This window comes from Streptacidiphilus sp. BW17, from assembly GCF_041262485.1.
Taxonomy (GTDB): domain Bacteria; phylum Actinomycetota; class Actinomycetes; order Streptomycetales; family Streptomycetaceae; genus Streptacidiphilus.
Genome location: NZ_JBGCCR010000027.1, coordinates 57,672 through 106,263 on the forward strand (window position 1 = coordinate 57,672; position 48,592 = coordinate 106,263).

Consider the following 48,592-nt stretch of genomic DNA (forward strand, 5'->3'; position numbering starts at 1 on the left):
GGCGATGTTGCCGATCGTCTCGGCCCGGTCGCCGGAGCCCTCCACCAGCAGGGCGAAGCGTCGAATACCCGTGCGCTCGTGCGTGGCCGACAGCCTGTCGGCGCAGAGTTGCGCGGTGCCCACCGCGTGCAGATCGCACAGGAGCTCGGTGTACTGCTCCGGGTCGCGCATCCGGCGCTCCCGTCCGTCGACCGTCCGGTGCGCGCCCAGGCCGTACTGGAAGAAGCCGGGCATGGAGCGCATCAGCTGCGCCCGTGCCTCCGCAGTGCTGTCGCCGACCTGGGCCACTCCGGCGGCGACGTGCTCAGCCTCGACCCGAGCGACCTGGTCGGGTGAACGGCCCGCCTCCAGGGCGGCGTTGCGGTAGGCGGCGATCATCTCCGCCTTGTCCTCGTCCCCGGAGTGCATGCCCAGCAGCATCGGCAGGCCCCGCTGCGCCGCCAGCCGGACCGAGCCGAGAGAGGTGCAGGCGACCACCACGGGCGGCCCCCCGACCGCCCGTGGTGCCGCCATCGCCGTCGGCGCCTCCGCGTACGCCTCCGTGTGGGCGTCGGGGTACGCGTCGGCATAGGCGTGCTGACCGACCGTCGGGCGCTGGCGCTGCGACGTCACCGGGTGCAGCGGCTGGATCGGGGTGAGCGGTTGCTCGGTCGCCCGCGGCACGACCGGCACCTCGGGGAAGGAGTAGCGCGGACCTGACGCGCCGACCCGCGAGGAGCGCAGCCAGCGCAGCAGCAGGTCGAGCGACTCGGGGAAACCCGACTCGTAGGCCTCCGCCCCGCCCCCGAAGACGGACAGGTCGATCCACGGTCCGCCCCGGCCGACGCCGAGGGTGAACCGCCCGCCCGAGGTGAGGTGCAGCAGCGCGGCCTGCTCGCCCAGCCGCACCGGATGGTGCGTCGGCAGCACGCTGACCGCCGTGCCGACCCGGATCCGGCGCGTCCGGCCCAGCAGCAGACCCGCCAGCGTCGCGGCGTCGGGGCAGACTCCGTACGGGACGAAGTGGTGCTCGGCGAGCCAGACGCTGTCCAGGCCCGCCTGCTCGGCCGCTATCGTGGCGGAGACGGTGCGTTCCAGGGATTCGGCGTGGCTCTGGCCGGGGAACTGCGCCGAGAGCAGGAACGCTCCGGCGGTGATCCCGGCCGGCGCGCGCCGGGCTGTCCGCTGCCTCGGTAGCCGGTACGGCGCGAGAGTCGGGACGGCGCTGGCGTGCACGGCGGACATGGAATCAACTCCTTGGCATCGCGGGAAACTTCGATCCCGCAGCTACCACTGGAGTAACTCACGTCATGTGCCACGGGCACAGCGAAAGCTGCCACTCGGCGCGATAACGGGTGGAATTGGCATCGGCCTCTGGCAGGATCTGGGACCCTGTGGTAGAGGGCCTTCGACACCGGAATCGGGCCATGACGCACCGGTTCCACTACCCTGTGAGGCACCAGCATGCCGTCCAGCAAGGGGGAATCGTGTCTCCTCGACGAAGTCGTCCCCGAGGGGACGAACGACAGAATCCCCGTGCGATTTCCGGCGGCCACTGGATGGAGCAGACCGAGGACTTCGGCGGCGAGGAGTGGCAGGTCCGGTCCGTCGCAGGCGACAGCGGCAAGTCCTACCGCTGCCCCGGATGCGACCAGGAGATCCCGCCCGGCGTCGGGCATGTGGTCGCCTGGCCCGCCCAGTCGATGGGCGCGGCCGGGGGAGTCGACGACCGCCGCCACTGGCACCGCGCCTGCTGGACGGCACGCGAACGCCGCGGCGCGAACGTGATCCGCGGCCGCGGCGCTCCCCGGTACTAGCCCGGACCGGTACCAGCTCAGACCGGTACCAGCTCAGACCGGGTCCCAGCCCGGAGCGCCGGCTTCAGGCGTCCCGGCGCTTGAGCAGCACCAGACCCACCGCCAGCGCGACGGCCACCCAGGCCAGGCAGATGAAGAAGGCCTCCAGCGGGCCGTAGGGGATGCTGGTCGACCCGTGCACGGCGGCCAAGCGCTGGCCCGCCTCGTCCGGGAAGTAGTGGGCGACGGTCTTCACCTTGGGCACCGCGCTGAGGATCGGCGAGATCAGGAAGAAGAAGGGCATCAGCAGGCCCAGCGAGAGCACCGGCTTGCGCAGCATGAAGCCGACGCCCAGCGAGAAGAGGGCGATCAGCGTCATGTAGATCGCCATGCCGAACACCGCGCGCAGCACGCCCGGGTCGCCGATGTGCGTCCGGTGGCTGCCGAGCAGCGACTGCCCGAGGAAGAACGCGACGAACGCGGTCAGCAGCGCGACCGGCAGTACCAGCGCCAGCACCGTCAGCACCTTGGCCACCATCAGCGTCGTCCGCTGCGGCACGGCGGCCAGCGTCGCCCGGATCATCCCGGTGCTGTACTCGCTGCCGATCACCAGCACGGCGAAGACGATCAGAGCCAGCTGGCCCAGGAAGATGCCGGAGAAGCTGGTCGAGGTCGGATCGAAGCTGGCCTGTTCCGACGCGCCCATCTTGCTGAAGTTGCTGTTGCTGAAGAACGAGATCAACGCGCCGAGGCCGACCGTCACCACGAACGCGGTGATCAGGGTGACCAGCGTCGACCGGACCGTCTTCACCTTGGTCCACTCGGAGAGCAGCACCGGAACCATCGTCAGCTCTCCTTCTTCTTGTTGCCCTTGGTGCTCCTCCAGTCCGCACCCCACGCGGACGCGGGTGCGGGCGCGGGTGGGGGCTCCGCGGCCTCGTCCGCCGGGAGGGCTCCGGACAGGCCGTGCGTGGGCATGGCGCCGGTGTGGTACTCGACCGAGTCTGCCGTCATCCGCATGAACGCCTCCTCCAGGGACGCGCGCTGCGGGCTCAGTTCGTGCAGCGTGACGCCGTGGGCCGCGACCAGGTCGCCGATCCGGGCCGGGTCGGCGTCGACCACCTCGAAGGCGCCGTCACTGTCCGGCCTCGCGCTCATGCCGTTGGCGGTCAGCAGGTCGAGCAGTCGCTCGGGCTGCGGCGAGCGGAGCCGGACGAAGGAGTGCGAGTTCTGGTCGATGAACTCGTTCATCGACAGGTCGGCCAGCAGCCTGCCCTGCCCGATGACGATCAGGTGGTCCGCCGTCAGCGCCATCTCCGACATCAGGTGCGAGCTGACGAAGACCGTCCGCCCCTCCGCGGCCAGCGCCTTCATCAGATTGCGGACCCAGAGGATGCCCTCCGGGTCCAGGCCGTTGACCGGCTCGTCGAACATCAGGATCTTCGGGTCGCCCAGCAGCGCGGCGGCGATGCCCAGCCGCTGCCCCATGCCCAGCGAGAAACCGCCCGACCGCTTCTTCGCGACCGCCGTCAGCCCGACCAGGCTCAGCACCTCGTCCACCCGACGGGTCGGGATCCGGTTGCTCTGCGCCATCCAGAGCAGGTGGTTGTAGGCGGTGCGCCCTGGGTGGACCGCCTTGGCCTCCAGCAGGGCGCCGATGTACTTGAGCGGTTCGCGCAGCTGACCGTAGTGCTTGCCGTCGATCCGGACGCTTCCGGCGGTGGGCCGGTCCAGGTCCAGCATCATCCGCATGGTGGTGGACTTCCCGGCGCCGTTCGGCCCGAGGAACCCGGTGACCACGCCGGTGGGGATCGTGAAACTGAGCCGGTCCACGGCGAGGGTGTCGCCGTACCGTTTGGTCAGCTCGTGGACCTCGATCATGGGCGCACTCCCTGGACTGGTCGTCCCTGGCCACACTAGGTCAGTTCCCTACCTCCCGCCCTGTACCTGCGCCGATCGGCCGCCGCGCGTCCTACGCTGGCCCCATGACCGAACAACTCTCCGTGCTCTCCGTGCGCGAGGCGGGCTCGGGCACGCCGCTGGTGCTGCTGCACGCCTTCCCGCTGTCCTCCCGCATGTGGCAGGCCCAGCTCGACGAGCTGCCCGGCACGGACGGCTCGGACGCCCGCGTCCTCGCCGTCGACCTGCGCGGTTTCGGCGGTACGGAGCTGGGTGCTGACGCCCCGTCGCTGGACCTGCTGGCGGACGACATCGCGCTGCTGCTCGACCGCGCGGGCATCGAGGAGGCGGTCGTCGGCGGCGTCTCCATGGGCGGCTACGTGGCCATGGCTTTCGCCCGCCGCCATGGGGACCGCCTCAGCGGCCTGCTCCTCGCCGACACGAAGGGCACGGCCGACACCGACCAGGCCCGCGCCCACCGCGAGCGCGTCGCGTCGGCGGTCCTGGCCCGGCGGAGCGTGCGCCTGCTGGTCGACGAGCAGTTGCCGTCCCCGCTCCTCGGCGCGACGACGGCGGCGCGCGCACCGGAACTGGTCGCGCATGTCGCTTCGCTGATCGAGAGCGCGTCACCGGAGGCGGTGGCCTGGGCGCAGAGGGCAATGGCCTGCCGGCCCGACTCCCTCGCGGACCTCCGGAAGGTCGACGTCCCGTCCCTGGTCGTCGTCGGCGCGGAGGACACCCTCACCCCACCCTCCGACGCCGAGGCCCTGGCGGAGGCCCTGCCCCAGTCCGAACTGACGATCCTCCCGGGCGCGGGCCACCTCTCTCCACTGGAGGTCCCGGAGGCCTTCAACACTGCCGTCAGGACGCTCCTGGCCCGGCTGGACTGAGACGAACAACCACGTGGGGGGCGCCAGGCGCTTTGGGGCAGGCGAGCGAGCACACCAGGGGCGCGAGGAACTGCGCGAGCAACCACCCTGTCCGGATGGCCCTGCTCGATCGGCGACTCACCACCATGGGTGGCTTGTCGCGCAGTTCCTCGCGCCCCTGATAGTGCATCTACCTGTGGCAGCGCTGGCTCGGCTTGTCGCGCCCGCGCGGCGGAGCCGCACATGAGCAGAGCCTCGCGCCCCTGATAGTGCATCTACCTGTGGCAGCGCTGGCTCGGCTTGTCGCGCCCACGCGGCGGAGCCGCACATGAGCAGTTCCTCGCGCCCCTGATAGTGCATCTACCTGTGGCAGCGCTGGCTCGGCTTGTCGCGCCCGCGCCCCTGGACAGTGCAACCATCTGCGGCAGCGAACAGTGATCCGTCTGCCTACCGGCTCTGCTGCGCCGGGACGCCGCGGCCCATGACGTCGTCGTCCGGGGCTGCCGCCGCGGCGACCGCCGCGCCCGTGAGGGTGGCGAGCATCTCGCGGACGTTGGTGAGCTGGGCGTTGATGCTGTCGCGACGGTTCGTCAGCGCCGCGAGCTCGCGCTCGCTCTCGCTGCGGACGCGGTCCGCCTTCGCGTTGGCGTCGGCGACGATGTCCTCGGCCTGGCGCTGGGCGGTCTCGACAGTCTGACGCGCGCGGCGCTCGGCGTCCGTGCGGAGCTTCTCCGCCTCCAGACGGAGCTGCTCGGCGCGGTGCTCGATCTCGGCGAGGCGCTTCTCGGCCTTGGCCTGACGAGCCGCCAGGTCACGCTCGGACTGCTCGCGGCGCTTGGCCAGGTTGGTCTCGAAGTCGGCGGCGGCCTGGGCGGCCTTCGCACGGGTCTCCTCGAAGAGGGCGTCAGCCTCCTCGCGCTTGTTCTGCGCGTCCTTCGTGGCCTCGGCGCGCAGCTGGGTGGAGTCGCTCTTCGCCTTCTCGACGATGCGAGCGCCCTCCTCCTCGCTCTTCGCCTTGCGGTCCTTGGCGTAGCCCTCGGCCTCGCTGCGCACCTGCTGCGCGGCGGCCTCGGCCAGCTCGCGGTGCTGCTCGGCGGCGCGGCGGGCCTCGTCACGCAGGTCCTTGGCCTCCTCCTCGGCGAGCCGGAGGATCTTCTCGACCCGGGCGCCCAGGCCGGCGTACGACGGTTCGGCGTCGGTGATCTGCGCCTGCGCCGTCTGGGTCTCGAGGTGCAGCTCCTCAATGCGCTTCTCCAGCGCGGAGATCCGGTTGAGAGCGCCGTCGCGGTCCGCGACCAGCTTGCTGATGCGCTCGTCGACCTGAGCACGCTCGTACCCGCGGCGCACGACGTCGAAGCCGTGCGGAGAGTGTGTGTCGCTCATGGGGGTGGAGTTCCTGTCCGTCTGCCAGAGGTGGTGTCTATGGAGTCTGAGATGAGGTGGTAGGGCGAATCCTGACACGGATTCGGAGTGTCATCGACGGAAAGCCGATGAAGAGTGGAGAATGACCGCTCAATCGGGTGGTTGCACGCCACCGCGTTTGCCACTCGCACGAGTTGCACCCGCTCCGACACCCGCAGGGGAGCCCCCGCGACCGCCGCCCTTGCCGGATCCTGAGCCGCTGTCGTTGTTCGCCTTGCCCGAGCCGCCGCCCCCGTGGCCCGAGCCGTTGGCGGAGCCGTTCTCGGCGCCCGCCGTGCCCCCGTTCGCCTTGCCCGCACCGGCCGGCGCCTCGAAGGCCTCGAGGGCCTGGAGCACGTCCTGCACGCGGGCGATCTCGGTGTTGATGTCCTTGCGGCGGCTGACCAGCTCGTCGAGTTCCCTGCGGCCCTCGTCGGTGATCCGCTTGGCCTCGGAACGGGCCTCGTCGACCGTGCGCTCGGCGTCGGTCCTGGCCCGGACCAGCTCCGACTCGCCTGCCTCGACCGCCTCCTGACGGGTCCGCTCGGCGGCGTCGGTCGCGGCCTGCCGGGTCTGCCCGGCCTCCGCGCGGGCCGCCTCGAGCTCGGCCACGGCGTCGGCCTTGCGCGCCTCGGCCTCCTTGAGCAGCCCCTCCGCCTTCCTGACCGCGGCGATGCGGACCTTGCTCGCCTCGGCGGACGCGTCGGACTGCATTTCGGCGGCCTTGTCGCGTGCCTCGGCCAACGCGCGGTCGGCCTCGGCCTTGGAGGCGTCCAACTGCTCGGTGGTGTCCGCGATCAGCTTGTCCACGCGTTCACCGGCCGAGCGCAGTGCCTCCGCGGACTCCTTGCGGGCCCGCTCGTGCAGTGCCTCGACCTCGCCGTGGATGCGCTCGCGCAGCTCCTCGGCACGTTCGCGGATCTGCGCCGCGTCGCCGCGCGCCTCGACCAGGATCTGGTCGGCGTCGCGACGGGCCTGTTCGACCAGGGAGCTGCCCTCGGCGGCTCCCTCGGCGGTGATCCGCTCCGCCTCCCTGCGGGCGGCGGAGACCATGGCGTCGGCCTGCTCCTCCGCGGCGGCCGTGGTGGCCAGCGCGGTGGTCTCGGCGTCGGTGGTGACCGACTCCGCCAGCTCCTGGGCCTCGGCCAGGGTGCGGGCGGACTCCTCGGCGGTGCGGGTGCGGAGCTCCTCCGCCTCCGCGCGCGTCCGGGCGGTGTCCTGCTCGGCCTGTTCGCGGATCTGCTCGGCCTCGGCCCGCACCCGGGCCGCCTCGGCGGTGGCCAGGTCGCGGATCTGTGCGGCCTCGCGCTCGGCGTCGGCGCGGAGCTGGGTGATCTGGACCTCGGCCGCCTCGTGCATCCCGGCGACGGACTGGCGGATCTGCGCGGCCTCGTCCTCGGCGGCCGCGATCCGGGCAGCGGCCTCGCGCTCGTTCTCGGCGCGCTCGGCGTCGAGCCTGGCCCGCTCCTCGGCGAAGGCCTCGGCGGCCTCCTGCCGCAGCCCGGCCAGCTCGGAGGTGACCCGCTCGCGGTCGGACGCGGCCTCGGCCCGGACCCGGGCGGCCTCGGTGGTGGCCAACTGCCGCACCTGACCGGCCTCGCGCTCGGCGGAGGCGGCGGTCTCGGCGGCGGACTGCTCCGCCTGCCGACGCAGCTCGGTCAGCTCGGCGTGGAGCGCCTCGCGGTCGGCGGCGGCCTGCTGTTCGGCGTCGGCGAGCACCTTCGCGGCCTCGTCGCGCAGTTCGGCGACGGCGGTCTCGGTGTCCATCAGCGCCTTGGCCGCGGTCTCGCGGGAGGCCTTGGCGTCGGCCAGGTCGACCGCGGCGGCCGCGCGGGCCTCGGCGCGGATCTGGTCGGCCTCGCCGTGGGCCTCGCCGAGCACCGCGTCGCGCCGGTCGGCCAGTTCGTTCTCGGCCTGCGCACGCAGCGCGGCCAGGCCGGCGGCGTGTTCGGCGGCGGCCTGCTCGGCCTGGGCGACGAGTTCGGTGGCGCGGGCGTCGGCCTGGCTGCGCTGCTCGACCATGGCTGCGTGCTCGGCGGCCATCACCGCGTCGGCCTCGGCGCGGAGCCGGGCCAGCTCGGCGGCGGCCTCCTCGTGCTCGCGACGGGCCTGGGCGCGGATCTCGTCGGCGTCCGCCGCGGCGGCCTGGCGGGCCTCCTCCGCGTCGGCCACCGCAGCCTCGCGGGTCTCGTCGGCGGCGGCCTGAGCCTCGATCAGGGTCTGGGCGGTGGCCTCGCGGGAGGCCTTGGCCTCGGCCAGGTCGACCGCGGCGGCCTCGCGGGCCTCGCCTCGGACCCGGTCCGCCTCGCCGTGCGCCTCGGCCAGCACGGCGTCGCGCTGCTCGGCGAGCTCGCGCTCGCTCTGCGCCCTGGCGTCGGCCAGGTCGGAGGCCTGCTGACGCGCCGCCTGTTCGGCCTGCTCGACGGTGGCCTGAGCCTCGTTCCGCAGCCGTTCGGCCTCGACCTGAGCGTCCGTCAGCAGCGACTCGCGCTGGGCGGCGGCCTCCGCGTCGTGCTGCTCCAGGGCCTGCTGTGCCTGGGCGGCGGCCTCCTGCGCCTGGGCCTGGAGCTGCTCCGCCTCGGCCTGCGCGGCGGACAGTGCCGCCGTGCGCTGCTCGGCCAGCTCGGCGGCCTGCGCCTCGGCGGCCTGGCGGGCCTCCTCGGCGATCCGCTCCGCGTCGGCCTCGGCGGCCTCGCGCAGGCGGACCAGGTCGGCCTCCTGGTCGCGGGCGGCCTCACGGATCCGCTCGGCCTCCGCCTCGGCGTCGCCGATGGACGCGGCGGCCTGCTCGCGCAGCGACCGGGCCTCGGCCAGGTCGACCTCGGCGCGCTCGGTGGCCTCGGCGCGGATCCGCTCGGCGTCGCCGCCCGCGGCGTCGCGCTGCGCCTTGGCCTCGGCCAGGTCCTGAGCGGCGGCCTCGCGCGCCTCGGTGCGGATCCGCTCGACCTCGCTGTCCAGGTCGGCGCGCATCCGGGCCAGCTGGTTCTCGGCTTGGGCGCGGGACTCGGCGACCTCGACGGCGGTGCGCTCGCGCAGCTCGGTGGTCTCGGCGGCGGTGCGTTCGCGGAGCTCGGCGGCGGCCTCGGCGTCAGCGGCGGCGCGCTCCCCGGCCGCGCGCGCCTCCTCGGCGCGCTCGGCGGCCAACTGCTCGGCGGCGGCCAGGATCTGGTCGCGCTCCTGCCGGGCCTCGGTCTGCACACGCTCGGCCTCGGCGGCGGCGGTGGCGCGCAGCTCCTCGGAGGCGGCGGCCGCGGCCTTGCGGGTCTGCTCGGCGGCGGCAGCAGCAGCTGCGTGCACCTCCTCGGCCTTGGCCACGCCCTTGGCGGCCTCGGCGTCACGGATGCCCTCGGCCTCGCCACGGATCCGCTCGGCCTCGGTCTTGGCGCGGGCCAGCACCTGCTCGGCGCGGCCCTGGATCTCCCGGGCGTCCTCGGCGGCGCGCGCCTTGGTGGCGGCGACCTCCCCGGCAGCCCCGCCGCGCAGCTCGTCGGCGTCGGCCTTGGCCTTGACCAGGAGTTCCTCGGCGGTGCGGGCCGACTCCTCGATCTGCGCTATGGCCTGACGACGTGCCTCGCCCCGGGTCCGCTCGGCCTCGACGGCGGTGTCGGCGCGCAACTGCTCGGCCTCGGCGCGCAGCTGGGCGGCGGCGTCCTGGTGCGCGGCGATCTCGTCCAGGGCCATGCCCTGGGCCTGCTCGGCGGCGGCCCTGGCCTGGTCGCGCAGCAGCTGCACCTCGGCCCTGGCCTCGGTGCGGATCCGCTCGGCCTCTTCGGTGGCGTTCAGGCGGACGGTCTCGGCGTCGGAGGTGGCGCGGGAGACGACCTCCTCGGCGGTGCGGGCCGCCTTGGCCAGGTGCACGGTCGCGGTGGCGGCGCCCTGGGTGCGGGCGGACTCGAGCGCCTCGGTCCGGAGCCGCTCGATCTCCGCGCGTGCCTCCTCCAGCAGCCGCTGGGCCTCGGCCTTGACCTCGTCGGCCTCCTTGATCGCGGCGGCGACCATCCGGGCGACCTCGGCCTTGGCCGTGTCCGAGCGCTGTTGACCGACGGCCTCGGCGCTGGCCAGCTGCTCCTCGGCGTTCGCGCGGAGCGTCGCGGCCTCGGTGTTGGCCTCGACACGGGCCCGCTCGGCCCGCTCGGTGGCGTCCTGGGCCTGCGCGGCGGCGGCGTTGAGCAGCCGCTCGGCCTCGGTCCGGGCACGCTGCAGGACCGCGTCGGCCTCGGCGCGGGTGGACTCGACGTCGGCGGCGACCTGGGAGGTGGCCGACTCGGAGACGGCCATGGCCTCGGCGCGGGCCACGCTCATCAGGTGCTCGGCCTCGGCGCGCGCCTGGTCGATGATCTGCCGGGCCTGCTGCTCGGTCCCGGCGCGGGCCTGCTCGGCCCAGGAGACGTTCTCGTTGACGTGCAGTTCGGCGTTGCGGCGCATGTCGGCCAGCTCGGCCTCGAGGTGGCGGCGACGCGCCTCGGCCTCGGCCTGCCACTCGGCCTGGAGCCGGGCGGAGCGGTCGGCGGCCTCCTGCATCAGCCGGGCGGTGGCGTTCTGCGCCTCCAACCGGGTGCGCTCGGCCTCCTGCCGCAGCTGCTCGGCCTGGGCCTCGGCAGTGCGCAGGATCTGTTCGGCCTGCCCGGCGACGGAGTCGAAGGCGCGCGGCTGCGCAAGCTGCCGACGCGATTCGTGCAGCTTGGCGCGGAGGACTTCCACCTGGTAGGCGAGGTCCTCGGCATGTGTGACGGCCTTCTCGCGCTCCTTGCGAAGCCGATCCATGTCGGCCTCGAACTTGGCGAGGTGATCGTCAACCTCGTAGCCGTCGTTGCCCCGCACTCCGCGGTCCCATCCGTCTCCTGCTCGCGTCGCCAGCCCGTGCGCCGGTTCGGGTGTATCCCGATCCGCCGTCCGAGTGAGCTCCTTGATGAACCCTATGCCTTACGGAGAATGGTGGCAGATCGTGGGAGAGAGTGGGCCACGAGGTCGCTGAGCACCCCCCACCCGCGCCCCCCGGCTACCGGACCGTGGCACCGGCGCATTTTCTCACGTCATCAGGGGTGCGTGCAGGGGGGTCTGCGGGTTTTTTCTCGCGCGGGGGGCTGTGGAGTCTGATTACCCGTGGGTTTCCTGGTCCGTTGCGCCGTGTGCGTCCGGGTGCGCGCCGGGGGTGGCGGAGGTGACCAGCTCGGTCAGCACGCCGTGGCAGTCCTTGGGGTGCAGGAAGGTGATCCGCGAACCCATGGAGCCGATCCGCGGCTCGTCGTAGAGGACTCGCACGCCCTTGCCACGGATGTCCGCGGAGTCGGCGTCGACGTCGGCGGTGCCGAAGGCGATGTGGTGGACGCCCTCGCCGTTTTTGGCCAGCCACTTGCCGACCGCGGAGTCCTCGCGGATGGACTCGAGCAGCTGCAGGTAGCTGGCGCCGCCGTCGGAGGTCTCGTTGATCTTGAGCATGGCCTCGCGGACGCCCTGCTCCTCGTTGACCTCGGTGTGGAAGACCTCGAAGCCGTAGGTCGCCCGGTAGAACTCGACGGTCTTGTCCAGGTCGAAGCAGGCGATGCCGATGTGGTCGATGCGCGTCAGCACGGGGAGGCCCTTCTGCAGGCAGGGAATGAGCGGTCAGGGAATGAGTGGTCGATGGTCGACGCTTCCAATAGAGCGCAACTCGTGCCCTGGCGAAACCCGTGCCGATGGTGCCCGTGATCACACCGCGTGCCGGGTGACGGTCCCTCGGCCGGTCGATACATTGAGCGGAAAACTCCCAACTGGCACTCGGTGCCGTGGCACACCGGGCGGCCAGTTCCCGTGGGACCCGTGAGATTCCCGTGGGACCCGTTCAGAACAGTTCCTGCAGAGCATTCAGAGCAAAGGGGCTCGACCACCATGAGCAACACGGCAAGCAGCGCCACCACCTCCGTGATCGTCGCGGGCGCCCGCACTCCGATGGGCCGCCTGCTCGGCTCGCTCAAGGGGTTCTCGGGCGCCGACCTGGGCGGCGTCGCGATCAAGGCCGCGCTGGAGCGCGCCGGTGTCACCGGGGACCAGGTCCAGTACGTGATCATGGGTCAGGTGCTCCAGGCCGGCGCCGGCCAGATCCCCGCCCGCCAGGCCGCGGTCAAGGCCGGCATCCCGATGAGCGTCCCGGCGCTCACCATCAACAAGGTCTGCCTCTCCGGCCTGGACGCGATCGCGCTGGCCGACCAGCTGATCCGCGCCGGTGAGTTCGACATCGTCGTGGCCGGTGGCCAGGAGTCGATGACCAACGCCCCGCACCTCCTGCCCAAGTCCCGTGAGGGCTTCAAGTACGGCGCGATCGAGATGCTCGACGCGATGGCCTACGACGGCCTGACCGACGCGTTCGACGGCATCCCGATGGGCGAGTCCACCGAGATCCACAACACCCGCCTGGGTATCCAGCGCCCCGAGCAGGACGAGATCTCCGCCCGCTCGCACCAGCTGGCCGCCGCCGCGCAGAAGAACGGCGTCTTCGAGGCCGAGATCGTCCCGGTGGAGATCCCGCAGCGCAAGGGCGAGCCGGTGGTCTTCTCCGTGGACGAGGGCGTCCGCGCCGACACCACGGTCGAGTCGCTCGGCAAGCTGCGCCCGGCCTTCACCAAGGACGGCACCATCACCGCGGGTTCCGCCTCGCAGATCTCCGACGGCGCCGCCGCGGTGGTCGTGATGAGCAAGGCCAAGGCCGAGGAGCTGGGCCTGACCTGGATCGCCGAGATCGGCGCCCACGGCAACGTGGCCGGCCCGGACAACTCGCTGCAGTCGCAGCCGTCCAACGCGATCAAGCACGCCCTGGGCAAGGAGGGCATCGGCGTCGAGGACCTCGACCTGGTCGAGATCAACGAAGCCTTCGCGGCCGTCGCCGTGCAGTCGGTGAAGGACCTCGGAATTTCGCTCGACAAGGTGAACGTCAACGGCGGCGCGATCGCGCTGGGTCACCCGATCGGGATGTCCGGCGCCCGTCTGGTGCTGTCCCTGGCGCTGGAGCTGCAGCGCCGTGGCGGCGGCGTCGGCGCGGCGGCGCTGTGCGGCGGCGGCGGCCAGGGCGACGCGCTGATCGTGCGCGTGCCGAAGGCGTAAGTCTTAGCGCATTGGGTCCGTTGCACCTCCAGGGGCGCGGGGCTCTGCTCGATCGACTGCGCGCGCGACAAGCCACCCGAGGTGGTGAGTCGCCGGGCGCGCAGGGCCATCCGCATGGGGTGGCTCTCGCGCCCACGCGGCGGAGCCGCACATCAGCAGAGCCCCGCGCCCCTTGGTAGGGCAACGTGGCAGTGCAACCGGGCCTCGGATCACTTTCTGACCGTTTGATCCAGAGTTGGAGCTCCGCACGATGATCGACGTCCCCGCGCTGGTCGAGCAGGCCCGAGAAGGGCGACCGCGGGCGGTCGCCCGGCTGATCTCCCTGGTGGAGGGGGCGTCCCCGCAGCTGCGCGAGGTCATGGCCGCGCTCGCCCCGCTGACCGGCAAGGCCTACGTGGTCGGCCTGACCGGCTCGCCGGGCGTCGGCAAGTCCACCTCGACCTCGGCGTTGGTCTCCGCGTACCGGCGGCTCGGCAAGCGGGTCGGCGTGCTGGCCGTCGACCCCTCCTCGCCGTTCTCGGGCGGCGCGCTGCTGGGCGACCGGGTGCGGATGCAGGAGCACGCGACGGACCCGGAGGTGTTCATCCGGTCCATGGCCACCCGCGGTCACCTCGGCGGCCTCGCCTGGTCCGCGCCCCAGGCGATCCGCGTGCTGGACGCGGCGGGCTGCGACGTGATCCTGGTCGAGACGGTCGGCGTCGGCCAGTCCGAGGTCGAGATCGCGGCCCAGGCGGACACCACCGTCGTGCTGCTCGCCCCCGGCATGGGCGACGGCATCCAGGCCGCGAAGGCAGGCATCCTGGAGATCGGCGACGTCTACGTCGTCAACAAGGCCGACCGCGACGGCGCGGACGCCACCGCCCGCGAGCTCAACCACATGCTGGGCCTCGGCGAGGCGCGGCAGCCGGGCGACTGGCGCCCGCCGATCGTCAAGACGGTCGCGGCGAAGCAGGAGGGCGTCGGCGAGGTCGTCGAGGCCCTGGAGAAGCACTTCGCCTGGATGGCGAACAACGGCGAACTCGCCGCGAGGCGCGTGCGCCGCGCTGCGCAGGAGATCGAGGCCATCGCGGTGACGGCACTGCGCGAGCGCTTCGGCAACGTCCACGGCGACAAGCACCTCGACGCGCTGGCCCGGAGGGTCGCGGACGGTGAACTGGACTCGTACGCGGCGGCGGACGAGCTGGTCGCCGCGGTGACGGGCTGACCGTTAGCAGAGCTGAAAGCCCGCGCCAGCGGAGCTTGCTGTTCGTCTCGTCGGGGCGCTGACACGCTCGGTTCGTGACGACGATTCAGGACCGACGCCCCAGCTCCCACGGCCGACAGGCGCGTGACCGCGCCGTGAGCGCGGCCCACCTCGTCGTCCGCGTGGCCGGCGGGCTCGCGACCACCACCGTGATCGTGGCGCTGGCCGTGGCCGGGTTCGCCGGGTGGGGTACTCCTACGGCCGTCGCTGGATGGACGGTGGCCGGCTGGGCCGTCGGGGGCGCGTTCCTCGCCGAGGTGCTCCGTGCCGTCCTCGGCCGGGACCCGTACCGGAGTCGCGGGGACTACGTCGGCGTTCTGGCGTTGACCATCCTCCTCTGGGGCTGCGCGGCGATGCTCGCCTTCAGCCTCAGCTACTTCTTCCACGCGCACGCGCTGGACGACCACGCCACGCGCCGGGTCAGCGCGACCGTCACGGGCTGCGTCGAGGACGCGGACGACGCGAACTGGTGCACCTATCACTGGGTCGCCGACGGGCACGCGTACTCCTCCCGGGACGGCGCGGCCCAGAAGTGGCCGGACGGAAGCCGGGTGACCGTCCGGATCGACCCCGCGCATCCCGAGCGTCCGGCCCAGGTCAACCGCTCCTACTGGATTGCTTGGATCGGCGTGGTGATCGGCCTGGTCGGCGTGTCCTTCGCCGCGCTGATGCGGTGGAGTCTCTGAACGGGACTGGACCGATACAACCGGACCGATACAACCGGACCGATGCAGCCGGATCGATGCAACCGGACTGATGGGTACTCCGGCCGCCCCTGCGAGGATGGGCGGTGTGGAACTCGATCCGAAGCGTCTGCTGATCCTGCGTCAGATCGCCGAAGGCGGAGGCGTGGCCGCGGCCTCCCGCGCGCTCGGGCACACGCCGTCGGCCGTGTCGCAGCAGTTGCAGCGGTTGGAGAGGGAAGCCGGGGTGCCGCTGGTCGACCGCAGCGGCGGCCGGGCCGAACTGACGGCCGCAGGGCGGCTGTTGGCGGAGTACGGGGGCCGCATCGGCGATGCGCTGGCCGACGCCGAGCGGGAGCTGCAGGCGCTCGGCGGTCAGGTGTCCGGTCCCGTCGCGATCGGGGTTCCCGGTCCGGCGATCACCTACTTCGCGACCACCGCGCTGCACCTGCTCGCCGAGTCCCACCCGGCGCTGACGCCGCGTCTCGTCGAGGCGGGGCGCTCGGACGGGCTGCGGGCGCTACGGCTGGGCGAGCTCGACGTGCTGGTGATCCAGGACGACGCCGAGGCCCCGACCCCGGTCCCGCCGGGCGCGACCGCGCGGCTGATGTTCGAGGACGAGTACCGCCTGGTGCTGCCGCACGGATGGGAGCCGGAGATCCCGGCGGGGCTGTCCGGGGTGCCGTGGGTCGGCGCTCCCGAGGGTTCACCGCGGGATCTGGCGTTCCGCCGGTTCGCCGGGAAGCATGGCATCGAGCCGTCGGTGGAGCACCGCGCCACCCACCGGTTCGCCGTCTACACCATGCTGGCCGCCGGGCTCGGTCCGGCGATCCTGCCCGCGCACTCCGCCGCACAGATCACCCACGGCCGGATCGCCGAACTGCCGGTCCCGGGAAGCTTCCTGGTCCGGACGCTGCGCCGCAGCGGCGGCAGCACGCCGGTCCCGGCGGCGGACGCCGCGGTGGAGGCGTTGCAGGCCGCGGTGCTGCGCGCCGCGGAGCACCTGGCCGAGCGCGGCCTGCCCGGCGTCGAGCCCCGGGTCTCCACCCGCCTCCGTGACCCGAGCGAGGGGCCGGGCGACGGGCCGAGCGAGGGGCCGAGCTGGCCGGAGTGAGCCGGTTCAGCCCCGCCCGCGCAGCTCGCGGAGGTGTTCGGCGACCGGGGCCAGCGCCTCGTACATCGCGGCGACCTGGTCCTCGTCGAAGCGGTCGATGAAGTGCTCGCGCACGCTGCGCACATGCTGCGGCGCGATCCGGCGCATCGTCTGCCAGCCCGCGTCGGTGAGGACGGCGTAGAGGCCGCGGCGGTCGCCCGGACAGCTGTCGCGGGTGACCAGACCGGCCGCCTCCATGCGCGTGATCTGGTGCGAGAGGCGGCTCTTGGACTGCAGGGTGGCGACCGCGAGGTCGGTCATCCGCATCCGGTGCTGCGGAGCCTCGGACAGTTCGACGAGAATGGTGTAGTCGTTGTTCGACAGCCCGTGCGGCTGGAGCTCGCGCTCCAGCTGGTACATCAGGAGACGGCTCACCTCCAGGTGCGCCCGCCACAGGCGCTGTTCTTCCGCGGTGAGCCACGGGGCCTTCTGGTGGGCCGCCTCGGTGGGGTCCTGGTCGGACTCGGCGAGGGCGACGGGGGCGGCGGTGGTGTCCATGGCCCGATGATACGCCATTTAGTTGAAACCCGTACTACTCACGGATCGTCGTCGGTTCGTCCGTGGCCTCGCCAAGGGGTGACTCCGGCTGCGGTGCCACTCGATCGAGTGGCGTGCTCTGGTGGACGCTCCGGCGCACCAACTGCTGGATGTGCTGCTGCGACTGCTGCAGTGACTCCGCGTGGGCCGCGGCCTCGACCTCCAGCAGCGAGGCGCCGTGCCGCTCCGCCTCGAACTTCGCCGCCCCGCCGCGCAGCCCGAAGAGGCGCTTGGCCAGCAGGATGTAGACGACGGCCAGCACGTTCAGGGCCAGCGTCGCGATCTTGAAACCGCTGACCTTCTCGGTGAGTTCGTAGGCTTCCAGCGGCAGGAACGCCGCCGTCGCCACCACGGTCAGGTACTCCGCCCAGCGCTTGGCCACCCACAGGCCGAAGCCCTCGACGATCTCGATCAGCGCGTAGGCGAGCAGCGCGCCCGCCGCGATCAGCAGGGTGTTGTGCTTGTACTGGAAGGTCTTCTGGATGGTGTCGACCACGGGGGAGTGGTCGATGTCGTAGTGGAAGTGGTCGGCGATCGGCCGGAACAGCGTCAGGTCCTGGTTGAAGAGCTGGGCCACCGCGTTCTGGTTGTTGCTGAACTTCCAGACCGCCCAGGCGGCCAGCACGATGAAGACGCCGCGCAGCAGCCGCTCCACGGCCAGAAACCGCAGGATGAAGAGGTCGCGCAGCGCCTTGCCGCGCGGGACGTAGGGGGCGTCGGCCGCCGGGCCCTCGCCGTTCACGGCGCCGACGGTGTAGTCACCGCAGCGCAGGCAGCGCCACACCTCGCCGACCGGCGTCCGCGCGTGCAGTCGGTCGCGCAGCTCCGGCTCTGTCGGCGCGTAGGTGATGTGCCCCTTTCGGGCGCAGTGGCGGCGGTCCCAGTCCCTCGTCATGCCGGGGAGAATATCCGCATGAAGAGAAGAAAGGGCGGTCGGTCATACTGAACGGAACACCCAGTACAGAGTCAGCACAAAGCTGAGACAGTCCCGAGAGGTACCCGTGAAGACGACCGCCGTCCACCGCCTGCGCCTGGTCTCCATGCCGGAGGGCGTCTCCTTCGTGCTGCTGCTGATCTGCACGTACCTCAAGTACAACAGCAGCTTCAACGCCGTCCCGGTGCTCGGCATGCTGCACGGCTGCCTCTTCACCGCCTATGCGATCTTCGCGCTGATGGCCTGGCGTGAGCAGCGGTGGACCTTCGGCCGGTTCGTCTGGATCATGGCGCTTTCGGTCATCCCCTTTGGCGGGATCTATGCGGAGCGTCTGCTCGGCCGCGAGGAGCGGGAGACCGCTCCGGCCATGGCATGAGACGGCCGGTCGCACTCGACTGACCAGGCGGTAACGTGTCCCCGTGCCGAAGCCGCTGAGCCTCACCTTCGATCCGATCGCCCGCGCCGACGAACTGTGGGCGCGGCGTTGGGGCGCGGTGCCGTCGATGGCCGCGATCACGTCGGTGATGCGGGCCCACCAGATCCTGCTGGCCCAGGTCGACGCGGTGGTCAAGCCCTACAGGCTGACCTTCGCCCGCTACGAGGCCTTGGTGCTGCTCACCTTCAGCAAGGCGGGCGAGCTGCCGCTGTCCAAGATCGGCCAGCGCCTGATGGTGCACCCGACGAGCGTGACCAACACCGTGGACCGCCTGGAGGCGGCCGGTCTGGTCACCCGTCGCCCCAACCCGCTGGACGGCCGCGGGGTGCTGGCAGCGATCACGCCCAAGGGCCGCGACGTGGTCGAGCGGGCCACCCGGGACCTGATGGCGATGGACTTCGGCCTGGTCGGCTACGACGCCGAGGGCTGCAAGGAGCTCTTCGAGATGCTGCGCCCGCTGCGGATAGCCGCGGGTGACTTCGAGGAGGAGGGCACCGGGCCGGCGGATGCCGAGGGCGCAGGGACCGCCGAGGCCGCCGAGGACGCTGCCGACATGCACGTCTGATCCCCTTCCGAGGCGCTCCTGGCCCGTCTCCCGGGCCTTCCTGGACCCCGCCTGCGCCCTTCCTGGGTGCCCCCTGGTAGCGTCACCCGGTTTGCCGCGCGGAGGGTGGGGCGGTGTCGGAGATCCACTTTCGGGGGTCTACGCTCGCTGGCTATGAACAAGTCCAACCCCCTGCTCACGGCCTACCGTGTCCTGGCGTACGTGACCGGCGTTGGCCTGGTCGTGCTCACCCTCGCCTGCATCCTCAAGTACGGCTTTGGGACGGGCGCGCAACTCGTCGTCATCGCCGGCATCTTCCACGGCTGGCTGTACATGGCCTACGTCGTGGTCGCCTTCTCGCTCGGCAACAAGCTCAACTGGCCGATCAGCAAGATCGCGTGGACGGTCCTGGCGGGCACCGTCCCCACCGCCGTCTTCTTCGTCGAGCGTCGCGTCGTCCGCGAGATCCACGCCGAGCTGGCCGCCAAGGAGCAGGCGGAGCTCGTCAACGCCTGACGCGAGACGTCACCACAGCGAGCGTCACCGCAGCGAGATCTCACGACAGACCCGAACCTCCGAGCGCGCCACGGTCCCACCCCGGAACGTGGCGCGCTCGCGTGTCGGCGGGCGTGGCCGAGGAGTGTCGACAGATACTTGGACGTCCCAGTAAATTGGAGATAGTAGGACGTCCGAGCATTCTGACGTGATTCTGCCGAAGGTGAGGGCCAGCACCGATGGACGCAGAGCAGATCGCAGCCGCACGCGAGCGGTGGCAGCAGCGTTACGACCGCGCCCACAAGCGTGACGCGGACTTCACCACTCTCTCCGGCGACGCGGTCGCCCCCGTCTACGGACCGGCCGACGACATCGCGTACCCGGGCTTCGAGCGGATCGGCTGGCCCGGCGAGTTCCCCTACACCCGCGGCCTCTACCCGACCGGCTACCGCGGCCGGACCTGGACCATCCGCCAGTTCGCGGGCTTCGGCAACGCCGAGCAGACCAACGAGCGCTACCGGATGATCCTCGACGCGGGCGGCGGCGGCCTCTCCGTCGCCTTCGACATGCCGACGCTGATGGGCCGCGACTCCGACGACCCACGCTCGCTCGGCGAGGTCGGCCACTGCGGCGTCGCCATCGACTCGGCCGCCGACATGGAGGTGCTCTTCCGGGGTCTGCCGCTGGCGGACGTCACCACCTCGATGACGATCTCCGGCCCGGCCGTCCCGGTCTTCTGCATGTACCTGGTCGCCGCCGAGCGTCAGGGCGTCGACCCGGGCGTCCTCAACGGCACGCTGCAGACGGACATCTTCAAGGAGTACATCGCGCAGAAGGAGTGGCTCTTCGCCCCCGAGCCGCACCTGCGCCTGATCGGCGACCTGATGGCGTACTGCGCCGTCAACATCCCGGCGTACAAGCCGCTTTCGGTCTCCGGCTACCACATCCGCGAGGCGGGCTCGACGGCCGCGCAGGAGCTGGCCTTCACGCTGGCCGACGGCTTCGCCTACGTCGAGCTGGGCCTCTCGCGCGGGCTGGACGTGGACGTCTTCGCGCCGGGCCTCTCCTTCTTCTTCGACGCGCACCTGGACTTCTTCGAGGAGATCGCCAAGTTCCGCGCCGCGCGCCGGATCTGGGCCAAGCGGCTGCGCGACGTCTACGGCGCCACGACCGAGAAGGCGCAGTGGCTGCGCTTCCACACCCAGACGGCGGGTGTCTCGCTGACCGCGCAGCAGCCGTACAACAACGTGGTCCGCACGGCGGTCGAGGCGCTCTCCGCCGTGCTGGGCGGCACCAACTCGCTGCACACCAACGCGCTGGACGAGACCCTCGCACTGCCGAGCGAGCAGGCGGCGGAGATCGCGCTGCGCACCCAGCAGGTGCTGATGGAGGAGACCGGCGTCGCCAACGTCGCGGACCCGCTGGGCGGTTCCTGGTACGTCGAGGCGCTGACCGACCGGATCGAGGCACAGGCCGAGGCGATCTTCCAGAAGATCCTGGAGATGGGCGCCGCCGGTTCCGGCCAGGAGCACCCGATCGGTCCGATGACGGCCGGCATCCTGCGCGGCATCGAGAACGGCTGGTTCACCGGCGAGATCGCCGAGGCCGCCTTCCAGTACCAGGTCGCGCTGGAGAAGGGCGACAAGCGCGTCGTCGGCGTCAACTGCCACACCGGCAGCGTCACTCCGCCGCTGACGATTCTCCGGGTCAGCCACGAGGTCGAGCGCGAGCAGGTCCGGGTCCTCGCCGACCGCAGGGCGGCCCGGGACGAGGCGGCCGTCAAGGCCGGCCTGACGGCGATGATCGCCGCAGCCCGCTCCGGCGAGAACATGGTCCCGCCGATGCTCCAGGCCGTCCGAGCCGAGGCGACGCTGGGCGAGATCTGCGACGCGCTGCGCGACGAGTGGGGCGTCTACGTGGAGCCCGCCGGCTTCTGAGGCAGGGGGAGTGACGGCGCGTCAGTCGCGCGAGGCCGCGATCTCGGCCAGCGGGTGGAGCAGCAGGCTGGTGAAGCGGCTGATCCACTCCGGGGAGGCGGGTTCGCCGCTGACCAGCATGCGGTGGACCACGGTGCCCGCGACGGTGTCGAAGATGATGTCCACGTCCTCCTGCGCCGCGACCGCGCAGTCGTCCGCGGCGAGTTCGCCGCGGTCCTGGGCCGCCGCGCGGCCGAGGTGGACGAGACGTTTCTGCGGCTCGATGATCGCCTCGCGGACGCGGGCCCGCAGCAGGGGGTCGCGGGTGGCCTCGGCGAAGAGGGCGAGCAGTGCCGCCTGGGTCTCCGGGGCGGAGAGCAGTGCGGCGAACTGGGCGACGACGGCCTCGATGTCGGCCCGCAGGCTGCCGAGGTCGGGCATCTCCAACTCGTCCAGCTGGTCCGCGACGGCGGCGACGACGAGTTCGTTCTTCGACGGCCACCGGCGGTAGAGCGTCGTCTTGGCGACCCCGGCCCGGACCGCCACGTCGCCCATGGTCAGGCCGCCCCAGCCGAGCTCGGCCAGCGCCTCGCGGGTGGCCGCGAGTATCGCGCTGTCCGCGTCGGCGCTGCGCGGCCGACCTTTCCGGGGCCCGTCGGTTGCGGTCACGGCGGGCTCCTCGCGGTGGATCTGGCGCGGTCTGGTGCGGTCTGGCGATCGGGTGGGACGGCTGTCCCGGGTCGGAGGGGCGGGTGGGTATCGCAGGTTACTTGCCGGTACCCGGAACTGCGCAGGGTCGGTGCAGCAGAAGTGGCACAGCTCACGTCGTGTCTGCTGCGCGCCGCCCTCGGCACGATATACGCTACGACTCGTAGCGAAAGAGCGACAACCACGCTGCCGCGCGGATGGGGATCCGCGCACATCGAACGTGAAACACCGGGGCTTCTGCCCCTTCTGACGCACCGTACTCCCACGCACTGCGCTCCGCAGGGCGGAGGAGACCCGGTGCGCGACGCTCCTCGCGGGCGTCCGGGGGCTTGTCGGCGCTTTCCAGGGGGCTGCCTGTCTGCGCCCCCTGTGGTGACTCGCGGCTCCCCGCGAGTGGTCTTCTTGCAGGTGTTGGTGCGAACGGCCTCGCAGACGGGGGAGGATAGGCCCATGCAGCCAGGAAACAACATGTCCCTGCGTGGCGCGGTCGACCTCGCCGCGGTCAAGGCGGCGGCCGACGCCGCGGCCAAGGCGGAGCAGATGCGCGCCGAGCGCGCACGCAAGGCCGAGGCGGGCGAGCTCGACGCCGCCACAGAGCCGCTGATCTTCTCCGTCACCGAAGCCGACTTCGAGGCCCAGGTGGTCCCGCTGTCCGCCGAGGTCCCGGTGCTGCTGCTGTTCTGGGCCGACGGCTACGGCCCGGCCGAGCAGCAGGTCCCGATCATGGAGGCGCTGGCCGAGGAGTACGACGGCCGCTTCGTGCTGGCCGAGGTCAACGTTCGGGACGCCCAGCGGCTGGCGCAGCAGCTGCAACTGCGGGACCTGCCCACCGTGCTGGTGGTGGTCGCGGGCCAGCTGATCCCGCTCTTCGAGGGCCCGGCGATGGTCGAGGAGATCCGTCCGCTGCTGGACCAGCTGATCAAGGAGGCCGCGGAGCGCTTCGGCATCGCCGGCGAGCCGGGCAGCCGCAGCGGCAAGGGCGAGCCCGGCGCCGCGGGCGCCGACGGCGCAGCCGCCGAACCGCCGCAGGACCCGGCGCTGGCGCTGGCCCACGAGGCGCTGGACCAGGGCGACCTGGGCGGCGCCATCCAGGCCTACCGCAACATCCTCGCCGACCAGCCCGCCAACCAGGAGGCGAAGCTGGGCCTGGCCCAGGCCGAGCTGCTGCAGCGGGTCCAGGGTCTCGACCCGGCCGCCGTCCGCCGCGACGCCGCCGAGAAGCCCGGCGACGTGGCCGCGCAGATCACCGCTGCCGACCTGGATCTGGTCGGCGGTCATGTCGAGGACGCCTTCGGTCGCCTGGTCGACACCGTCGGTCGCACGGCCGGTGAAGATCGGGACCGGGTGCGTACGCATCTGCTGGGGCTGTTCGAGGTCATCGGTGCGGATGATGCGCGAGTGGTGAAGGCGCGGAGCGCACTGGCACGCAAGCTCTTCTGACGGGTGTCACGTTTGTGCGCGTGTTGTGATGATCTGTCGACACGTGCATCAGCTTTATCAAATCTTGATACTTCGGCGAGGTGGTCACTCTGAGTGGCTGCCTTTGCCATGTGTGCCCGGTTTTCCTGCGGGTTGACCGGGAGGGTTGAAAGATTCCGGTCACCCTGTGTCAGTGCCGGGCTTAAACACGGCCCGCAGAGGTTCACGCACTCCTTACTCCTCGGTAATGAACTACTTGTGCAGCGGGCGCACATGGACCACGATCTAGCACGCTCGGTCCATTGCTCCATCCACCCGGCGGCCGGTCGGGGGTGGTGCGTTGGAATCCCCACCGGGCGGGGTGGCGGTTCGCCGGCACCCGGAGGGCAGGGGGGTCTTCGGTCAACAGGTCGAAGCCTGCACTCAATGACGGGCGCGCCCCCCGGTGCGCTCGTGTGGTTGTCGCTCGGGGGTGTTCCCACCTCCCGAGGACGTAGTTCTTCTCCCCATCTCCGGCCCCGACCCCAGCGGGCGGGCCGGGAGGTGTACGTCCGAGAAGGAGGATCTCGACTCATGTCCCAGACCTTCGGCAAGACCCGCTGGAAGCGGTTCGCCGTCGTCATGGTCCCGACGCTGGCTGCCACCGCGGCCGTCGGCGTCAGCATCGCCCAGGGCGCGCTCGCCGCGTCCTTCGATGTCTCCGGTGCGTCCTTCAAGGTCAGTGCCGGCCAGCTCCAGGGCCAGGGCTTCAGCCAGTACGGCACCGTCGACACCGTCGTCTCCACCAAGGACGGTTCGAAGGCTCCGCTTCCGGTTGCGGTCTCCGGCTTCAACAGCGCGACCATCACCGACCTGTGCCAGTCCGTCGATGTACCGATCCCGGTGCTCGGCGACTACACGCTCAAGATCACCGCCGGTGGCGGTGGCACTCCGGTCCAGGCGTCGAAGCTCTTCATCGACATGACGGACCTGCAGGCCACCACTGCGACCTTCAACAACCTCGACATCGGTGTTGCAGGCGGTGCGGTCACCAAGGGTCCGATCGACTCGACCACGCAGCAGCAGCAGGGCTTCGCGGGCAGCTTCGCCCAGCAGGCCGACTCGGCGACGCTCACCAACGTGAAGCAGACGGCGTGGGCCACCTCGGCCGGCACCTTCTCGCTGAACGGCATGCACCTCAACCTCGCCAAGGGCAGCAACGCCTGCTTCTGACGGACCCGTACCTCGGACGTCATGAGGTTTCCGGTCGACCGGTGACGGTCGGCCGCGCGGCGGGGAGGGAGGTCCCCTCCTTCCCCGCCCCCGTCTCCACCAATCCCGTACATCCCCTGGGAGCTGCCACGTGACCAGCGCGACTACGCAGGCGCAGCCCGATCCGATCGGCGGATTCAACAAGTACCGCCTTTCCTTCCGTACCTGGCGCCGTACCCGCCCGTTCTGGGGTGGTCTGCTGGTCCTTCTCGCCGCGGGGCCGATCCTCTACTTCCCGTACGCCACGCTGAGCCTGGGCGCGCTGCGGATCCACATGGCCACCACCGCGGGCGCAGGCTCCGCGGTGATCGGTCTGTTGCTGGCCGCCCTTGGTATCTCCGTCTGGTTCCAGCCGCTGATCCGCATCTTCGCCGGCATCGCCGCGATCGTGCTGAGCCTGGTCGCCCTGCCCATCTCCAACATGGGCGGCTTCGGCATGGGGCTGATCCTCGGCATCGTCGGCGGTGCCCTGATCTGCTCCTGGGCTCCGCTCAAGGAGCCGAAGCCGGGTGGCGCACACGCGGCCGGTCAGCAGGTCGGCGGGATGCAGGAGGCCCCGACTGCCCAGGCATACACGGCCTCGCCCGCCGAGCCGCAGGGCGCGCCGGACGCGCAGGAGGAGAGCTAAGAGTGTCGACTGAGAACGAGCAGCCGCCCGACCGGACCTCCGGTCGGCACGCTGCTCCCCGCCTCACCGTGCGCGGTCGCATCAAGCGTCCCGTCGGCCGGGCGATCGCGCTGACAGCCATGCCGACGGCCCTGCTGATGGGCACGCTGGCGCCGAAGCTGGCGTTCGCCGCGGACAACAACGCCCAGCCGAAGGCCGCGCCCACGGTCCAGGACGCGGTGCCCGGGCCGACCGGCGCCGACTGCACCAAGGGCGCGCCGGGCACCGGGACGGGTGCCACCGCCACGCCGTCCGCGACGCCGAGCCCGACCAAGACCACGCACAGCCCGTCAGCGGCCAAGTCCAAGGCCGCCCCGAAGCCCACGGCGACCTCCGGGACGCCGTCCGCCCACACGGCCGGTGGCGGCACTTCCGTGCCCTCGCAGGGGAGTTCCACCCCGGCGACGCCGTCGGCCTCGGCCACGCCCTCGCCGAGTCCTTCGCAGAGCTCGTCGGGCGGCCTCGGCGGCCTGCTCGGCGGCCTGGGCGGGCTTCTCGGCCTCGACAGCACCACGTCGAGCAGCCACGGGACCACGTCGTCCGCGACCCCGTCGGCCTCGGCCTCGCCCTCGGCCAGTGCGTCGTCGGCGGTGCACGCGGCGACGGCCGCCGTACCGCACGCGGTCGCCTCGGCGACCTCGCCGGTCAGCGCGCTGACCCACGCGGCCACGGCGGCGGTGACGCCGAAGGCCGCGCCCTCGACGCCGACACCGTCCGCGACGCCGAGCAGCTCCGCGTCGAGCAGTTCCGCGTCCGGCACCTCGACCGCGAACAAGCTCTGCGACATCAGCCACCTGGCTGCCCCGCTGGACACCTCGGTCACCTCGCAGCTGGCGGCCGGCACCATGCCGGTGGATCCGTGGACGCTGCACTCGTCCGACCTGAAGCTGATCAACACCGAGTTCCACGGTGTGGTCACCATCCAGCTGGCGGACGGCAGCACCGAGCGCGTGCTCAAGTTCACCGCCGACGCGGTCAACATCGGCGACCTGGACATGTCCGCCAACCAGCGCGGCCAGGAGGTCCACGTCAAGGGCGGACCGGGCACCACCTCGACGGAGCGCGGTGGCCTGGTGACCATGTACGTCAAGGAGCTCAAGGGCACCATCCTGGCGGCCGAGGGCATCCCGCTGGGCATCCTCAACATCAGCATCGACCTCACCCCGGACACCCTGCCGCAGTGGCTGTACAACCTGATCGGCTCCGTGCCGATCCCGCTGCAGCTGGAGCTGGGCAACATGACGGCGATTCAGGCGGGCCAGTTCGGCGGCAACCTGACCATCCCGGGCATGCACCTGTACTACACGCCGCTCGGCGGCAGTTGAGCCTTCCGAGGCTCTTGTCTCACCGGAACCCCCGTACCGTCGGCCGGCGGTAGCGGGGGTTTCCTGTCGTGCGGCGGGCTCGTTGGTCCTGGCATGAGCGACGCGATATGCCTTTCAGGCAGCAGAGCACCCCGGATCCTGGTCCCCGCCTACTTCCACCCCGCCGTCGAGCCGGACGCCTGGGCCGCATTGTGCCGGGCCGCGCCACGGCTGATGGCCGTCGTCCTCAACCCGGCCAGCGGTCCGGGGGACGTCCCCGACCCCGCCTACGCGGAGGCCCGCGCCGGGCTGCGGGAGACCCGGGTGCTCGGCTACGTCGACACCGACTACGGCCGCCGCCCGCACGGCGAGGTGGTCGCCGAGGTCGAGCGCCACCGCGCCTGGTACGACGTCGACGGCGTCTTCCTGGACCAGACCCTCCCGGGCCCGGACGGAGTGCCGTACTACGCCCGCCTGACCGTCGCCGCCCGCTCTCTCGGCGCGAGCTTCCTCGCCCTCAATCCCGGCACCCGCGTCCACTGGGCTTACCACGACCTGGCGGACCTGGTGGTCACCTTCGAGGGCTCCTGGGACACCTACCAGCGCCTCCCGGAGCTCAGCCGGGACTTCGACCCCGCCCGCGACTGCCATCTCGTCCACGCGGCCCCGCCGGGCGCCCCCGTCCACGGCTATGCCACCCCCGGCACCCTGCCGAACCCCTGGGCCGTGCCGGGGCCGTTGGACGCGCGGTAGCCGGGGCCCGGAGGGTCGGCAGACCGCACGGCCCCCCGTTCCGCGCCCGCGGGTGCGGGACGGGCCGAGGGGCCGTCAGGTCGTGGTCGTCCAGCTCCAGCCGGGGCGGGCGTCAGTCGCCGGTGCTCAGGTGGTGCACGCGGACCATGTTGGTGGTGCCGACGATGCCGGGCGGGGAGCCGGCCGTGATGATCACGGTGTCGCCCTTGCTGTACTTGCCCTGCGCCAGGATCGCGCCGTCGACCTGGTCGACCATGGCGTCGGTGTTCGGCGCCTGCGGCAGCACGTAGGTCTCCACGCCCCAGCTCAGGGTGAGCTGGTTGCGGGTGGAGGCGTCCGGGGTGAACGCCAGCACCGGGATCGGCGAGCGGTAGCGGGACAGGCGGCGGGCGGTGTCACCGGACTTGGTGAAGGCCACCAGCGCCTTGGCGTTGAGGAAGTCGCCCAGCTCGCACGCGGCGCGGGCGACCGAACCGCCCTGGGTGCGCGGCTTGCGGCCCGGGTTGAGCGGCTGCAGGCCCTGCGAGAGCAGCTCGCCCTCGGCGGCCTCGACGATCCTGGCCATGGTCTGCACGGTCTCGATCGGGTACTTGCCGACCGAGGACTCCGCGGAGAGCATGACCGCGTCCGCGCCGTCGAGGATCGCGTTGGCGACGTCGGACGCCTCGGCGCGGGTCGGGCGGGACGCGGTGATCATCGACTCCATCATCTGGGTGGCGACGATGACCGGCTTGGCGTTCCGGCGGCAGAGGGTGACCAGGCGCTTCTGCACCAGCGGCACCTTCTCCAGCGGGTACTCCACGGCCAGGTCGCCGCGGGCGACCATGACCGCGTCGAAGGCCATGACGATCTCTTCCATGGCGTCGACGGCCTGCGGCTTCTCGATCTTGGCGATGACCGGGACGCGACGTCCCACCTCGTCCATGACCGCGTGGACGTCCTCGATGTCCGCGGCGTTGCGCACGAAGGAGAGCGCGACCATGTCGACGCCCATCCGGAGTGAGAAACGCAGGTCGTCCTTGTCCTTCTCGGAGAGCGCGGGGACGTTGACCGCCGCGCCGGGCAGGTTGATGCCCTTGTTGTTCGAGAGCACCCCGCCCTCGACCACTCGGGTCACCACGCGGGGGCCGTCGACGCTGACGACCTCCAGGGCGACGACTCCGTCGTTGATGAGCACCGGGTCGCCCGGCTTCACGTCGCCCGGCAGGCCCTTGTAGGTCGTGCCGCAGATGTGCTGGTCACCGGGGACGTCCTCGGTGGTGATGGTGAACGTGTCGCCGTTCTCGACGGTCACCGGACCGTCGGCGAAGGTGGCGAGACGGATCTTGGGGCCCTGCAGGTCGGCAAGGACGCCCACGGCACGGCCGGAAGCCTCGGCGGCGGCGCGCACGTTGGCATAGCGGTGCTCGTGCTCGGCGTGGCTGCCGTGGCTCATATTCAGACGAGCGACGTTCATTCCGGCTTCGATCAGCGACTTCAGCTGTTCGAATCCGTCCGTCGCGGGACCCAGAGTACAAACGATCTTGGCTCGGCGCATATGGCTCATCTTATCGGCATACCTTTCGGGTGTATTCCCCCGCAATTCGGCGGCGTTACTCCGTAGTACGGGCGTTACTCCGCAGTACGGCGGACCACCGCGAAGGTCTGCTGCGCGATTTCCAGTTCTTCGTCGGTCGGCACCACCGCGACGGCGACCCGCGAGGAGTCCGCGGAGATCAGCCGGGGCGTGCTGCCGCGCACCGCGTTGCGCACCGCGTCGAGCGCGATGCCCATCGCGTCCATGCCCGCGAGAGACGCCTCGCGGACCGCGGCGGAGTTCTCGCCCACCCCGGCGGTGAACACGATGGCGTCCACCCGGCCCAGAACCGCGTAGTACGCGCCGATGTATTTACGCAGCCGGTGGATGTAGACGTCGAAGGCCAGCTGTGCCTCCGGATCTCCCTCTCCCATCCGGCGGCCGATCTCGCGCATGTCGTTGTCGCCGCAGAGACCGAGCAGACCGCTGCGGCGGTTGAGCAGGGAGTCGATCTCGTCCACGGACATTCCGCCGACCCGGTTCAGGTGCAGCAGGATCGCCGGATCCAGGTCGCCCGAGCGGGTGCCCATGACCAGGCCCTCCAGCGGGGTCAGGCCCATCGAGGTGTCCACGCAGCGTCCGCCCGCCACGGCGGAGGCGCTCGCGCCGTTGCCCAGGTGCAGCACGATCACGTTGACCGCCTCCGGCGTCTTGCCCAGCAGCTGGGCGGTGCGGCGGGAGACGTACTGGTGCGAGGTGCCGTGGAAGCCGTAGCGGCGCACCTGGTGGGCGTCGGCAGTGGCCTTGTCGATCGCGTAACGGGCCGCGTACTCCGGCATGGTGGCGTGGAAGGCGGTGTCGAAGACGGCCACCTGCGGCAGGTCGGGACGAAGTTTGCGGGCCACCTCGATGCCGGTGATGTTGGCCGGGTTGTGCAGCGGCGCCAGCGGGACCAGCTCGCGCAGGCCGTCGACGACCTCGTCGGTGATCAGCGTCGGCTCGGTGAACCTGGTGCCGCCGTGGACCGCGCGGTGGCCGATCGCGGCCAGGTGCGGCGAGTCCAGCCCCATCTGGTCGGCGGCGAGTTCGTCCGCGACGGCGGACAGCGCGGCGGTGTGGTCGGGGAACGGCTCGTACCGGTCCCGCTGCGGGCCGGTGGACGGTTCGTGTGTGATCCGGCCCTGGCCCTCGCCGATCCGCTCCACCAGGCCGGAGGCCAGCCGCGCTCCGTCGGCCATGTCGATGAGCTGGTACTTCACCGACGAGGAGCCGGAGTTGAGCACCAGCACCCGGGTCGCGTCGCTCACTTGCCGTTCTCCTCGGGCTGAGTGCTCTGCATGGCTGCCGCCTGCTGGGCCTGGATCGCCGTGATGGCCACCGTGTTGACGATGTCCTGGACCAGCGCGCCACGCGAGAGGTCGTTGACCGGCTTGCGCAGACCCTGGAGCACCGGGCCGACCGCGACCGCGCCCGCCGAGCGCTGGACGGCCTTGTAGGTGTTGTTGCCGGTGTTGAGGTCCGGGAAGATCAGCACGGTCGCCTGACCGGCCACCTCCGAGCCCGGGAGCTTGGTCGCCGCGACCGACGGCTCGACCGCCGCGTCGTACTGGATCGGTCCCTCGACCTTGAGCTCCGGGCGCAGCCCGCGGACCAGCTCGGTGGCCTTGCGGACCTTGTCCACGTCCACGCCCGAGCCGGAGGTGCCGGTGGAGTAGGAGAGCATCGCCACCCGCGGCGTGACGCCGAAGCGGGCGGCGGTCTCCGCGGACTGAAGGGCGATGTCGGCCAGCTGCTCCGCGTCCGGATCCGGGTTGACCGCGCAGTCGCCGTAGACCAGGACCTTGTCGGCCAGGCACATGAAGAAGACCGAGGAGACGATCTTCGCCTCCGGCGAGGTCTTGATCACCTCGAAGGCCGGGCGGATCGTCGCGGCGGTGGAGTGCACCGCGCCGCTGACCATCCCGTCGGCCAGGCCCTCCTTGACCATCAGCGTGCCGAAGTAGGAGACGTCACTGACCACGTCCAGGGCCAGTTCGACCGTCATGCCCTTGTGCCGGCGCAGCTCCGCGTAGACCTCGGCGAAGCGGTCGCGCAGCGGCGAGGTGGCCGGATCGATGATCCGCGCGCGGGCCCGGCCGGGGGCGGGTTCGGCGTCGAAGGTGATGTTCAGGCCCAGCTCGGCGACCTTGCGGCGGACCGTGTCCTCGCTGCCGAGCAGGGTCAGATGGCAGACGTTGCGGCGCAGCAGCACCTCGGCCGCGCGCAGCACCCGTTCCTCGGCGCCCTCGGGCAGCACGATGTCGCGCAGCGCGGCGCCGCGGGCGCGCTCCAGCAGCTCGTGCTCGAACATCATCGGGGTGACCCGTTCGGACCGGATCAGCTCGATACGGTCCGTCAATTCGGCGGCGTCGACGTGGAGTTCGAAGAGGCCCAGGGCGGTCTCCGCCTTGCGCGGACTGACGGCGGTGAGGCGGCCCTCCAAGGTGGAGAGGTTCATCGCGGTCGGGTAGCTGCCCTCCTTGACGGAGAGCACCGGCGTGCCGGGGGCCAGCCGGGCGGCCAGGTTCATCACGTTGGGGCCGGGGTTCTCGCCCAGCGTCATCAGCACGCCGGAGATCGGCGGCGCACCGGCGGCGTGCGCGGCGAGGGAGCCGATCAGCAGGTCGGCACGGTCCCCGGGGGTGATCACCAGGCAGCCGTCGGTCATCGCGTCCAGGAAGGTCGGCAGCATGGCGCCGCCGAAGACGAAGCCGCGCACGTCGCGGGCCAGGCCTGCCGCGTCGCCGAGCAGCACCTCGGCGCGGGTGGCCTCGGCCACCTGGGTGACCGTCGGCGCGGACAGCGCCGGGTCGTCGGGGATCACGTAGACCGGCACGTCGGGCCGTACCGCGAGGCGGCGCGCGACAGCCTGCTTGTCGCTTCCGGCGACCCGGTTGGCGATCATCGCCACGATGTTGCAGCCCAGGTCGGCATAGGAGCGGTGGGCGTTGCGGACCTCGTTGACGACGGTGTCGGCGCTCTCGCGGTGCCCGCCGACGACGGCCAGCACGCCTGCGCCGAACTCGTTGGCCAGGCGCGCGTTGAGTGCCAGCTCGTCGGGGATGCTGGTGGAGGCGTAGTCGGTGCCGAGGACCAGCACCGCCTCGCAGTCCCGCTCGACCGCCCGGAACCGGTCGACCAGCTGCCCGACGAGCTCCTCCTGGCCGCGTTCGGCGAGGATCGCGGCGGCCTCGTCGTAGCTCATCCCGTACATCGACGCGGGCGGCAGGTCGACCCGGTAGCGCCCGCGCAGCAGCTCCACCACGTGATCGGTGGACGAGTGCACCAGCGGCCGGAAGATGCCGACCCGGTCGACGTGCCGGGTGAGCAGCTCCATCACGCCCAGCTCCACGACCTGACGGCCGTCCCCTCTGCCGATCCCGGTCACGTAGACGCTGCGGGCCACCGACGCACTCCGATCGCGTTCTTCTCGTTCGTTCAACAGCAGTTCGCTCCAGCAGCTCGTTCGAGCAGTTCGTTCGAGCGGCTTCGACACTACCTTCGCACCGCGCACGGCGTCGTGCCCGCCTCAGCCGCCCAGCTGCGCGTACCAGTGTCGGAAGAGGGCGAGCGGGTCGCCGCTGTAGACCCAGGGCACCCGGGCGGGGCGGTCGCCGAGGAGGGCGAAGACCTCCTTGGCCTCCGGGGCCAGCCCGGCGAAGACCAGGCCGTGGGCCAGCAGGTTGAGGTCGGCGACGTCCTGGGCGTACTCGACGCCGGAGCGGTGTGCGATCCACTGGCGCATGGTGCTGCGCAGCGCTTGGACCGCGACCTCGTGGGTCCAGTGGTAGGTGAGGCCGACCGCCGCCGGTCCCTCGGTCTCCACGCGACGGTGGAAGTGCTCGGCGCGGGCGGCCTGGGTGAGTGCGGCGAGCGGGGAGCCGAGCGGGGCGAAGGCCGCGCTGTCGCGGGCGAAGTTGTACATCTCGCCGTGGCTGCCGTGCCAGCGGGCGGAGAGGTGGCGGAGCACCTGGTGGTGGCCCTCGCGGTTGAACCGGTCGCGGGCTTGGAGTTCGCGCCACCAGTGCCAGACATGCGGATGACCCTGGCCGTAGAGGCGGGCCAGGGTCATCAAGGAGACCCAGGGGACCGGATCCGCGGAGTGCTTCTCGGAGGCCTGGAGGCAGATCCGGGCCACCCGGTCCAGGTCGCGGCGGTCGCAGGCGTCCTCGGTCGGCGGCGGGGTGCCGTTCTGGTGGTGGGACTCGGCGACCGCGAAGAAGATCCGCTGCACCTCCGTCTCGGCACGTAGCACCAGGGCGTCGGGGTTGTCCGGCTCGGCCGCCTGCCAGGACTCGACGGTCCGGGTGGAAGCGGCGACGTCGGCGAGCAGCCGGACCCGGTGGGTGCGCCGGTCCCAGTCGCGGCCGGTGTCGCGGAGCAGGTCGCGGACGCCCTGCCAGCGGCCGACCGCCAGGTCGTGGCGGGCGGCGGCGAGTTCGCGGTCGCCGTGGGTCTGGTCGAACTGCGGTGCGGTGGTGCGGCGGCGCGATGCTCGGGCCATGGCGGGCAGCCCCTTCGGATACGGAAAGCCGACAACCGGCAGTCGTCGGACTGCCGGTTGCCGAGCCTGTTGAGTTGTGTGGACGGTTGGTGCGAACGATAGTGCGTGGTACCGGAGTTGCCGGATGTTACAGGTCGGTGGCCATCGAGCCGGTCGAGTCGGAGGAGGCGCTGGCCAGGGCCGAGCCGCCGAACTCGGCGTCGACCGCCTGGGCCACCGCGGCGTCCAGTCGGGCACCCGGGTTGGTGTAGAACTCGCTGCCCTTGGCCCAGTAGACGGCCAGCGGGACGATGCCGATCGCCAGTGCGCCGAGGCCGATCAGGATCTGGGTCAGCGGCAGGTTCATGCAGTTCTCGACGAAGAGGAAGCCCATGAAGACCGCGCCCGCGCCCGGCCAGAGGGCGACGAAGATCAGGTTGCGCAGGGACTTGAAGGCCACCTTGCGGTAGGCGACGACCACCGCGACACCGGCCAGCGCGTAGTAGACGCAGATCTGCAGACCGATCGCGGCCACCGCGTCGTTGAGGATCTTGGTGACCGACCCCAGCGCGCTGGAGGCCACGAAGAGGCCCAGCGAGATCACCACGACGACGGCCAGCCCGACGTACGGCGTCTGCCAGCGTGCGTGGGTGCGGCCGAAGACGGCGGGGAGGGTCTTGTCGCGCCCCATGGCGAAGAGCGAGCGGCTGACCTGGATCAGCGTCGTCTCCAGGGTGGCGACGGTGGAGAGCACCACGGCCAGCACCATGATCTTGCCGCCCGCGCCTGGCCAGACCGCCTCGCCCAGGGTGTTGAGGAACGGCGCGCCGCTCGCGATGTCCTTCTGACTCACCATCATGTTGACCGCGATGGTGACGATCTCGAAGAGCGCGAAGACCGCGGCGACACCGAGCAGGCCGCCCAGGCCGGAGTTCTTCTGCGAGTCGGTGGTCTCCTCGCTCAGGTTGGCGGTGACGTCCCAGCCCCAGAAGTAGAAGGCCGCCACCAGCGCCGCACCGGCGAAGCCCTTGAGGCCGCCGAAGTGGCCGAATCCCCACAGCCACGACCACTGGAAGGGGGCCGCGCTGCCGCCATGGATCAGCGCGGCGATGCCGAAGCCCGCGAGGATCAGCACCTCGATGCCGGTCATGATCCACTGCGCGTGCGCGGTGATCCGCGCGCCGAGCAGCACCAGCAGCGCCATCACCAGGAAGACGAAGGCGCCGACGCCCACGCAGGCCCAGGTGTTGTTGGAGAGCGAGGCGGAGAAGAGGGAGAGGGTGTACTGACCGGCCGGGAGTGAGCCCGCGACCATGAAGATCAGCGCCGAGACGACCAGCGACCAGCCCGCCGTGAAGCCGAGCGCCGGGTGCAGCGCGCGGCCGACCCAGGAGTAGCTGGCGCCCGCGTTGACGTCCAGCCGGCCCAGGTAGTTGAAGGCCCAGGCGATGCCCAGCATCGGTATCGCACACCAGAGCAGCGCGGCGGGGCTGAACAGCCCGGCCGCGGCGAGCAGGGCGACAGTGCTGGCGGCCAGCGAGTAGGCGGGGGCACTGCCCGCGATGGCCATGACGATGGTGTCGAAGGTACCGAGGACGTTGGCCTTCAGGCCGCCGGTCTCGGTCGGGGGGTACTCGCTCACGGTGGACCTTTCCTCCGCGACCGAAGGGAGCGTGGGGGCAGGGCCGGTCGCGGCGCAGGGGGAACAGTGGTGCGGGGGAGCAGCGCGGGGGACGTCGCAGCCGCACTCAAGCAGATGGGAGAGCAAGCTGGGCAACAGCCTTGTTTCGCTTGAGTTTCCGGAGGCGGGATCACCGCTCGGTCACCTCTGGTGCCAGCGCGTGCCACATGGTGCCGTTAGCCGACCGGGACTGGCAATGCTTTGGCGGAATTCGTTTATGTTGCTTCCAGGAATGCGGATTCCGTGGCAGGATCGCAAATGGGAAACGAAAACCGTCGTATGGAAGAGTGGAAGATGTCAGAACTCGCGGTTACCGAACGGACGCGGCATCGCCGTATGCGCGAGAACGGCAGCGTTCGCAGGGCCGATCTGGACGCTGTGCTGGCTGCCGGGTTCGTCTGCCATCTCGGGGTGGTCGTGGGCGGTGCGCCGATGGTGGTGCCCACGGTCTACGGCGCCACCGCCGACACGCTCTACTTCCACGGCTCCGTCGCCAGCCGCAGCCTGCAGCAGGCTGCGGAAGCCGGGGCGGCCGGGGCGGCCGAGATGTGTGTGACCGTCACACATGTGGACGGCCTGGTCCTGGCCCGCTCGGTCTTCGAACACAGCGTCAACTACCGCTGTGCGATGGTCTACGGCGTCCCGCGCGTGCTCGCGGACGAAGAGAAGCTGGAGGGCCTGCGCGTGCTCTCCGAGCAGTGCGCGCCGGGGCAGTGGGACTACGCCCGCCGCCCCAACCGCAAGGAGCTGGCCGCCACCACGCTGCTCGCCCTGGACCTGGCCGAGGCCTCGGTCAAGATCTCCGTCGGCCCGCCCGACGACGGCGACGGCCCCGATGCCGAGCTGGGCCTGTGGGCGGGCAACGTCCCGATCCGCACGGTCTTCGACGCCCCCGTCGCCACGCCGGACCTGGCGGACGGCATCACGCTGCCCGACCACATCGCGGCGCTGCGGAGCGTGTGAGGTTCGGACCCCCCCACGGGTTCAGATCCCCCACTCCGCGCGGAGCCCGGCCAGCGCCTGGTGGAAGCCGGGGAAGGTCTTCTTGACGCAGCCCGGGTCGTCGAGGGTGATGCCCTCGGCGCGGAGGCCGGTAATGCTGAAGGACATGGCGATCCGGTGGTCGCCGTGGCAGGCGATCCGGGCCGGGCCCTGCGGCTGTGCCGGGTGGATCTCGATCCAGTCCCGGCCGGTGCTGACCGGGACGCCCAGGGCCGCGAGGTTCTGCTCGCAGGCGGCCAGGCGGTCGCACTCCTTGATCCGCGTGTTGTAGACGTCCTCGATCCGCACCGGGCCGTCCGCGAAGGGCGCGATGCCGGCGAGGGTCGGGACCGTGTCGGAGATGTCGCGCATGTTGACGGTGATGCCGCGCAGCGTGCCGGTGCCGGTGACGGTCGTCGCGTCCGCAGTGATCGACACGTCCGCGCCCATCTCGCCCAGCACCTCGGCGAAGCGCAGGTCGCCCTGGAGCGAACCGGTGCCGAGGCCGGGGACGGTGACCGAGTTGCCGGTCAGTGCCGCCGCCGCGAAGACGTAGCTGGCGGTGGAGGCGTCGGGCTCGATCAGGTAGTCCGTCGCGGTGTAGCGGACCGGCGGGACCACGAAGGTGTCGCCCTCGCGCCGGGCCGGATTGCCGAAGCGGTTCATCATCGCCAGCGTGATCTCGACATAGGGCACCGAGACCAGGTCGGTGACCGTGATGTCGAGGCCCTCGGCGGTGAGCGGGCCGGTCAGCAGCAGCGCGGTGAGGAACTGCGAGGAGAGGCCCGCGTCCAGGGTGATCGCACCGCCCTTGATGCCGGACGCCTCGATCCGCAGCGGGTGGTGGCCCTCCTGCTCCTCGTGGCGAAGGTCGACGCCGAGCTCGCGCAGGGCCTGCGTCAGCGGGCCGAGCGGACGGCGGCGCATCTGCGCGGAGGCGTCGAAGCGGAACGAGCCGTGCCCGGCCGCCGCCAGCGCGGGCAGGAACCGGGCGGTGGTCGCGCCGTCCCGGCAGAACACGTCCGCCGCGTCGACCTCCGGACCGGCCGGGCGGCCCTCGATCGTCCAGACGCCAGGCTGCCGGTCCACCGCATAGCCGAGGGCGATCAGGCCCTCGGCGAAGCCCTCGGAGTCGTCCGACAGCAGCGGCTGCCGCAGCGTGGTTGTGCCTTCGGCAGCCGCCGCCAGGTAGAGGGCGCGGGCGGTGACGGACTTGGAACCGGGGATCTGGACAACGGTCATGCCCGTGAGGATACGGACATGCCCCCGGCTACGCCGGACTCAACCAGATGGTGGCCAGCGGCGGCAGGGTCAGCTCCGCGCTGGTGTCCCGGCCGTTCCACTGGACCAGCTCGGCCTTGATCGGATCGGGGTTGCCGATGCCGCCGCCGCCGTAGACCGGCGTGTCCGTGTTGAGGACCTCCAGCCAGCGCGCGTCCCGGACATCCGCCCGGACCGTCGGCAGCCCGACCCGGTAGCCGTGGCGGACGACGGGCGAGAAGTTGCTGACGCAGACCAGCGGGCGGCCCAGGGTGTCGAAGCGGACGAAGGAGAAGACGTTGTCGTCGGCCGCCCCGCCGTCCAGCCAGGCGAAGCCGGCCGGGTCGGCGTCCTGCTGCCACAGCGCCGGGGTGTCCTGGTAGATCCGGTTCAGGTCGCGGACCAGGTCGCGGACGCCCGCGTGCTCGGCGTGGGCCGGCCACTGCTCGTCCAGCACCCACCACTGCGGGCCCTCGTGGTGGTCCCACTCCGCGCCCTGGGCGAACTCCTGCCCCATGTAGAGGAGTTGCTTGCCCGGGTGGGCCCACATGTAGCCGAGGTAGGCGCGGTGGTTGGCGCGCTGCTGCCACCAGTCGCCGGGCATCTTGGAAACCAGGGCCTGCTTGCCGTGGACCACCTCGTCGTGGGAGATGGGCAGCACGTAGTTCTCGCTGTACGCGTACACCATCGAGAAGGTCATCTCGTTGTGGTGGAACTTGCGGTGCACCGGCTCCTTGCTCATGTAGACGAGGGAGTCGTGCATCCAGCCCATGTTCCACTTCAGGCCGAAGCCGAGTCCGCCGTGGTCGGTGGGCGCGGTGACGCCGGGCCAGGCGGTGGACTCCTCGGCGACGGTGACGACGCCGGGGCAGCGGCGGTAGAGGGTGGCGTTCATCTCCTGCAGGAACGTGACGGCGTCCCAGTTCTCCCGGCCGCCATGCTCGTTCGGGGTCCACTCGCCGTGCTCGCGGGAGTAGTCGAGGTAGAGCATGGAGGCGACGGCGTCCACCCGCAGGCCGTCGACGTGGAACTCCTCGCCCCAGTAGACCGCGTTGGCGACCAGGAAGTTGCGCACCTCGGTGCGGCCGTAGTCGAACTCCAGGGTGCCCCAGTCCGGGTGCTCGGCCCGGCGCGGGTCGGCCGGCTCGTAGAGCGGCGCGCCGTCGAACTGGGCCAGGGCCCACTCGTCCTTGGGGAAGTGCGCGGGCACCCAGTCGACGATCACGCCGATCCCGGCCCGGTGCAGGGCGTCGACCAGGAAGCGGAAGTCGTCCGGCGAGCCCAGGCCTGAGGTCGGCGCGTAGAAGCCGGTGACCTGGTAGCCCCAGGAGCCGTCGAAGGGGTGCTGCATCACCGGCATCAGCTCGACATGGGTGAAGCCCAGGTCGCGGACGTAGGCGGGCAGCACCTCGGCCAGCTGACGGTAGGACAGGCCGGGTCGCCAGGAGGGCAGGTGCACCTCGTAGACGCTGAACGGCCCCTGGTGGTGCGGCAGCCGCCCGCGCGAGGCCATCCACTCCGCGTCCTGCCAGGAGTAGCGGGACTCGGTGACCACGGACGCGGTCGCGGGCGGGCACTCGGCGGCGCGGGCCAGCGGGTCGGCCTTCTGCAGGCGGCGGCCGTCACGGGTGGCGATCTCGTACTTGTAGCTGGTCCCCTCGCCGACGCCGGGGACGAACAGCTCCCAGACGCCGCTGATGCCGAGCGAGCGCATCGGGTGCGCGGCGCCGTTCCAGCCGTTGAAGTCGCCCACCAGCCGCACCCCGGACGCGTTCGGCGCCCAGACCGCGAAGGACGTGCCGGTGACGCCCTCGATCACCCGGACGTGGCTGCCGAGCGCCTTCCACAGCTGCTCGTGGCGGCCCTCGCCGATCAGGTGCAGGTCCGTCTCGCCCATCGTCGGCAGGAAGCGGTAGCCGTCCTCCTGCTCGAACTCCTGGCCCGCGTAGGTGACCTTGAGCAGGTAGCCCTCGGTGACGGCGGTGCGCGGCAGCAGGCCGGTGAAGAAGCCGTCCTGCTGGTGCGTCAGCTCGTAGCGGGCGACGCCGGTGTCCACCACCACCCGTTCGGCCAGCGGGCGCAGCACGCGGACGGCCGTTCCGGTGGCCGAGTCGTGCGACCCCAGCAGGCCGTGCGGGTCGTGGTGCCAGCCGCCGACCAGCCGCTCCACCTCGCCGGGCGCGAGCGGCGCCTCGGGGACCCGGACGGCGCCGTCGGCTGCGGCCGGGTCGGCTGTGACGCGGGCCGGGGTGTCGGGGGCAGGGGTGATGGGAGCGGGGGTGACGGGTGCCGGGGCGGCCGGCTCCGGGGCGGTTGCCGGCGTGTCCCTGGTGACCGCGTCGGCGGCGTCCGTGACGGCACCGCCGCTCGCGGCGCGGCCGGTCCTGGCGCTGCCGTGCGTGGCCCCGCCGGTCGCGGCCTTGAGGATGGCCGGTACGGCGGCGAGAAAGGTGTCGGGTACGTCGAACGCGGTCACGATCTATGCCTCCCGTGGGATTGTGGGCGTCGTGGGGTCGGTGGTGCCGTCGGTTCCGGTGAGGACAGCGGCGGCCAGGCGGGCGCAGGCCGTCAGCGGGATGGAGACCCAGTCGGGGCGGTGCCGGGCCTCGTAGACCACCTCGTAGACCGCCTTGTCGGTCTCGAAGGCGCGCAGCAGCACGGGGTCCAGCGTCGGGTCGGGCGCGCCTGTCGCGGCGTAGCCGGCGCAGAACGCCTCCCGGTTGCGGGCCGCCCAGGTCGCCGCGACGGACGGTTCGGCCATGACGGCGTGTGCGGCGGCGTAGTCGAAGGAGCGCAGCATCGCCGCCACGTCGCGGACGGCGGGCTGCGGCTTGCGGCGCTCCTCCAGGGTCTTGGCCGGTTCGCCCTCGAAGTCGAGCAGGACCCAGCCGCGGGTGCTGCGCAGCGCCTGCCCGAGGTGCAGGTCGCCGTGGACGCGCTGGACCCGGAGCCGGAGGCCGTCCCTGGCGGAGGCGGTCAGGTCGTGGAAGATCTGCCGCAGCGCGGACCGGTGCGGGGCCAGCTGCGGGACGGCGAGGACGGCGGCGTCCAGGCGGAGCGCCATCGCCTCCGCCATGGCCTCGATCTCGGCGCGGCGCAGCACCGCGACCGGCAGGCTCCGGGCCAGGGCGAGGTGCACGTCGGCGGTGGCCCGGCCGAGCAGAAACGACTCTGCGGCGAAATGGCCCACCCGGGACGGGTCCGCGTCCAGCATCGCGATCTGACGGAGCGCCAGCTCCCAGCCGTCCTCCGCGGCCCGCATGTAGTGCTGGAGCAGGCCCAGGGTGGCGGGCGCCTCCTCCGGGGCGTCCGGCAGCTCGGCCTCGAACCACGCCAGCGGGGTCGGGATCCGGCTGCTCCCGGCCCGGCCCAGAGCCAGGGAGAGCTCCAGGTCCGGGTTGAGGCCCGGGCTGACCCGGCGGAAGAGTTTGAGGATCGCCGCGTCGGTCGGGCCGCCCGCGTCGTAGATGATCGAGGTGTTGCTCTGCTCCGCCGTGCCCACGCGCCCCGCGGCGGGTGCGGGCGGACGGTCCCCGAGGGTGGAGAACCGCAGCGGCCCGAGCCGTTGCGGTGAGGAGAGCAGCGCCAGCAGACGACGTGTCAGTGCCGGGTCGTAGGCTGCGTCGTAGGTGACCAGCCCGTCGTAGGGGCCGCTGGTGATCCGGCCGATCACGGCCGTGTCGCTGCCGATCCCCGGCAGCCCGTCGGGGTGGGCGCCGAGCAGCAGTTGGTAGACGTCGTTGAGGGGCGCCCCGCCGCTCGCGTTGTGCTGGTCGACGCGGAGCAGCAGATGCAGCAGGACGCCGGTGCCGCGGGCCAGCCCCGTCGGTCCCGGCAGCAGGGTGGTCGCCACCGGGGTGATCGCGGTGATCGGGTGGCCTTTGCCCGCGAACCAGCGCTGACGCGGCAGCCAGTCGCGCAGCAACGGCACGGTCGCCGCCACGAGCGGGCCGAAGCCGACGGCCGAGGCTGCTGGGACAGGGGAGGTGACGGCACGCGGTCGGGAGGTGTCGGACATTTCTCCCTTTCCCCGGAGAGGCCGGCGCAACCGGTGGCCAAGGGTGGTTGGTCGCCGGTTGAACCATTTTTCCGGAATGTGAGGGCGTGGGCATCGTTGGCACGCCCGTAGGGGGACGTCGTTGGGCAGGACGGGGGACGCGCGAGCCCGGCGCGGCGCTAGCGGAGGCCGGGCAGCGGTGCTGGTCGACCGTTGGCGAGGAGGGTGGTGCCGGTCAGCCCGACGGTGGCAGCGGCAGCCGCGCCGGGGCCGGTGGCCTGGGGGTCGCCCGGGCGCAGACGGAACCAGTAGAAGCCGTGCCCGCCGAGGGTCAGCAGGTACGGCAGCTCGCCGATCGCCGGGAACCGCACCCCGCCGATCAGCTCGACCGGGTGCATGCCCTCGAACTCGCGCAGGTCCAGCTCGGTCGGCTGGGCGAAGCGCGAGAAGTTGTTGACGCACATGACCAGGTCGTCGCCGTAGGAGCGCAGGTAGGCGAGGACCGCCGGGTTGCTGGACGGCAGCTCGGCGTACGAGCCCAGACCGAAGGCCGGGTTGAGCTTGCGGATCTCGATCATCCGGCGGGTCCAGTGCAGCAGCGAGCTGGGGTTGCTCATCTGCGCCTCGACGTTGGTGACCTGGTAGCCGTAGACCGGGTCCATGATGGCCGGCAGGTTGAGCCGGCCCGGGTCGGCGGCGGAGAAGCCGGCGTTGCGGTCCGGCGTCCACTGCATCGGTGTGCGGACGCCGTCGCGGTCGCCGAGCCAGATGTTGTCGCCCATGCCGATCTCGTCGCCGTAGTAGAGCACCGGGGAGCCGGGCAGGGAGAGCAGCAGTGCGGTGAAGAGCTCGATCTGGTTGCGGTCGTTGTCCAGCAGCGGGGCCAGCCGCCGCCGGATGCCGACGTTGGCGCGCATCCGCGGTTCCTTGGCGTACTCCGCGTACATGTAGTCGCGTTCCTCGTCGGTGACCATCTCCAGGGTCAGCTCGTCGTGGTTGCGCAGGAAGATGCCCCACTGGCAGCCGGTGGGGATGGCCGGGGTCTTGGCGAGGATCTCGGAGACCGGGTAGCGGGACTCGCGGCGCACCGCCATGAAGATCCGCGGCATGACCGGGAAGTGGAACGCCATGTGGCACTCGTCGCCGCCGCGCGAGAAGTCGCCGAAGTAGTCGACGACGTCCTCGGGCCACTGGTTGGCCTCGGCCAGCAGCACCGTGTCCGGGTACTCGCGGTCGATCTCCTCCCGGACCCGCTTCAGGAACGCGTGGCTGGCGGGCAGGTTCTCGCAGTTGGTGCCGTCCTCGGCGTAGAGGTAGGGCACCGCGTCCAGGCGGAAGCCGTCGATGCCGAGGTCCAGCCAGAAGCGCAGCGCCGCCAGCATCTCCTCCTGCACCTTGGGGTTCTCGTAGTTGAGGTCCGGCTGGTGGGAGAAGAAGCGGTGCCAGAAGTACTTCTTGCGGACCGGGTCGAAGGTCCAGTTGGACGTCTCGGTGTCGACGAAGATGACCCGGGCGTCCTGGTAGAGCTTGTCGTTGTCCGCCCACATGTAGTAGTCCCCGTACGGGCCCTCGGGGTCCGTGCGGGAGGCCTGGAACCACGGGTGCTGGTCGCTGGTGTGGTTCATGACGACGTCGATGATCACCCGCATGCCGCGCTGGTGGGCGGCGTCGACGAACTCGACGAAGTCGGCCAGGTCACCGAACTCGGGCAGCACCGCCGTGTAGTCGGCCACGTCGTAGCCGCCGTCACGCAGCGGCGAGGCGAAGAACGGCGGCAGCCAGAGGCAGTCCACACCCAGCCACTGGAGGTAGTCGAGCTTGGAGGTCAGTCCCTTGAGGTCGCCGACGCCGTCTCCGTTGCTGTCCTGGAAGCTGCGCACCAGGACCTCGTAGAAGACGGCGCGCTTGAACCACTCCGGGTCGCGGTCGCGCTGCGGGGTGTCGGCGAAGGTGTCGGGGACGGGTTCGTTGACGATCACTGGGTGGCCCTCCGGACCGTGAGGATGTGTGCCGGCCGGGTGTGGGGGTCCAGCCGGACGTAGTTGTGGCGTCCCCATCGGTAGGTCTCGCCGGAGAGCTCGTCGTGGACCTCGATCGCGGGCTCCCCGACCGCCTGCCGGTCGGCAGTCGGCTGACCGGCTGTCAGGGAGGCGGCGGGCACGCCGCCTCCCTCCGTCGTGTGAGTGTGCGACGGACGGCCCGCTCCGGAGTGCTCGGCCGCGGCGTCCCCCGCCGTGGCGTCGAGCGCGTCCGGGTCCAGGGTGAGGGTGCCCTCGTGGGCCCGGTGCGGGTCGAGGTTGACCACGACGAGAACCTCGTCGGCCGACTCGCCCTCCCCGCCCCGCTTGGAGAAGGCGAGGAGGTGGTCGTTGTCGATGGGGTGGAAACGCAGGTCGCGCAGTTCCTGCAGGGCAGGGTGCTCGCGCCGGAACCGGTTCAGGGTGGCCAGCAGCGGTGCGAGGGTGTCCGTCCGGGACCAGTCGCGGGGTCGGAGCTGGTACTTCTCCGAGTCCAGGTACTCCTCGGAGCCGGGGTGCGCGGGGGCGTTCTCGTACAGCTCGTAGCCGGAGTAGACGCCCCAGCTCGGGGAGAGGGTGGCGGCCAGGACCGCGCGGATCGCGAACCCGGGGCGGCCACCGTGCTGCAGGTAGGCGTGCAGGATGTCGGGCGTGTTGGTGAACAGGTTCGGCCGCATGTACGCGGCGGCCTCGCCCGACAGCTCGGTCAGGTACTCCGTCAGTTCCTGCTTGGTGTTGCGCCAGGTGAAGTAGGTGTAGGACTGGTGGAAGCCGACCTTGGCCAGGGTGTGCATCATCGCGGGACGGGTGAACGCCTCGGCCAGGAACAGCACGTCCGGGTCGGTGCGGGCGATCTCGCCGAGCACCTTCTCCCAGAAGACGACGGGCTTGGTGTGCGGGTTGTCGACGCGGAAGATCCGGACGCCGTGGGACATCCAGTGCCGCAGCAACCGGACCGTCTCGGCCACGATGCCGTCGAAGTCCCGGTCGAAGTTGACGGGGTAGATGTCCTGGTACTTCTTGGGCGGGTTCTCGGCGTAGGCGATGGTGCCGTCGGCCCGCTCGTTGAACCACTCCGGGTGCTTCTCCACCCAGGGGTGGTCAGGGGAGCACTGGAGCGCGAAGTCGAGGGCGACCTCCAGGCCGAGCTCACCCGCGCGTGCGACGAAGGCGTCGAAGTCCTCCAGCGTGCCCAGGTCGGGGTGGACCGCGTCGTGCCCGCCCTCCTGGGAGCCGATCGCCCAGGGCGAGCCGACGTCGGCCGGGCCCGCGTCCAGGGTGTTGTTGGGTCCCTTGCGGAAGGCACGGCCGATCGGGTGAACCGGGGGCAGGTAGACCACGTCGAAGCCCATCTCCGCGACGGCCGGAAGGCGCTCCGCCGCCGTGCGCAGCGTGCCTGAAACCGGCGCGCTGCGGCGTTCCGGGTCGACCCGTGCGCCCTCCGAGCGCGGGAAGAACTCGTACCACGACCCGTACAGCGCCCGGCGCCGGTCCACCTGGAGCGGCAGCGGCCGGGACGCGGTGACCAGCTCCCGCAGCGGGTGCCGGGCCAGCGCCGCCGCCAGCTCCGGCGTCAGCGCCGCCTCCAGACGCTCCGTCGGCGGCAGCTCCGAGCTGCGCAGCGTCTCGGCCGAGGCCAGCACATGGGCCTTGCCGTCCTTCTTCGGCACCCCGGCGGCGGCGCGGTCCAGCAGCAGCGCGCCCTCCTCCAGCATCAGGCCGACGTCGACGCCCGCCGCGATCTTGATCCGGGCCACGTGCTCCCAGGTCGCCACCGGGTCCGCCCATGCCTCGACCGTGTAGGTCCAGCGGCCCGGCGTGTGCGCCGTGATCCGGGCGCCCCACCGGTCCGTGCCGGGCGCCAGCTCGCGCATCGGGGTCCACGGGCCGCTGCGGCCACGCGGGTCACGCAGGACGACGTTCGCGCCGATCAGGTCGTGGCCCTCGCGGAACAGTGTTGCGCTGACTTCGAACGCCTCGCCCACCACGGACTTGGCCGGCCGTCGGCCGCAGTCCACCGAAGGGTTCACATCCAGTACGGGAATCCGGCCGATCATCAGAGTGGGGTCGTCCTTCCGGGTGGTTTGGCGAGGCGGGCGGGTCATCGAGGCTCCAAGCTGCGATCTCGAGGGAGTGCGAAAGCGCGCCGGCGAGCTGGTGAGCAAGCGAGCAAACGGGCCGTCAAGCAGAAGAACCGAAAAGCGATCAAATCCATGAAAGCAGGCAAAGCTCGTGCAAATGGTGTATCGCCGCACGGAGTTCGATGACGCTGGGTGAAGGGTGACGCAGTGTGATGATCTGCGAAGACGCCTGGCGGAGGGCCAAAAGGAGGACCCCTGAGAGCCTTCCCCGGTCGCCCCGCCGAGCAACCCGCCGTCGGTCGAACGCCGTCGTGTTGACAACGATCGCGCGGGACTGCTGGACACGCAGACGCGGGCGTTCCGCATCCGGCGTCAGCAGCTCGGTGCGTCCTTTCCGACCTGCTTCGATCCTCGCACCGCCGGGCCTCGCTACGCGCCAGTAGGCGCTCATTTCGGCCACAGATCAAGGCAGTTGGTCGCGCGCGGGCGGACGGCCGTGTGTCGCGGGTGTGAATTACTACGACCGCGCGCCCCCTCACTCCGGCGTGCGCCCGCGTGTGCTGTACCCCCGGAAGAGTGAAGCTTGACGCCTCCGATCGCACCAATGCGCCGAACGGCGGGCAGTGCCGCGCTGCGCCGCTAACGTCGGGTCAGTGGGCGCGGCTATGGTCGCTGGGGTGAAGGCAATCCGACGTTTCACGGTCCGCACTGTCCTCCCCGAACCCCTCCAGGCCCTGGGTGAATTGGCGCTCAATCTGCGCTGGTCCTGGCACCCCGAGACGCGCGAGCTGTTCCGCTCCGTCGATCCCGAGGTCTGGGAGTCGACCGGATGCGACCCGGTGCGGCTGCTCGGCGTGGTCTCCGGCCAGCGCCTGGCCGCACTCGCCGCCGACCGCCGCTTCCTGCGCCGCCTGCACGACGCCCACGAGGACCTGCGCGACTACCTGACCGGTCCGCGCTGGTACCAGCAGCAGTCCGACCGCGAGCTGCCTCGGGCCATCGCCTACTTCTCGCCCGAGTTCGGGATCACCGCCACGCTGCCGCAGTACTCCGGCGGCCTCGGCATCCTGGCGGGCGACCACCTCAAGGCCGCCAGCGACCTGGGCGTGCCGATCGTCGGAGTCGGGCTGCTCTACCGGCACGGCTACTTCCGCCAGTCGCTGTCCCGCGAGGGCTGGCAGCAGGAGCGGTACCCGCTGCTCGACCCGAACGAGCTGGCCGTCAGCCTGCTGCGCGAGGAGGACGGCAGCCCCTGCACCGTCGCCCTCGGCCTGCCCGGCGGGCGCTCGCTGCACGCGCAGATCTGGAGGGCCCAGGTCGGCCGGGTGCCGCTGCTGATGCTCGACTCCGACATCGAGGAGAACGACCCCCGCGCCCGCGACGTGACCGACCGCCTCTACGGCGGCGGCAGCGAGCACCGGCTGCTCCAGGAGATGCTGCTGGGCATCGGCGGCGTCCGCGCGGTGCGCACCTTCTGCCGCCTGACCGGCCATGCCGACCCCGAGGTCTTCCACACCAACGAGGGACATGCCGGGTTCCTCGGCGTCGAACGCATCCGCGAGCTCACTCGTCCGGCGGAAGACGGCGGCATGGGTCTCGACTTCGACGCCGCGCTGGAGGCAGTACGCGCGGGCACACTCTTCACCACCCACACGCCGGTCCCGGCGGGCATCGACCGGTTCGACCGGTCCGTGGTCCACCGTCACTTCGCCACCGACGGTCCGGTCGGCTCCGGCGAGCCGCTCGGCGGCGTCCCCGTCGACCGGGTGCTCGCGCTGGGCGCGGAGACCTGGCCCGGCGGTGATCCGGCGCTGTTCAACATGGCCGCGATGGGTCTGCGCCTGGCGCAGCGCGCCAACGGCGTCAGCCTGCTGCACGGTCAGGTGAGCCGTTCCATGTTCAACGGCCTCTGGCCCGGTTTCGACGCGGCCGAGGTCCCGATCACCTCGATCACCAACGGCGTCCACGCGGCCACCTGGATCGACCCCGAGGTGGTCCGGCTGGCCGCGAGGGAGCTGGGCGCCGAGCGGATCGAGGACGCCATGGTCCTCGGCGAGGCCCGCCGCTGGGACGGCCTGGACGCCATCGCGGACGGTGAGATCTGGGAGATGCGGCGGCGGCTCCGGGCCCAGCTGGTCGACGAGGCGCGTGCGCGGGTGCGTGCGTCCTGGCGTCAGCGCGGCGCTGCCGTGGCCGAGTTGGGCTGGACGGGTGACGCGCTCGACCCGGACGTGCTGACCATCGGCTTCGCCCGGCGGGTGCCCTCCTACAAGCGGCTCACCCTGATGCTGCGCGATGCCGAACGGCTGCGCGGCCTGCTGCTGCACCCGACCCGTCCGATCCAGATCGTGGTGGCGGGCAAGGCGCACCCTGCGGACGACGGCGGCAAGGCGCTGATCCAGAAGCTGGTCGCCTTCGCCGACGACCCCGCCGTCCGGCACCGGATCATCTTCCTGCCGGACTACGACATGGACATGGCCGCGAAGCTCTACCCCGGCTGCGACGTCTGGCTGAACAACCCGCTGCGTCCGCTGGAGGCCTGCGGCACCTCGGGCATGAAGGCCGCGCTCAACGGGGCGCTCAACCTGTCGGTGCTCGACGGGTGGTGGGACGAGTGGTTCGACGCCAGCAACGGCTGGGCCATCCCGACCGCCGACGGCGAGCCCGACGAGGACCGCCGCGACGAGATCGAGGCGGCGGCGCTGTACGACCTGATCGAGCATCAGGTCGCCCCGCGCTTCTACGACCGCGACGCGCACGGGCTGCCGCGCCGGTGGATCCAGATGGTCCGCCACACGCTCAGCACGCTCGGCCCGAAGGTCCTGGCCGGCCGGATGGTCCGGGAGTACGTCGAACGGCTGTACCTCCCGGCGGCGGAGGCGAACCGCGCGCTTGCCGTGGAGGGGGTCGTGGCCCCCGGCTCGGTCGAGACGGCGTATTCCGGGGCCCGGGAGCTGGCGGAGTGGAAGTCCCGGATCCGCTCGCGCTGGCCCCAGGTACGGGTCGAGCACGTCGAGGCGGCGGGCGGCGCGGACGCGCCGGAGCTCGGCAGCACGCTCACCCTGCGGGTGCAGGTCCGTCTGGACGGTCTGGACCCGTCCGACGTCGACGTCCAGGTGGTGTCCGGGCGCGTCGACGACGCGGACGTGATCTCGGAGGTCGCGACGGTTTCGCTGAAGCCCGCCGACCGCGCGGACGTCGACGGCCGCTGGCGCTACGAGGGCCCTCTTGAGCTGAGCCGAACCGGCCCGTTCGGGTACACGGTCCGGATCCTGCCCAGCCACCGGCTGTTGGCGAACGAGGTCGAGCTGGGACTCGTGGCTGTCCCGGCCGAGATGTCCGGCCTGGCTGACGGAGTACTCCGGTAGGTGCGAATGTCGGGGGCGCGGGGCGGAGCCCCGTGCCCCCGGTCAGTGCACTACGGCTTGGCGGTGGGCTCGGTCACCTGGTTGTAGATCTCCTTGCCGGCTGC

35 protein-coding genes and 1 pseudogene (1 of these 36 running past the window's edge) are annotated in these 48,592 nt (G+C 71.5%); 17 read left to right on the forward strand and 19 right to left on the reverse strand.

The features are described 5' to 3' along the window. Positions 1 to 1,137: the 5' portion of an LLM class flavin-dependent oxidoreductase gene (locus tag ABH940_RS27315; RefSeq protein ID WP_370061843.1), read on the reverse strand. The gene continues 42 nt to the left of window position 1, outside the view; only the first 1,137 of its 1,179 coding nucleotides appear in the window; it begins with the start codon at positions 1,135 to 1,137; the stop codon falls past the left edge of the window. A 329-nt stretch (positions 1,138 to 1,466) separates the two neighbouring features. Between ABH940_RS27315 and ABH940_RS27320 the strand changes: the two genes are divergently transcribed. Further along, positions 1,467 to 1,796: an ATP/GTP-binding protein gene (locus ABH940_RS27320; protein ID WP_370060861.1), complete on the forward strand. Its 330-nt coding sequence runs from the start codon at positions 1,467 to 1,469 to the stop codon at positions 1,794 to 1,796. Positions 1,797 to 1,860: 64 nt separating this feature from the next. Here ABH940_RS27320 and ABH940_RS27325 read toward each other — a convergent pair whose 3' ends face one another. Both ABH940_RS27325 and ABH940_RS27330 read right to left on the reverse strand, forming a co-directional pair. Beyond that, on the reverse strand, positions 1,861 to 2,625 hold the full coding sequence (locus tag ABH940_RS27325) for an ABC transporter permease (protein ID WP_370061841.1): 765 nt from the start codon (positions 2,623 to 2,625) through the stop codon (positions 1,861 to 1,863). After that, positions 2,622 to 3,656 carry an ABC transporter ATP-binding protein gene (locus tag ABH940_RS27330; RefSeq protein WP_370106437.1) on the reverse strand — a complete coding sequence of 345 codons (1,035 nt, stop codon included), beginning with the start codon at positions 3,654 to 3,656 and terminating at the stop codon, positions 2,622 to 2,624. Before ABH940_RS27330 ends, ABH940_RS27325 begins: the two co-directional genes overlap by 4 nt. Before the next feature lie 104 nt (positions 3,657 to 3,760). On the opposite strand from ABH940_RS27330, the gene ABH940_RS27335 reads away from it, so the two are divergent. Beyond that, complete coding sequence (locus ABH940_RS27335; RefSeq protein ID WP_370060859.1) at positions 3,761 to 4,564, forward strand: alpha/beta fold hydrolase; 804 nt, start codon at positions 3,761 to 3,763, stop codon at positions 4,562 to 4,564. Between the two features lie 426 nt (positions 4,565 to 4,990). Here the strand turns inward: ABH940_RS27335 and ABH940_RS27340 are convergent, their stop codons facing one another. From ABH940_RS27340 to mce, 3 genes are all read right to left on the reverse strand, one after another. Then, the gene (locus tag ABH940_RS27340) at positions 4,991 to 5,926 is read right to left on the reverse strand and encodes a cellulose-binding protein (RefSeq protein ID WP_370060858.1); all 936 of its coding nucleotides are present in this window, start codon (positions 5,924 to 5,926) and stop codon (positions 4,991 to 4,993) included. 129 nt (positions 5,927 to 6,055) lie between these two features. Continuing rightward, positions 6,056 to 10,765 carry a hypothetical protein gene (locus ABH940_RS27345; protein ID WP_370106438.1) on the reverse strand — a complete coding sequence of 1,570 codons (4,710 nt, stop codon included), beginning with the start codon at positions 10,763 to 10,765 and terminating at the stop codon, positions 6,056 to 6,058. A gap of 276 nt (positions 10,766 to 11,041) precedes the next feature. Continuing rightward, complete coding sequence (gene mce / locus ABH940_RS27350) at positions 11,042 to 11,515, reverse strand: methylmalonyl-CoA epimerase (protein WP_370060856.1); 474 nt, start codon at positions 11,513 to 11,515, stop codon at positions 11,042 to 11,044. Between the two features lie 297 nt (positions 11,516 to 11,812). On the opposite strand from mce, the gene ABH940_RS27355 reads away from it, so the two are divergent. From ABH940_RS27355 to ABH940_RS27370, 4 genes are all read left to right on the forward strand, one after another. Beyond that, the gene (locus tag ABH940_RS27355) at positions 11,813 to 13,021 is read left to right on the forward strand and encodes an acetyl-CoA C-acetyltransferase (RefSeq protein ID WP_370060855.1); all 1,209 of its coding nucleotides are present in this window, start codon (positions 11,813 to 11,815) and stop codon (positions 13,019 to 13,021) included. Between the two features lie 250 nt (positions 13,022 to 13,271). Next, positions 13,272 to 14,225 (forward strand): methylmalonyl Co-A mutase-associated GTPase MeaB, encoded by a 954-nt coding sequence (meaB, locus tag ABH940_RS27360; RefSeq protein WP_370061839.1) that lies wholly within the window; start codon positions 13,272 to 13,274, stop codon positions 14,223 to 14,225. A gap of 74 nt (positions 14,226 to 14,299) precedes the next feature. Continuing rightward, positions 14,300 to 14,950 (forward strand): DUF3592 domain-containing protein, encoded by a 651-nt coding sequence (locus ABH940_RS27365; protein WP_370106439.1) that lies wholly within the window; start codon positions 14,300 to 14,302, stop codon positions 14,948 to 14,950. Between the two features lie 106 nt (positions 14,951 to 15,056). Then, positions 15,057 to 16,061: a LysR family transcriptional regulator gene (locus ABH940_RS27370; RefSeq protein ID WP_370060853.1), complete on the forward strand. Its 1,005-nt coding sequence runs from the start codon at positions 15,057 to 15,059 to the stop codon at positions 16,059 to 16,061. A gap of 6 nt (positions 16,062 to 16,067) precedes the next feature. Here the strand turns inward: ABH940_RS27370 and ABH940_RS27375 are convergent, their stop codons facing one another. Further along, positions 16,068 to 16,598: a MarR family winged helix-turn-helix transcriptional regulator gene (locus ABH940_RS27375; protein WP_370060852.1), complete on the reverse strand. Its 531-nt coding sequence runs from the start codon at positions 16,596 to 16,598 to the stop codon at positions 16,068 to 16,070. A 184-nt stretch (positions 16,599 to 16,782) separates the two neighbouring features. Then, positions 16,783 to 17,532 (reverse strand): annotated as a pseudogene (locus ABH940_RS27380) (DUF2127 domain-containing protein); the annotation flags it as partial. 106 nt (positions 17,533 to 17,638) lie between these two features. Here ABH940_RS27380 and ABH940_RS27385 point away from each other — a divergent pair. The 4 genes from ABH940_RS27385 to ABH940_RS27400 all read left to right on the forward strand — a co-directional run bounded on the left by ABH940_RS27385 (position 17,639) and on the right by ABH940_RS27400 (position 20,983). Next, positions 17,639 to 17,947, forward strand: coding sequence for a DUF3817 domain-containing protein (locus tag ABH940_RS27385; protein ID WP_370060851.1), 309 nt, complete (start codon positions 17,639 to 17,641; stop codon positions 17,945 to 17,947). 43 nt (positions 17,948 to 17,990) lie between these two features. Next, positions 17,991 to 18,572, forward strand: a complete 582-nt coding sequence (locus ABH940_RS27390) for a MarR family winged helix-turn-helix transcriptional regulator (protein ID WP_370060850.1) — start codon at positions 17,991 to 17,993, stop codon at positions 18,570 to 18,572. A gap of 153 nt (positions 18,573 to 18,725) precedes the next feature. Continuing rightward, positions 18,726 to 19,067 (forward strand): DUF3817 domain-containing protein, encoded by a 342-nt coding sequence (locus tag ABH940_RS27395; protein WP_370060849.1) that lies wholly within the window; start codon positions 18,726 to 18,728, stop codon positions 19,065 to 19,067. Between the two features lie 218 nt (positions 19,068 to 19,285). After that, on the forward strand, positions 19,286 to 20,983 hold the full coding sequence (locus ABH940_RS27400; RefSeq protein WP_370106440.1) for a methylmalonyl-CoA mutase: 1,698 nt from the start codon (positions 19,286 to 19,288) through the stop codon (positions 20,981 to 20,983). A gap of 21 nt (positions 20,984 to 21,004) precedes the next feature. On the opposite strand, the gene ABH940_RS27405 is transcribed toward ABH940_RS27400, so the two are convergent. Further along, entirely contained in the window at positions 21,005 to 21,631 is a 627-nt protein-coding gene (locus tag ABH940_RS27405) for a TetR/AcrR family transcriptional regulator (protein WP_370060847.1), read from the reverse strand. Positions 21,632 to 22,120: 489 nt separating this feature from the next. Between ABH940_RS27405 and ABH940_RS27410 the strand changes: the two genes are divergently transcribed. The 5 genes from ABH940_RS27410 to ABH940_RS27430 all read left to right on the forward strand — a co-directional run bounded on the left by ABH940_RS27410 (position 22,121) and on the right by ABH940_RS27430 (position 27,064). Then, positions 22,121 to 23,110, forward strand: coding sequence for a tetratricopeptide repeat protein (locus tag ABH940_RS27410; protein WP_370106441.1), 990 nt, complete (start codon positions 22,121 to 22,123; stop codon positions 23,108 to 23,110). A gap of 552 nt (positions 23,111 to 23,662) precedes the next feature. Next, on the forward strand, positions 23,663 to 24,301 hold the full coding sequence (locus tag ABH940_RS27415; protein ID WP_370060845.1) for a DUF6230 family protein: 639 nt from the start codon (positions 23,663 to 23,665) through the stop codon (positions 24,299 to 24,301). Between the two features lie 130 nt (positions 24,302 to 24,431). After that, positions 24,432 to 24,968 carry a DUF6114 domain-containing protein gene (locus tag ABH940_RS27420; protein ID WP_370060844.1) on the forward strand — a complete coding sequence of 179 codons (537 nt, stop codon included), beginning with the start codon at positions 24,432 to 24,434 and terminating at the stop codon, positions 24,966 to 24,968. 2 nt (positions 24,969 to 24,970) lie between these two features. Next, entirely contained in the window at positions 24,971 to 26,332 is a 1,362-nt protein-coding gene (locus ABH940_RS27425) for a hypothetical protein (RefSeq protein WP_370106442.1), read from the forward strand. 93 nt (positions 26,333 to 26,425) lie between these two features. Beyond that, positions 26,426 to 27,064, forward strand: a complete 639-nt coding sequence (locus ABH940_RS27430) for a spherulation-specific family 4 protein (RefSeq protein WP_370060842.1) — start codon at positions 26,426 to 26,428, stop codon at positions 27,062 to 27,064. Positions 27,065 to 27,176: 112 nt separating this feature from the next. On the opposite strand, the gene pyk is transcribed toward ABH940_RS27430, so the two are convergent. The 5 genes from pyk to ABH940_RS27455 all read right to left on the reverse strand — a co-directional run bounded on the left by pyk (position 27,177) and on the right by ABH940_RS27455 (position 34,744). Beyond that, complete coding sequence (gene pyk / locus ABH940_RS27435; protein ID WP_370060841.1) at positions 27,177 to 28,601, reverse strand: pyruvate kinase; 1,425 nt, start codon at positions 28,599 to 28,601, stop codon at positions 27,177 to 27,179. Between the two features lie 74 nt (positions 28,602 to 28,675). Further along, positions 28,676 to 29,887: an acetate kinase gene (locus ABH940_RS27440; RefSeq protein ID WP_370060840.1), complete on the reverse strand. Its 1,212-nt coding sequence runs from the start codon at positions 29,885 to 29,887 to the stop codon at positions 28,676 to 28,678. After that, positions 29,884 to 32,025 (reverse strand): phosphate acetyltransferase, encoded by a 2,142-nt coding sequence (gene pta / locus ABH940_RS27445; protein WP_370106443.1) that lies wholly within the window; start codon positions 32,023 to 32,025, stop codon positions 29,884 to 29,886. The genes ABH940_RS27440 and pta overlap by 4 nt, the downstream gene beginning before the upstream one ends. A gap of 123 nt (positions 32,026 to 32,148) precedes the next feature. Beyond that, on the reverse strand, positions 32,149 to 33,123 hold the full coding sequence (locus tag ABH940_RS27450) for a hypothetical protein (protein WP_370060838.1): 975 nt from the start codon (positions 33,121 to 33,123) through the stop codon (positions 32,149 to 32,151). A gap of 127 nt (positions 33,124 to 33,250) precedes the next feature. Next, positions 33,251 to 34,744, reverse strand: a complete 1,494-nt coding sequence (locus ABH940_RS27455) for an APC family permease (RefSeq protein ID WP_370060837.1) — start codon at positions 34,742 to 34,744, stop codon at positions 33,251 to 33,253. A gap of 333 nt (positions 34,745 to 35,077) precedes the next feature. Here ABH940_RS27455 and ABH940_RS27460 point away from each other — a divergent pair, with 333 nt between their 5' ends. Then, positions 35,078 to 35,746, forward strand: coding sequence for a pyridoxamine 5'-phosphate oxidase family protein (locus ABH940_RS27460; protein ID WP_370106444.1), 669 nt, complete (start codon positions 35,078 to 35,080; stop codon positions 35,744 to 35,746). Positions 35,747 to 35,767: 21 nt separating this feature from the next. Here the strand turns inward: ABH940_RS27460 and aroA are convergent, their stop codons facing one another. The 5 genes from aroA to ABH940_RS27485 all read right to left on the reverse strand — a co-directional run bounded on the left by aroA (position 35,768) and on the right by ABH940_RS27485 (position 45,096). Further along, entirely contained in the window at positions 35,768 to 37,006 is a 1,239-nt protein-coding gene (gene aroA / locus ABH940_RS27465; RefSeq protein WP_370060835.1) for a 3-phosphoshikimate 1-carboxyvinyltransferase, read from the reverse strand. A 28-nt stretch (positions 37,007 to 37,034) separates the two neighbouring features. After that, a complete protein-coding gene (gene glgB / locus ABH940_RS27470; protein WP_370060834.1) occupies positions 37,035 to 39,500 on the reverse strand; it encodes a 1,4-alpha-glucan branching enzyme in 2,466 nt (821 codons plus the stop codon). 3 nt (positions 39,501 to 39,503) lie between these two features. Continuing rightward, a complete protein-coding gene (locus ABH940_RS27475) occupies positions 39,504 to 41,042 on the reverse strand; it encodes a maltokinase (RefSeq protein WP_370060833.1) in 1,539 nt (512 codons plus the stop codon). 158 nt (positions 41,043 to 41,200) lie between these two features. Then, complete coding sequence (gene treS, locus ABH940_RS27480) at positions 41,201 to 43,000, reverse strand: maltose alpha-D-glucosyltransferase (protein ID WP_370060832.1); 1,800 nt, start codon at positions 42,998 to 43,000, stop codon at positions 41,201 to 41,203. Beyond that, positions 42,997 to 45,096: a maltotransferase domain-containing protein gene (locus ABH940_RS27485; RefSeq protein WP_370106445.1), complete on the reverse strand. Its 2,100-nt coding sequence runs from the start codon at positions 45,094 to 45,096 to the stop codon at positions 42,997 to 42,999. Before ABH940_RS27485 ends, treS begins: the two co-directional genes overlap by 4 nt. Before the next feature lie 701 nt (positions 45,097 to 45,797). On the opposite strand from ABH940_RS27485, the gene glgP reads away from it, so the two are divergent. Next, positions 45,798 to 48,488 carry an alpha-glucan family phosphorylase gene (glgP, locus tag ABH940_RS27490; RefSeq protein ID WP_370060831.1) on the forward strand — a complete coding sequence of 897 codons (2,691 nt, stop codon included), beginning with the start codon at positions 45,798 to 45,800 and terminating at the stop codon, positions 48,486 to 48,488. Positions 48,489 to 48,592: the final 104 nt, after the last annotated feature.

What these genes read in the sequence shown, in the direction of transcription:
- ABH940_RS27330 (WP_370106437.1), bottom strand. Translation starts at nt 3,656, where the DNA reads ATGATCGAGGTCCACGAGCTGACCAAACGGTACGGCGACACCCTCGCC.
- ABH940_RS27335 (WP_370060859.1), top strand. Translation starts at nt 3,761, where the DNA reads ATGACCGAACAACTCTCCGTGCTCTCCGTGCGCGAGGCGGGCTCGGGC.
- ABH940_RS27340 (WP_370060858.1), bottom strand. Translation starts at nt 5,926, where the DNA reads ATGAGCGACACACACTCTCCGCACGGCTTCGACGTCGTGCGCCGCGGG.
- ABH940_RS27355 (WP_370060855.1), top strand. Translation starts at nt 11,813, where the DNA reads ATGAGCAACACGGCAAGCAGCGCCACCACCTCCGTGATCGTCGCGGGC.
- meaB (WP_370061839.1), top strand. Translation starts at nt 13,272, where the DNA reads ATGATCGACGTCCCCGCGCTGGTCGAGCAGGCCCGAGAAGGGCGACCG.
- ABH940_RS27375 (WP_370060852.1), bottom strand. Translation starts at nt 16,598, where the DNA reads ATGGACACCACCGCCGCCCCCGTCGCCCTCGCCGAGTCCGACCAGGAC.
- ABH940_RS27395 (WP_370060849.1), top strand. Translation starts at nt 18,726, where the DNA reads ATGAACAAGTCCAACCCCCTGCTCACGGCCTACCGTGTCCTGGCGTAC.
- ABH940_RS27400 (WP_370106440.1), top strand. Translation starts at nt 19,286, where the DNA reads ATGGACGCAGAGCAGATCGCAGCCGCACGCGAGCGGTGGCAGCAGCGT.
- ABH940_RS27410 (WP_370106441.1), top strand. Translation starts at nt 22,121, where the DNA reads ATGCAGCCAGGAAACAACATGTCCCTGCGTGGCGCGGTCGACCTCGCC.
- ABH940_RS27415 (WP_370060845.1), top strand. Translation starts at nt 23,663, where the DNA reads ATGTCCCAGACCTTCGGCAAGACCCGCTGGAAGCGGTTCGCCGTCGTC.
- ABH940_RS27430 (WP_370060842.1), top strand. Translation starts at nt 26,426, where the DNA reads ATGAGCGACGCGATATGCCTTTCAGGCAGCAGAGCACCCCGGATCCTG.
- pyk (WP_370060841.1), bottom strand. Translation starts at nt 28,601, where the DNA reads ATGCGCCGAGCCAAGATCGTTTGTACTCTGGGTCCCGCGACGGACGGA.
- ABH940_RS27450 (WP_370060838.1), bottom strand. Translation starts at nt 33,123, where the DNA reads ATGGCCCGAGCATCGCGCCGCCGCACCACCGCACCGCAGTTCGACCAG.
- ABH940_RS27460 (WP_370106444.1), top strand. Translation starts at nt 35,078, where the DNA reads ATGTCAGAACTCGCGGTTACCGAACGGACGCGGCATCGCCGTATGCGC.
- aroA (WP_370060835.1), bottom strand. Translation starts at nt 37,006, where the DNA reads ATGACCGTTGTCCAGATCCCCGGTTCCAAGTCCGTCACCGCCCGCGCC.
- ABH940_RS27475 (WP_370060833.1), bottom strand. Translation starts at nt 41,042, where the DNA reads ATGTCCGACACCTCCCGACCGCGTGCCGTCACCTCCCCTGTCCCAGCA.
- ABH940_RS27485 (WP_370106445.1), bottom strand. Translation starts at nt 45,096, where the DNA reads ATGATCGGCCGGATTCCCGTACTGGATGTGAACCCTTCGGTGGACTGC.